The organism is Methylomusa anaerophila, from assembly GCF_003966895.1.
Lineage (GTDB): Bacteria > Bacillota > Negativicutes > Sporomusales > Sporomusaceae > Methylomusa > Methylomusa anaerophila.
The window spans coordinates 1,360,001-1,417,671 of the sequence record NZ_AP018449.1; the positions used below are offsets into that span (position 1 = coordinate 1,360,001).

At 46.0% G+C, this 57,671-nt stretch carries 51 protein-coding genes, 1 rRNA gene and 1 other annotated feature (2 of these 53 running past the window's edge); of the genes, 29 read left to right on the top strand and 23 right to left on the bottom strand.

The window, feature by feature from the left end:
• Both MAMMFC1_RS05915 and ilvD read right to left on the bottom strand, forming a co-directional pair.
• Positions 1-1,529, bottom strand: a 16S ribosomal RNA gene (locus tag MAMMFC1_RS05915) (it extends 22 nt beyond the left edge of the window).
• Positions 1,530-2,287: 758 nt separating this feature from the next.
• Positions 2,288-3,946, bottom strand: coding sequence for a dihydroxy-acid dehydratase (gene ilvD / locus MAMMFC1_RS05920; protein WP_126307321.1), 1,659 nt, complete (start codon positions 3,944-3,946; stop codon positions 2,288-2,290).
• Between the two features lie 267 nt (positions 3,947-4,213).
• Positions 4,214-4,430 (top strand) — a binding site (T-box leader).
• Positions 4,431-4,484: 54 nt separating this feature from the next.
• Here ilvD and MAMMFC1_RS05925 point away from each other — a divergent pair.
• Together MAMMFC1_RS05925 and MAMMFC1_RS05930 are read left to right on the top strand one after the other, a co-directional pair.
• Positions 4,485-4,985 carry an Lrp/AsnC family transcriptional regulator gene (locus tag MAMMFC1_RS05925; protein WP_232035694.1) on the top strand — a complete coding sequence of 167 codons (501 nt, stop codon included), beginning with the start codon at positions 4,485-4,487 and terminating at the stop codon, positions 4,983-4,985.
• Complete coding sequence (locus MAMMFC1_RS05930) at positions 4,982-6,160, top strand: aminotransferase class I/II-fold pyridoxal phosphate-dependent enzyme (RefSeq protein ID WP_126307323.1); 1,179 nt, start codon at positions 4,982-4,984, stop codon at positions 6,158-6,160. The genes MAMMFC1_RS05925 and MAMMFC1_RS05930 overlap by 4 nt, the downstream gene beginning before the upstream one ends.
• Positions 6,161-6,274: 114 nt before the next feature.
• Here the strand turns inward: MAMMFC1_RS05930 and gyrA are convergent, their stop codons facing one another.
• Positions 6,275-8,716, bottom strand: coding sequence for a DNA gyrase subunit A (gyrA, locus tag MAMMFC1_RS05935; protein ID WP_126307325.1), 2,442 nt, complete (start codon positions 8,714-8,716; stop codon positions 6,275-6,277).
• Positions 8,717-8,959: 243 nt separating this feature from the next.
• On the opposite strand from gyrA, the gene MAMMFC1_RS05940 reads away from it, so the two are divergent.
• On the top strand, positions 8,960-9,589 hold the full coding sequence (locus tag MAMMFC1_RS05940) for a manganese efflux pump (protein ID WP_232035695.1): 630 nt from the start codon (positions 8,960-8,962) through the stop codon (positions 9,587-9,589).
• A 108-nt stretch (positions 9,590-9,697) separates the two neighbouring features.
• Positions 9,698-10,798: a butyrate kinase gene (buk, locus tag MAMMFC1_RS05945; protein WP_126307327.1), complete on the top strand. Its 1,101-nt coding sequence runs from the start codon at positions 9,698-9,700 to the stop codon at positions 10,796-10,798.
• Here the strand turns inward: buk and MAMMFC1_RS05950 are convergent.
• Positions 10,776-11,231, bottom strand: coding sequence for a deoxycytidylate deaminase (locus MAMMFC1_RS05950; RefSeq protein ID WP_126307329.1), 456 nt, complete (start codon positions 11,229-11,231; stop codon positions 10,776-10,778). The two genes, buk and MAMMFC1_RS05950, sit on opposite strands and share 23 nt — an antisense overlap.
• Positions 11,232-11,485: 254 nt before the next feature.
• Here MAMMFC1_RS05950 and MAMMFC1_RS05955 point away from each other — a divergent pair, with 254 nt between their 5' ends.
• Positions 11,486-11,806 (top strand): hypothetical protein, encoded by a 321-nt coding sequence (locus MAMMFC1_RS05955; RefSeq protein WP_126307331.1) that lies wholly within the window; start codon positions 11,486-11,488, stop codon positions 11,804-11,806.
• Positions 11,807-11,874: 68 nt separating this feature from the next.
• On the opposite strand, the gene MAMMFC1_RS05960 is transcribed toward MAMMFC1_RS05955, so the two are convergent.
• Genes MAMMFC1_RS05960 through MAMMFC1_RS05970 form a run of 3 tightly spaced genes read right to left on the bottom strand, consistent with a single transcriptional unit; the run spans position 11,875 to position 16,362 of the window.
• On the bottom strand, positions 11,875-13,182 hold the full coding sequence (locus tag MAMMFC1_RS05960; protein ID WP_126307333.1) for a SpoVR family protein: 1,308 nt from the start codon (positions 13,180-13,182) through the stop codon (positions 11,875-11,877).
• Positions 13,179-14,414, bottom strand: a complete 1,236-nt coding sequence (locus MAMMFC1_RS05965; protein WP_126307335.1) for a YeaH/YhbH family protein — start codon at positions 14,412-14,414, stop codon at positions 13,179-13,181. Before MAMMFC1_RS05965 ends, MAMMFC1_RS05960 begins: the two co-directional genes overlap by 4 nt.
• Positions 14,415-14,433: 19 nt before the next feature.
• A complete protein-coding gene (locus tag MAMMFC1_RS05970) occupies positions 14,434-16,362 on the bottom strand; it encodes a PrkA family serine protein kinase (RefSeq protein ID WP_126307337.1) in 1,929 nt (642 codons plus the stop codon).
• A 403-nt stretch (positions 16,363-16,765) separates the two neighbouring features.
• On the opposite strand from MAMMFC1_RS05970, the gene MAMMFC1_RS05975 reads away from it, so the two are divergent.
• Positions 16,766-17,101 carry a L,D-transpeptidase gene (locus tag MAMMFC1_RS05975; protein ID WP_126307339.1) on the top strand — a complete coding sequence of 112 codons (336 nt, stop codon included), beginning with the start codon at positions 16,766-16,768 and terminating at the stop codon, positions 17,099-17,101.
• Between the two features lie 184 nt (positions 17,102-17,285).
• Here the strand turns inward: MAMMFC1_RS05975 and MAMMFC1_RS05980 are convergent, their stop codons facing one another.
• Positions 17,286-18,200 (bottom strand): LysR family transcriptional regulator, encoded by a 915-nt coding sequence (locus MAMMFC1_RS05980; protein ID WP_158618663.1) that lies wholly within the window; start codon positions 18,198-18,200, stop codon positions 17,286-17,288.
• A 140-nt stretch (positions 18,201-18,340) separates the two neighbouring features.
• Here MAMMFC1_RS05980 and MAMMFC1_RS05985 point away from each other — a divergent pair, with 140 nt between their 5' ends.
• Positions 18,341-19,603: an amino acid permease gene (locus MAMMFC1_RS05985; RefSeq protein WP_126307341.1), complete on the top strand. Its 1,263-nt coding sequence runs from the start codon at positions 18,341-18,343 to the stop codon at positions 19,601-19,603.
• Between the two features lie 60 nt (positions 19,604-19,663).
• On the opposite strand, the gene MAMMFC1_RS05990 is transcribed toward MAMMFC1_RS05985, so the two are convergent.
• From MAMMFC1_RS05990 to dnaA, 10 genes are all read right to left on the bottom strand, one after another.
• Positions 19,664-19,831 carry a tryptophan RNA-binding attenuation protein gene (locus MAMMFC1_RS05990; protein ID WP_126307343.1) on the bottom strand — a complete coding sequence of 56 codons (168 nt, stop codon included), beginning with the start codon at positions 19,829-19,831 and terminating at the stop codon, positions 19,664-19,666.
• Between the two features lie 119 nt (positions 19,832-19,950).
• On the bottom strand, positions 19,951-20,532 hold the full coding sequence (locus MAMMFC1_RS05995; RefSeq protein WP_126307345.1) for a helix-turn-helix domain-containing protein: 582 nt from the start codon (positions 20,530-20,532) through the stop codon (positions 19,951-19,953).
• Between the two features lie 262 nt (positions 20,533-20,794).
• On the bottom strand, positions 20,795-22,033 hold the full coding sequence (locus tag MAMMFC1_RS06000) for a two-component system sensor histidine kinase NtrB (RefSeq protein ID WP_158618664.1): 1,239 nt from the start codon (positions 22,031-22,033) through the stop codon (positions 20,795-20,797).
• Positions 22,034-22,486: 453 nt separating this feature from the next.
• Positions 22,487-24,403 (bottom strand): DNA topoisomerase (ATP-hydrolyzing) subunit B, encoded by a 1,917-nt coding sequence (gene gyrB, locus MAMMFC1_RS06005; RefSeq protein WP_126307349.1) that lies wholly within the window; start codon positions 24,401-24,403, stop codon positions 22,487-22,489.
• 33 nt (positions 24,404-24,436) lie between these two features.
• Positions 24,437-24,688, bottom strand: a complete 252-nt coding sequence (remB, locus tag MAMMFC1_RS06010; protein ID WP_126307351.1) for an extracellular matrix regulator RemB — start codon at positions 24,686-24,688, stop codon at positions 24,437-24,439.
• Positions 24,666-25,532: a DUF721 domain-containing protein gene (locus MAMMFC1_RS06015; RefSeq protein ID WP_158618665.1), complete on the bottom strand. Its 867-nt coding sequence runs from the start codon at positions 25,530-25,532 to the stop codon at positions 24,666-24,668. The genes remB and MAMMFC1_RS06015 overlap by 23 nt, the downstream gene beginning before the upstream one ends.
• 13 nt (positions 25,533-25,545) lie before the next feature.
• Positions 25,546-26,643, bottom strand: a complete 1,098-nt coding sequence (gene recF / locus MAMMFC1_RS06020) for a DNA replication/repair protein RecF (protein WP_126307355.1) — start codon at positions 26,641-26,643, stop codon at positions 25,546-25,548.
• A 34-nt stretch (positions 26,644-26,677) separates the two neighbouring features.
• Positions 26,678-26,953, bottom strand: a complete 276-nt coding sequence (locus MAMMFC1_RS06025) for an RNA-binding S4 domain-containing protein (protein WP_232035696.1) — start codon at positions 26,951-26,953, stop codon at positions 26,678-26,680.
• Positions 26,925-28,097, bottom strand: coding sequence for a DNA polymerase III subunit beta (dnaN, locus tag MAMMFC1_RS06030; RefSeq protein ID WP_126307357.1), 1,173 nt, complete (start codon positions 28,095-28,097; stop codon positions 26,925-26,927). Before dnaN ends, MAMMFC1_RS06025 begins: the two co-directional genes overlap by 29 nt.
• Before the next feature lie 346 nt (positions 28,098-28,443).
• Positions 28,444-30,084, bottom strand: a complete 1,641-nt coding sequence (gene dnaA, locus MAMMFC1_RS06035) for a chromosomal replication initiator protein DnaA (protein WP_126307359.1) — start codon at positions 30,082-30,084, stop codon at positions 28,444-28,446.
• Between the two features lie 630 nt (positions 30,085-30,714).
• Between dnaA and rpmH the strand changes: the two genes are divergently transcribed.
• From rpmH to jag, 5 genes are all read left to right on the top strand, one after another.
• The gene (gene rpmH, locus MAMMFC1_RS06040) at positions 30,715-30,849 is read left to right on the top strand and encodes a 50S ribosomal protein L34 (RefSeq protein ID WP_126307361.1); all 135 of its coding nucleotides are present in this window, start codon (positions 30,715-30,717) and stop codon (positions 30,847-30,849) included.
• Positions 30,850-30,948: 99 nt separating this feature from the next.
• Complete coding sequence (gene rnpA, locus MAMMFC1_RS06045) at positions 30,949-31,323, top strand: ribonuclease P protein component (protein WP_232035697.1); 375 nt, start codon at positions 30,949-30,951, stop codon at positions 31,321-31,323.
• A 108-nt stretch (positions 31,324-31,431) separates the two neighbouring features.
• Complete coding sequence (yidD, locus tag MAMMFC1_RS06050; RefSeq protein ID WP_408631229.1) at positions 31,432-31,647, top strand: membrane protein insertion efficiency factor YidD; 216 nt, start codon at positions 31,432-31,434, stop codon at positions 31,645-31,647.
• Positions 31,648-31,709: 62 nt separating this feature from the next.
• A complete protein-coding gene (locus MAMMFC1_RS06055) occupies positions 31,710-32,336 on the top strand; it encodes a YidC/Oxa1 family membrane protein insertase (RefSeq protein ID WP_126310473.1) in 627 nt (208 codons plus the stop codon).
• Positions 32,337-32,341: 5 nt separating this feature from the next.
• The gene (gene jag / locus MAMMFC1_RS06060) at positions 32,342-32,977 is read left to right on the top strand and encodes an RNA-binding cell elongation regulator Jag/EloR (protein ID WP_126307365.1); all 636 of its coding nucleotides are present in this window, start codon (positions 32,342-32,344) and stop codon (positions 32,975-32,977) included.
• A gap of 60 nt (positions 32,978-33,037) precedes the next feature.
• Here the strand turns inward: jag and MAMMFC1_RS21355 are convergent, their stop codons facing one another.
• A complete protein-coding gene (locus tag MAMMFC1_RS21355) occupies positions 33,038-33,190 on the bottom strand; it encodes a hypothetical protein (protein ID WP_158618666.1) in 153 nt (50 codons plus the stop codon).
• Positions 33,191-33,352: 162 nt separating this feature from the next.
• Here MAMMFC1_RS21355 and MAMMFC1_RS06065 point away from each other — a divergent pair, with 162 nt between their 5' ends.
• The gene (locus MAMMFC1_RS06065; RefSeq protein ID WP_126310474.1) at positions 33,353-34,117 is read left to right on the top strand and encodes a TSUP family transporter; all 765 of its coding nucleotides are present in this window, start codon (positions 33,353-33,355) and stop codon (positions 34,115-34,117) included.
• 37 nt (positions 34,118-34,154) lie between these two features.
• On the top strand, positions 34,155-35,486 hold the full coding sequence (rmuC, locus tag MAMMFC1_RS06070) for a DNA recombination protein RmuC (protein ID WP_126307367.1): 1,332 nt from the start codon (positions 34,155-34,157) through the stop codon (positions 35,484-35,486).
• A gap of 45 nt (positions 35,487-35,531) precedes the next feature.
• Here rmuC and MAMMFC1_RS06075 read toward each other — a convergent pair whose 3' ends face one another.
• The gene (locus tag MAMMFC1_RS06075; RefSeq protein WP_232035698.1) at positions 35,532-36,434 is read right to left on the bottom strand and encodes a chemotaxis protein CheV; all 903 of its coding nucleotides are present in this window, start codon (positions 36,432-36,434) and stop codon (positions 35,532-35,534) included.
• 205 nt (positions 36,435-36,639) lie between these two features.
• Here MAMMFC1_RS06075 and mnmE point away from each other — a divergent pair, with 205 nt between their 5' ends.
• The 4 genes from mnmE to noc all read left to right on the top strand — a co-directional run bounded on the left by mnmE (position 36,640) and on the right by noc (position 42,191).
• Positions 36,640-38,028 (top strand): tRNA uridine-5-carboxymethylaminomethyl(34) synthesis GTPase MnmE, encoded by a 1,389-nt coding sequence (gene mnmE / locus MAMMFC1_RS06080; RefSeq protein WP_126310475.1) that lies wholly within the window; start codon positions 36,640-36,642, stop codon positions 38,026-38,028.
• Between the two features lie 89 nt (positions 38,029-38,117).
• Entirely contained in the window at positions 38,118-39,989 is a 1,872-nt protein-coding gene (gene mnmG / locus MAMMFC1_RS06085) for a tRNA uridine-5-carboxymethylaminomethyl(34) synthesis enzyme MnmG (RefSeq protein WP_126307371.1), read from the top strand.
• 28 nt (positions 39,990-40,017) lie between these two features.
• On the top strand, positions 40,018-40,737 hold the full coding sequence (gene rsmG, locus MAMMFC1_RS06090; RefSeq protein WP_126307373.1) for a 16S rRNA (guanine(527)-N(7))-methyltransferase RsmG: 720 nt from the start codon (positions 40,018-40,020) through the stop codon (positions 40,735-40,737).
• 425 nt (positions 40,738-41,162) lie between these two features.
• Positions 41,163-42,191 (top strand): nucleoid occlusion protein, encoded by a 1,029-nt coding sequence (noc, locus tag MAMMFC1_RS06095; RefSeq protein ID WP_232035699.1) that lies wholly within the window; start codon positions 41,163-41,165, stop codon positions 42,189-42,191.
• Positions 42,192-42,368: 177 nt separating this feature from the next.
• Here the strand turns inward: noc and MAMMFC1_RS06100 are convergent, their stop codons facing one another.
• Both MAMMFC1_RS06100 and MAMMFC1_RS06105 read right to left on the bottom strand, forming a co-directional pair.
• Positions 42,369-44,747 (bottom strand): homocysteine S-methyltransferase family protein, encoded by a 2,379-nt coding sequence (locus tag MAMMFC1_RS06100; RefSeq protein ID WP_126307375.1) that lies wholly within the window; start codon positions 44,745-44,747, stop codon positions 42,369-42,371.
• Entirely contained in the window at positions 44,731-45,429 is a 699-nt protein-coding gene (locus MAMMFC1_RS06105) for a methionine synthase (protein ID WP_126307377.1), read from the bottom strand. The genes MAMMFC1_RS06100 and MAMMFC1_RS06105 overlap by 17 nt, the downstream gene beginning before the upstream one ends.
• A gap of 254 nt (positions 45,430-45,683) precedes the next feature.
• On the opposite strand from MAMMFC1_RS06105, the gene MAMMFC1_RS06110 reads away from it, so the two are divergent.
• The 9 genes from MAMMFC1_RS06110 (at position 45,684) to MAMMFC1_RS06150 (ending at position 54,721) form a co-directional block, all read left to right on the top strand.
• Positions 45,684-46,445, top strand: coding sequence for a ParA family protein (locus MAMMFC1_RS06110; protein WP_126307379.1), 762 nt, complete (start codon positions 45,684-45,686; stop codon positions 46,443-46,445).
• The gene (locus MAMMFC1_RS06115; protein ID WP_126307381.1) at positions 46,438-47,343 is read left to right on the top strand and encodes a ParB/RepB/Spo0J family partition protein; all 906 of its coding nucleotides are present in this window, start codon (positions 46,438-46,440) and stop codon (positions 47,341-47,343) included. The genes MAMMFC1_RS06110 and MAMMFC1_RS06115 overlap by 8 nt, the downstream gene beginning before the upstream one ends.
• A gap of 83 nt (positions 47,344-47,426) precedes the next feature.
• On the top strand, positions 47,427-48,827 hold the full coding sequence (locus MAMMFC1_RS06120) for an aspartate ammonia-lyase (RefSeq protein ID WP_126307383.1): 1,401 nt from the start codon (positions 47,427-47,429) through the stop codon (positions 48,825-48,827).
• Positions 48,828-49,163: 336 nt separating this feature from the next.
• A complete protein-coding gene (hydF, locus tag MAMMFC1_RS06125; protein WP_126307385.1) occupies positions 49,164-50,390 on the top strand; it encodes a [FeFe] hydrogenase H-cluster maturation GTPase HydF in 1,227 nt (408 codons plus the stop codon).
• A 16-nt stretch (positions 50,391-50,406) separates the two neighbouring features.
• Positions 50,407-51,564 (top strand): aminotransferase class V-fold PLP-dependent enzyme, encoded by a 1,158-nt coding sequence (locus MAMMFC1_RS06130; protein WP_126307387.1) that lies wholly within the window; start codon positions 50,407-50,409, stop codon positions 51,562-51,564.
• A gap of 6 nt (positions 51,565-51,570) precedes the next feature.
• The gene (locus tag MAMMFC1_RS06135; protein WP_126307389.1) at positions 51,571-52,272 is read left to right on the top strand and encodes a DUF554 domain-containing protein; all 702 of its coding nucleotides are present in this window, start codon (positions 51,571-51,573) and stop codon (positions 52,270-52,272) included.
• 30 nt (positions 52,273-52,302) lie between these two features.
• Positions 52,303-52,821, top strand: coding sequence for a DUF4446 family protein (locus MAMMFC1_RS06140; protein ID WP_126307391.1), 519 nt, complete (start codon positions 52,303-52,305; stop codon positions 52,819-52,821).
• A gap of 271 nt (positions 52,822-53,092) precedes the next feature.
• Positions 53,093-54,022 (top strand): M23 family metallopeptidase, encoded by a 930-nt coding sequence (locus MAMMFC1_RS06145; RefSeq protein ID WP_126307392.1) that lies wholly within the window; start codon positions 53,093-53,095, stop codon positions 54,020-54,022.
• 309 nt (positions 54,023-54,331) lie between these two features.
• Complete coding sequence (locus MAMMFC1_RS06150; protein WP_126307394.1) at positions 54,332-54,721, top strand: bactofilin family protein; 390 nt, start codon at positions 54,332-54,334, stop codon at positions 54,719-54,721.
• A 157-nt stretch (positions 54,722-54,878) separates the two neighbouring features.
• Here the strand turns inward: MAMMFC1_RS06150 and yyaC are convergent, their stop codons facing one another.
• Positions 54,879-55,511, bottom strand: coding sequence for a spore protease YyaC (gene yyaC / locus MAMMFC1_RS06155; protein WP_232035700.1), 633 nt, complete (start codon positions 55,509-55,511; stop codon positions 54,879-54,881).
• Positions 55,512-55,671: 160 nt separating this feature from the next.
• Here yyaC and selA point away from each other — a divergent pair, with 160 nt between their 5' ends.
• Together selA and selB are read left to right on the top strand one after the other, a co-directional pair.
• Complete coding sequence (gene selA, locus MAMMFC1_RS06160) at positions 55,672-57,078, top strand: L-seryl-tRNA(Sec) selenium transferase (RefSeq protein ID WP_126307396.1); 1,407 nt, start codon at positions 55,672-55,674, stop codon at positions 57,076-57,078.
• Between the two features lie 113 nt (positions 57,079-57,191).
• Positions 57,192-57,671: the 5' end (the start) of a selenocysteine-specific translation elongation factor gene (selB, locus tag MAMMFC1_RS06165; protein ID WP_126307398.1), read on the top strand. The gene runs 1,401 nt beyond the window's last position; only the first 480 of its 1,881 coding nucleotides appear in the window; it begins with the start codon at positions 57,192-57,194; the stop codon falls past the right edge of the window.

Genomic DNA, 57,671 nt, shown 5'->3' on the forward strand with positions numbered 1-57,671 from the left:
CTTCCGATACGGCTACCTTGTTACGACTTCACCCCAATCATCGGCCCCACCTTCGACGGCTGGCTCTTTTCAGTTACCTCACCGGCTTCGGGTGTTTCCAACTCTCGTGGTGTGACGGGCGGTGTGTACAAGGCCCGGGAACGTATTCACCGCAGTATGCTGACCTGCGATTACTAGCGATTCCGACTTCACGGAGGCGAGTTGCAGCCTCCGATCCGAACTGAGAGCTTGTTTGTGAGCTTGGCTCCACCTCGCGGCTTCGCTTCTCTCTGTTGAAGCCCATTGTAGTACGTGTGTAGCCCAGGACATAAGGGGCATGATGACTTGACGTCATCCCCGCCTTCCTCCGCATTCTCTGCGGCAGTCTCCTTTGAGTTCCCACCTTTACGCGCTGGCAACAAAGGATAAGGGTTGCGCTCGTTGCGGGACTTAACCCAACATCTCACGACACGAGCTGACGACAGCCATGCACCACCTGTCTTCTTGTCTCCGAAGAGAGGCATCCATCTCTGAATGTTCCAATCGATGTCAAGCCCTGGTAAGGTTCTTCGCGTTGCGTCGAATTAAACCACATACTCCACCGCTTGTGCGGGCCCCCGTCAATTCCTTTGAGTTTCAACCTTGCGGCCGTACTCCCCAGGCGGGGTACTTATTGCGTTAACTCCGGCACAGAAGGGGTCGATACCTTCTACACCTAGTACCCATCGTTTACGGCCAGGACTACCGGGGTATCTAATCCCGTTCGCTCCCCTGGCTTTCGCGCCTCAGCGTCAGACACAGTCCAGAAAGTCGCCTTCGCCACTGGTGTTCCTCCCAATCTCTACGCATTTCACCGCTACACTGGGAATTCCACTTTCCTCTCCTGCACTCAAGGTCTCCAGTTTCCAACGCCCATACGGGGTTGAGCCCCGCACTTAGACTTTCGACTTAAAGACCCGCCTGCGCGCCCTTTACGCCCAATAATTCCGGACAACGCTTGCCACCTACGTATTACCGCGGCTGCTGGCACGTAGTTAGCCGTGGCTTCCTCCTCAGGTACCGTCATTATCATAGATTCTTTACCTATAATACGTTCGTCCCTCAAGACAGAGTTTTACAGTCCGAAAACCTTCTTCACTCACGCGGCGTTGCTCCGTCAGACTTTCGTCCATTGCGGAAGATTCCCCACTGCTGCCTCCCGTAGGAGTCTGGGCCGTGTCTCAGTCCCAGTGTGGCCGTTCATCCTCTCAGACCGGCTACTGATCGTCGCCTTGGTGAGCCGTTACCTCACCAACTAGCTAATCAGACGCAGGCTCATCTTCTAGCGGTAGCATCTTCAGAGGCCACCTTTCTTATAAAAGATATGCATCTCTTATATCTCATTCGGTATTAGCACCACTTTCGCGGTGTTGTCCCCATCTAGAAGGCAGATTGCCTACGCGTTACTCACCCGTTCGCCACTGGGAGTTATTGCTAACTCCCCGTTCGACTTGCATGTGTTAAGCACGCCGCCAGCGTTCGTCCTGAGCCAGGATCAAACTCTCCAATAAAGTATGCCGTCTGTAACAGATGAATGTTCTTACCCTAGAACTCGTCCATAAGCGAATTGACTCGCTTTGTCAGAAGAGGTAGGCAACATTCAAAGTCACAGTGTGACTACATTATTCGGAGCCGTTTTATTGGCTCAATATCATCAGAAATTTTTGGTGTTGGATGCTTTCCATCCAACTTGTTGTTCGTGCTCGTTGAGCACCGCACATCTGGCGTATTTATCTTACATTGTTCAGTTTTCAAGGAGCACTCTTTCGCTGTCCGTATTCCGTTATCGTAATTGGCGACAGCTATTATATATTAACACATCAGTTATTCTGTGTCAACATCTTTATTTTGTTACTGTTGTAAGTTCTTGCCGCCATCAGTGGCGACTGTTATATAGTATCATGTATTATTCTATGTGTCAACCAATCTTTTTGAGGAAGATTATACCTCAAAAAGGGGGGGAGTGTCACCTATCGTACCATATTATGCCCGCTATGTCAATAATTATTCATACTATTTTGAAAAATCCTTGTATATCTTATATACATCTAAAAGGGAGACTTGTAAGTCTCCCCAAAAATCCCGTTAATACAATTTTACTTGTATCTTCCCAGTTAACAATTGCCACGAACTGCTTAGAAATCGTCAGGTGCGAGGCGTGACGAGAACCGGAGCGCAGGCGTACTGGGTTGTACGTCGGAGCGAGGATCGCAGGAGCAACGACGCAGATGGCGGTTTATAAGCAGTTCCCTACTTAATGCAGCTAAACTTATTTTAATACTGCCCCTTTGCTGGCCGACGTCACCAGCTTAGCATATCGGGCCAAATACCCCCCGCTCACTTTGGGCTTAGGCTGCGACCACGCGGTTCTGCGTTTGGCCAGTTCCTCGTCGCTTACATCAAGCTTCAGACTCCTTGCCGGTATATCGATGTCGATAATATCACCCTCCCGAATGAGCGCAATCGGCCCGCCGTCCATGGCTTCCGGCGCAACGTGACCGATACAGGCGCCGCGGGTTGCACCACTGAAGCGGCCGTCTGTCAGCAGGGCTACCTTTAGGCCCATACCGGCAATAACCGCGGTGGGATTCAGCATCTCCCGCATACCAGGACCGCCTTTGGGCCCTTCGTAACGGATTACGACGACGTCGCCGTCCTTGACCTGTTTGCCGATAATAGCGGCAATGGCGGCGTCTTCCGAATCGTACACCCGTGCCCGTCCACGGAACTGAAGCATATCTTCCGCAACCGCACTTTCTTTCACGACTGCACCTTCCGGAGCCAAATTTCCCTTCAAAATGGCAATACCGCCCGTGTTGCGATAGGGCGCTTCCACAGTTTTGATTACATCCGGACGTTTGATCGCGGCGTCTTGTATCCGTTCCTTCAACGTACCGGAGACAGTCATGGCATCTATATGGATAATTCCGTGTTTGGACAGTTCCTTCAGCACCGCTGAAATACCCCCGGCCTCGTTTAAATCCTGAAGGTGCAGGCTGCCACCAGGGCTCATTTTAGTTATATAAGGTGTTTTGGCGCTAATTTGGTCAAACAGGGGTAGCGGCAGTTCTATCCCCGCTTCATTGGCTATAGCCGTTAAATGAAGAACGGTGTTGGATGAGCCGCCAATTCCCATATCAACAGCAATTGCGTTTTTAAAAGCTTCCATCGTCATAATGTTTCTGGGCTTAATTTCCCTTAAAACCAAGTCGACAACCAAGGAGCCGGTTCGTTTAGCCAGCATGCGCCGCGCTCCGGACTGGGCGGCAGGAATGGTGCCGTTGCCGGGCAAGGCCATACCCAGGGCTTCCGTTAAACAGTTCATGGTATTGGCGGTAAATAAACCGGCACAGGACCCGCAGCCCGGACAAGCGGACTGCTCCATAGCGGCAAGTTCAGCGGCAGTAATTTTGCCGGCCTCAAATAGTCCGGCCGCCTCGAACATCAGGCTTACACTGATGTCCCGCCCTTGATAGCGTCCGGCCATCATCGGACCGCCGCTTATGACAATACAGGGAATATTCAAACGGGCTGCCGCCATCAACATACCGGGAACGATCTTATCGCAATTGGGAATAAGCACCAAACCGTCAAACGCATGCCCGGCCGCGACCGCCTCAATAGAGTCCGCAATTAGCTCCCGGCTAGGCAGCGGGTATTTCATCCCTTCATGCCCCATAGCAATTCCATCGCAAATGCCGATGGCCGGAAATTCGACAGCCATGCCGCCGGCGGCGGCAATTCCTGTTTTAGCGGCCTCAGCTATATCCCGCAAATGCATATGTCCGGGAATAATTTCATTAAAAGCATTCACAACGCCGATCATGGGTTTATCCAATTCTTCCGGAGTATAACCCATGGCGTAAAATAATGACCGGTGGGCGGCTCTTGTGGAACCTTTTTTTACAATACTGCTCTTTAATGTCATGTCTGTCTCTCCCGTCCAAAATAGTTTCGCAGCTAGTAGTCTGCTGTCAACCTGAATGGAGTATATAGCTCAACTGCGGTTATCGCCTGCACATTGTCCAAATATTGAGTACATTATTACTTGCAGCGCAGTCTGCCCATTAACATTTAATTGTATATTCAACCTTTATTCTGTTATTCCTCTGTCAGGGATACACAATCATTGAAAATGCCTATTGAAAATAATGCAGTTTTTATGATAAAATATCAATTAATCATTAATTTCATAATTATGGCAATGATCGGAACAGTACCCGTGCGTAAAACTCCTCCAGAGAGCCGGATTAGGTGAAAACCGGCGGAATAGCCGCGGCGAACGCCTTCCGTGAGCTGCAAGCGCAACTCCTTTCGGATATTAAGCTTGCCGTTACCTGGCGTTAACAGTTTAAAGCGAGCCAAGCGGCTAAAATTGGTGGTACCACGGGAAAACTATTCTCGTCCTTTACTGGACGGGAATTTTTTATTTTAACTTTTTTATTTTAAAAGGAGGCTATTTAAGCATGTATGAAAAGAAAAGCATGGAAAGCGCGCTGCTGGAACTATTGGAAAAAGACAATACCCTGTCAATAGAACATCTGGCGCTAACATTAAACGCGCCCCGGTCCGACGTGGCGGAAGCCATAAAACAGTTGGAAGCTGCAAATATTATTGTTAAACACCAGACCATCGTCAATTGGGAAAAAGCCGGCATTGAAAAGGTGACGGCTGTCATCGACGTTAAAATTACGCCGCAGCGGGAAGTTGGGTTTGACGCCATTGCCGAACGAATTTACCGTTTTCCGGAAGTACGCAGTCTCTATTTGATGTCAGGCGCTTACGATCTTTTGGTAATGGTGGAAGGCGCCAACCTTAAACAAGTATCGAAATTTGTCGCCCATAGACTAGCGACCATTGATGGCGTTGTCAGTACCACAACTCACTTCATGCTGAAACCCTATAAAGAAGACGGCGTTATTTTGGACGACCGGGAGGAAGATCATAGATTGGCGGTATCGCCATGAACTGGGCCGAACGCGTGTCTCCCACCGTCCGGTCGCTGCCCCCTTCCGGCATACGGCGTTTTTTTGACATTGTCGCCGAAATGAAAGGGGTTGTTTCCCTGGGGGTAGGTGAGCCCGACTTCATCACTCCCTGGCACATACGGGAAAGCAGCATACATGGCCTGCATAAGGGCTATACCGCTTATACATCGAACTTCGGATTATTGGAATTACGGGAAGAAATCGCTCGCCTGGTTTATAACGAAGCCGATATAACTTACGATCCCCGCCGGGAAATATTGATAACTGTTGGTGTCAGCGAAGGATTGGATCTTGCGATGCGGGCCCTGCTTTGCCCCGGCGACGAAGTTCTGGTACCCGAGCCCTGCTATGTTTCTTACAAGGCCTGTGTAACCCTTGCGGGCGGCGTACCAATTCCTGTTCCCACTTCAGCGGCAAACGAATTCCGCGTCACAGTTGAACAACTCGCCAAATTGGTCACCCCTTGCACCAAAGCTTTGCTTATCGGCTACCCGAACAACCCGACCGGCGCCGTCATGCCCAAAGCGGAACTGGAAAAGATCGCCCGCTTTGCAGAACAGAACGATCTGGTTGTTATTGCCGATGAAATATATGCCAAGTTAACCTACGAGGGCGAACACACTTGCTTTGCCTCCCTGCCGGGAATGCGCGACCGTACCATCCTGTTAAACGGTTTTTCCAAGGCCTATGCCATGACCGGCTGGCGAATCGGCTACGCCTTGTCTAACCCTGACCTCATCGCCGCCATGACTAAAATTCATCAATATACCATTCTGTGCGCCCCGGTTATGGCCCAAATCGCAGCTATAGAGGCACTGAAAAAAGGTGAAGCCGATGTTGTGAAAATGGTTTCCGAATACAATGCCCGCCGCCGGTTTATGCTTGAAGGGTTCCGGCAAATCGGCCTCCCCTGTTTTGAGCCGAAAGGAGCCTTTTACCTGTTTCCGTCAATAGCTCATACCGGTATCGATTCCCTCAGGTTTGCCGAAGAGTTATTAAAGGCTGAAAAAGTTGCCTTAGTGCCCGGCAACGCTTTTGGCGAAAGCGGCGAAGGCTTTGTCCGCTGCTCCTATGCCACTTCCATCGCTCAACTCTCAGAGGCGCTGGAACGTATCGGCCGGTTCGTCAGAAAACTGGACTGCAAGCGGTTTTAGTGTATCCGGGTGCCAATCTTGCTAACTTCACCGGTGCCCTGTTGCCTGTTCATCCTTGGATAAAGCCCCTTGTCACCTGTGAATTCAGATGAGACAAGGGGCTTTTAATATTTTTTAATCGTTGTCTGCTTTTTTCTCTACTACCGCCAAAGCGACAACTTTATCGTTTTCACCGGTTTTCATCAGCTTAACGCCTTGGGTGCTTCTGCTGGTAACCGATATAGTATCCATCTCCATGCGGATAATAATACCTTCACTCGTAATCAGCATAAGTTCCTGTCCGGGAATGACAACCTTAATACCGACAACGTGGCCAATTTTTTCGGCAGCTTTCGGCTTTATGTTGATAACTCCCTTACCGCCCCGGGCGGTAACCCGGTACTCGTCAATGCGGGTGCGCTTGCCATAGCCTTCGGACGTCACCGTCAGAACTTCCCCATCTTTCTTGGCGGTGTCCATCCCGATAACTTCGTCGCCGGCCTCAAGGTTTATGCCCCGGACACCGTGAGCGGTCCGTCCCATAACCCGTACCTCGGTTTCCGGGAAGACGATTGCCTTGCCGTCCCGCGTTCCCATAATAATATGTTGCTCGCCGCTTGTCAGCTTAACCCCGATCAGATCATCGTCATCATCCAGATTGATGGCGTTCAGGCCGCCTTTACGGGCAGTATCGAACTCAACCAGTTCTGATTTTTTTACGATGCCTTTTTGGGTCGCCATAAATAAATAACGATTGGCGACAAATTCCTTTACCGGAATAACGGCAGTGATTTTTTCGTCTTTTTCAACCTGCAGTAAATTGACAATGGCGGTGCCTTTCGCGGTACGGCCGGCTTCAGGAACTTCATAGGCTTTGAGCCGGTAAACCCGGCCGCGGGTAGTAAAGAATAACAGATTATGGTGGGTTGTTGCAACAAATAATTGCTCGACAAAGTCTTCTTCCTTGGTTCCCATGCCGGTCACTCCCCTGCCGCCGCGTCTCTGGCTGCGGTAAGTGTCAACAGGCAGGCGCTTGATATAGCCATAATGGGTAAGAGTAATGACCACATCCTCTTCGGCTATCAGATCTTCCATTTCCAGTTTGGAAATATCGCTGGTAATCACCGTCCGGCGGGCATCGGCGAAACGTTTTTTTACATCCAGGAGTTCTTCTTTGATGATGTTCATGACTTTGTGCTCGTCGGCCAGCACACCTTCCAGCCATTCGATGGTCTCCAGGATGTCCTTGTATTCCATCTCAATTTTCTCCCGCTCAAGACCGGTGAGACGCTGCAGCCGCATATCCAAAATCGCCTGCGCCTGTTTTTCACTCAGGTTAAACTTAGCCATCAACGCTTCCCGGGCTATTTCAGGCGTTTGCGACTGGCGAATGGTCGAGATCACCGCATCCAGGTGATCAAGGGCGATTTTGAGACCTTCTAAAATGTGAGCCCGGGCGCGGGCTTTATCTAGTTCGAACTTGGTGCGGCGAATAATAACTTCTTTTTGGTGAGCCAAATAATGCTGCAAAACCTCGTGCAGATTCAGCACCTTGGGCCGCCCGTTAACCAAAGCGAGCATATTGACGCCGAAGGTCTCCTGCATCTGGGTGTGTTTATAAAGCTGGTTCAAGATTATGTCCGGGTTAACATCCCGTCGAAGTTCAATAACAATGCGCATGCCGGTACGATCGCTCTCGTCCCTGAGATCGGTTATGCCGTCAACTGTCTTATCCCGCACCAGGGCAGCGATGGTTTCGATCAATCTCGCCTTATTGACCTGGTAAGGGATTTCGGTAACCAATATGCGCTGCTTGCCGTTCTGCATCCGTTCGATGCGGGCCTGAGCCCGCATTTTGACGCCGCCCCGGCCGGTCATATATGCCTGCTTTATGCCTTCACGGCCTAAAATCAGACCGCCTGTGGGAAAATCCGGTCCCTTTACAGCCATCATTAGCTCTTGAATGGTGACGGCAGGGTTGTCGATCATCATAACCAGGCCATCCACCACTTCCCCCAAATTGTGGGGAGGTATGTTGGTGGCCATACCCACGGCAATACCGGCTGAACCATTGACCAATAGGTTGGGTATCTTAGCCGGCAATACTAACGGCTCTTTCAAAGACTCGTCGTAGTTGGGTCCGAAGTCGACAGTATCTTTCTCAATATCAGCTAACATCTCTTCCGCGATTCGCGACATGCGAACCTCAGTATAACGCATGGCTGCCGCTGAGTCGCCGTCAATGGAGCCAAAGTTGCCATGGCCGTCCACCAGCATATAACGGCTGGAAAAATTCTGCGCCATTCTAACGATGGCGTCATATACTGAACTGTCGCCATGGGGATGGTATTTACCCAAAACTTCCCCCACGATACGGGCCGACTTTTTATACGGCTTGTTGGCAGCCATCCCGGCTTCATGCATAGCATATAAAATACGCCGGTGCACCGGCTTAAGACCATCCCTGACATCAGGCAGCGCCCGCATAACAATAACGCTCATAGCGTAATCGATATAGGAATGCTTCATTTCCTCTTCCAAACGGATAGGCATTACCTTACCTAGACCAAAATCCACGTTACCACCTCAAATATAACATCTTGTTATATTTTCCCCACAAAGAGAAAAATATCCTGCATACTAAGGATATTTTACATAAAATATATGAATTAGCGGTAAGTAACCGTTTTTCGCTTGTGCCATATACTAAAATGAGAGAGTTATAACTGGGTTAACTTGCTGGCAAAATTTATCACACATAGAGCAATATTCATATGAGCCAAACTATTATTTAGTTATACTTTGGGAGGGGAAAAGTCAATGATGGATACTTTTTATGTATTGTTATTGGGATTAGCAGTCAGCATGGACTCTTTTGCCGCCGGTGTAGCCTATGGAATAAAATCCATTAGGATTCCCTGGACCTCTTTAGCAATTGTTGGTTTAATTACCGGCGCCTGTACCTTAGCTGCAACCATACTTGCCAATTATCTCGGGTCATCTATAAACACGCACCTGGCTATTTCCTTTGGCTCGTTATTGTTGATTGCCATCGGCGCCTGGAACATCCTGAATGAATATATTACAAAAAGCAATCTGTCGCCAAATAGTTCAGATAATAAGCTAACCTTTCGTATTGGCCGGATTGTGATTAACATTATGGCTGATCCGGAAACCGCCGATATCGACCACTCCAAATCCATTTCATCTTCAGAAGCGACGTTTCTCGGTTTAGCGCTGGGAATTGATAATATGATCGCGGCCTTTGCCGCATCGCTGATTAAACCACTGCCCCTCCACACACCGGTAATTATGGGCCTGATACAAATCGGTCTGATAACCTTCGGCAGCTACGGCGCCGCTCGCTTTGTACCCGAAGAAATAAAAAAAAGGTTTCCGTATGTTCCCGGCACAATCTTAATCTTGTTAGGACTGTTCCGTCTGGTATAATACCGGTCAGACTGGGTGAATAAGACCTGGCTGGTAAATACCGGCTTTTTTTGTACGCTATTACAATAATAAAATAATATCAGAAAAAAGACAGCGGGAGGCCGTAGCATGCCGTACAAAATTCTTGCAATTAATCCGGGATCTACTTCAACAAAAATTGGCCTTTACCATGGCACCACCGAAATATTTGCCCGGAATATCAACCACAGCGCTGAAGATATTGCCAAAATTCCGGACATCACCGACCAACTCGAATACCGCCTGGAAAAAATTAATGCTTTTATGGCCGCCCAAGACGTAAAAGCCACGGATCTGGCCGCAGTTGTAGGCCGAGGCGGATTATTAAAGCCAATGGCCAGCGGCACATATCGCGTCAACACGGCGATGCTTAACGACCTAAAAAACCGCCGCTACGGCGTTCATGCCAGCAATCTCGGCGCTATTCTCGCTGACCTGATTGCCAGACAAGGCAGTTGTCTTTCCTACATTGTGGACCCGGTAGTTGTTGACGAACTAGCCCCGGTAGCAAGATGGACAGGCCGCCCGGAGCTGGAAAGAAAAAGCATTTTTCACGCTCTTAACCAGAAAGCAGTTGCCAAGAAATATGCCAAAAGCCTCAACCGCTCCTACGGCGAGCTAAACCTGATTGTCGCTCATCTGGGCGGCGGCATCTCTGTCGGCTGCCATAGCCACGGTCGAGTAATTGATGTGAATAACGCCCTTGATGGTGAAGGACCCTTTTCCCCTGAGCGGGCCGGTACCTTACCCGCCGGGCAATTCGCTGCGATGGTGCTGGACAACAAGCTTGATCACAATGATATCGCTAAACTGCTAGCCGGTAAAGGCGGTCTTGTAGCTCATCTCGGCACCAACGATACCAGGGAAGTAGAACGCCGCATCCGAGAGGGCGACAAGATGGCGGCCGACGTCTACGACGCAATGATCTATGGCATTGCCAAGTCTATTGCCGCCGCCGCTGTGCCGGTATGGGGCAAAGTCGATGGCATCATTCTCACCGGCGGCATTGCTCACGCCCGGATCCTTACGGAAAAACTGAAAGAATATGTTGGCTTCCTGGCGCCGGTCATTGTCCTGGCCGGCGAAAATGAATTGCAAGCTCTGGCCGAAGGAGCCTATCGCGTTTTGACCGGCCAAGAGACAGCAAAAGAGTATTACGGAGAAGCAGTTAAAGCTCTTTCGCTGGTATGATTTTCTTGCTTCCGTCGGCATCCACATAAATTACCGTCTCAATCTGGGCATTTTTTATCATCCGGCGGCACAAAAGGCAGGGAGCGCCGCAAGCCGGTGAGCCGTCAGCGTTGAAGCCGGCGATATAAATAGTGGCGCCCTTCATTTTTATCGGATCGCCATTGATGATGGCGTTTTGCTCGGCGTGGACACCACTGCACAGTTCGTATCGTTCTCCCGCCGGAATGCCAAGTTCGTCCCGCTGGCAGGTACCCCGGTCAATGCAGTTCTCCTCGCTCCGGGGCGAACCGTTATAGCCTGTGGAGACAATAATATGATCCTTGACAATTACCGCCCCGTATCGCCGCCGGAGACAGGTTGACCGTGTTAATATTACAGCCGCAATATCGAGAAAATAATCTGTCCACTCAGGTCTTTTAAGTCCCGGTTTCAATCGAAGCCTCCCTTTCAGCGACTTAAACTATTTCGCAGTTAAAGTCGGCAAATTTAGTTCATATCATATATTGTATATTATAGCTTATAGCCTGATAATTCACAGCATTAAATACGAAAATAACATATCTTCCTTGTCTTTAAAACGTCCCTATAGGACGATTCTAGAACCTTTACATAATATGTTGAATATTATATATCAGGCAGCTATTCAATAAAGATGTAAAGATGTTTAGATGTTTAGGAGGAAAAAATATGAATCGTTGGGAAGACAACGGATTTCTTAGTAACTTCGCCGGAGCCGTAAATGTGCTGACGGAACACCGCATTGTATTTCAAGGGCGAATTAGGAGGACCCGCGATGATGAACGAAAAAATTGTTCTCAGCCGGAATTTATTGTACTGGAACTCAGATGCGACGCTATGTTCTTAACGGATAGCGGCACTTTAGTAGCCATAACTCCTTCGCTTTATCAAGCTACCGACGTCGTCAGAATTAATGTGAATGAAATTGTATCCATCGGTCCTAACGGTATCTGCGCTGATGAAACCAATACCGCTACAACTGGCAATTAAGTACTTTACCGTATGTTATCACCATGTAAAGGAGAAGGTTAGGCCTGCAGCCTAACCCTCTCCTTCCCTTACATATCCCAGACACAAACCAGTTTATCCATTCCACAGCGTATGACCTTATTCCGGTTGTTTAGCTTCGTTTGTATTTCGGCGCAATCACCCCACAGGTCAACAACATATTTTATTGTTTCTTTGGCGTACGTCATCTCCAGTTCCCGTCCGTCATAGACGTGTTCCAAAACAAGTTTCCCGTTTTCCACTGTAAGGGGATTAACCAGCGGCACCGTACCCAGTCCCACCGAATTGGCCAACTCGTCGCGGATATACTTCCATCCGGCTTCATCGGCGACTTCGGAAACTACAATATCCACGCCGCGGATCCGGTAGCTGAAGAGGCGAAGCTCTTCACATAACTCCTGATTTAGGTATCTTCGCAAAAAAGCCTGGTCCCTGTCTTCCTCCCGGATTGCCAAAATTTTTTCTAAGCCATATGTTTTATCCAGATATTCAAACATTTTGAAACCGATAAAATAGGGATTAATCCGTCCTTCATGGGGACGAACCACCATATTGTGCCGCTGCAGGAATTCAAAATGCAGTCCCTGGGGCAAACCAAGCTGATTTAAAAGCTTATAGTGCCAGTAACTGGCCCAACCTTCATTCATGATTTTTGTTTCTACCTGGGGCAGAAAATAATAAGTCTCTTCCCGGACAATATTGACCAGGTCCTTTTCCCAGTCACTCAGCTTACCCCGCTCGATGATAAACCCTAAAAGGTCATTCTGCAGACGTTCGGGGACTGGGCCGCCCTCGCTTTTTTCCTTTGCCAGCTGTTTCCGGTCAGGAGGTTTTCCTTTTCCCAGTCGTCGGACCTGAAACCTGAGAGCGTGGGCGGCGTCTAAAATTCTCTCAACCTCTTTCGGTCCAATACCTGGATTGGCAACATATCCCCGCACCCGGTCGGCATGAGTCTTAAACATCTCTACCGTCAGTTCGGGACGGGTATTGTTTTTAAACAGCCGGTTGTTCTTAAAAAAATCGTTATGTCCGTAAACGTGAGCCATTGTTAAAATTTGCAGCAGCAAGCTGTTGTCTTTCATCAGATAAGCGATACAAGGATCGGAATTAATGACAAGTTCATAAGGAAGACCGGTTAAGTTATAAGAGTAAAACGTCTTCTGACGTTCATACGCTTTGCCGTAACTCCAGTGAGGGTAGTGGGAAGGCATGCCGACATAAGCTTCATAACACAGCATATCTTCATAATCGCAAATTTCAAACTGTTGCTCATAACAATCAAGTCCCGCCTGCCGTACCAGATCCTCAATCTTCTCATTCCACCAAGTAAGTTCCTTGAGAGCATAAGATGCTGTCATGAATCCCCACCGTCCTCAAAAGCCAGGTCCGACTCTTTTTCCAAAACATGGCGGAAGGCTGGCCAAACATCCTCCTTTTTACCCATGTTAACCATGATAAATTTGTCGCTTTTGATTTGCTGTTCAAATTCACGGCGAATGGTGACACCATAACCATAATTAGCCAAAATCTCCACATAGCCTACCAGGTTGCACATATTGACCAGATCCTTGGCCAGCTCAATTGCTTTCGGGTTATCTTCCGTCCAATTATCGCCGTCTGTGCAATGAAAGACATAAATATTCCAAACCGACGGGTTATAGCGCTGCTCAATAATGTCTATCGCTTTGGCATAGCCGCTGGAGATCATGGTCCCGCCTGACTCGCCATGATGAAAAAATTCCCGTTCATTCACTTCTCTGGCAACTATAGTGTGAGCAATAAACGCGACTTCCACTTTCTCATACTTCCAGCGCAAAAACTGATAGAGCAGAAAGTAAAAAGTACGGGCGAGATATTTTTTGCTTTGGTCCATAGAACCGGATATATCCATAATACAAATAACAGCGGCATTAGAATAAGGACGGACTTCCGGTTTAACCCGGTGGTATCGCAGATCGTCTTCACGAAAAGGCACCCGTTCCCTTACTTTGCGGCTTGCACTGTTTTGTTCGCTGTACATATGGTTATCCGGGCTTTCCTCTTCCGTACAAACTCCTTCTCTAATCAGGCCCTGCTGTCGCTTAAGTTTTTCAATGATAGTACGCTTTTTGGCCAGACGGGGCGGAATTCCTTTGCGCTGGTAACCTGATTTTTTCAGCTTGCGCTCGGTTTCCAGTAAAGAAAATCTTTTTTGTTCTAGATCCGGCAGCTTCAAATCTTCAAAGATATACTGAATAATTTCATCCATTGTGATTTCAGTCTCATAAATTTCTTCCCCTTCTTCATTACCTGCCTGACCAAGTCCTTTTTCCTGCTGGCCAACCGTTCTGCCTACCACTTGTCCCCGCTGCTCCTGCCCGGCACCGGTGGCAGCACCGCCATTATTTTTGCCGTAAATAAACTGATATTCCTTTATTCCCCGAATCGGGATTTTAATTTTCTTGCTTCCGCTCTGCCCAATGATACTCTCGTCGGCAATGATATCCCCCAGGTTTTTGCGGATGGCTTCTTCCACCAATACCCTGTGCCGTTTGCGGTCGTACTGAGACCGGTCTGACTGGCCGGTGCGTCCTTCCTTAAAGATGGCCATATATTACCTCCTGCGCCGCTCAGTCCTTCCATAGGTTATTGGCAGCATATTTTAACACCACATTGCAGCAATTGTCACAGTAGCCATTATCTTTCATTGCTTCCACCATGGCGTTGTATTTGGTGTCTTGCTCCTGGTCCCGCACCTTGGCTTTGGTGATAATACGGGATAATTCCTTTACCGAAGCGGTCAGCTTCTTCTCTATGGCTTCCTTTAAAGGCTCATAGCTGGAATATTCAATTTTGCCGCCGTTGCGCATGACGGAAAACATATAAGACGTCACATCCTGGCGGAAGCCATGGGCAGCAGTGCCGGTAATACCGATTTGTTCCTCAATTGACTGAAGAAAGCGGACATCCGGCTCCAATTCTTCGCCGGTATTGGGGTCTTTTATTTTGGTAAAATTAACGAAAGCCTCCGCATGATCCAGATAATTGTTAAACAAGCTTTCCGCCTGCTCCCGATAGCCGTGGATGAAGGCTTTGGTGACCTCTTTTTCCAGAATCTTGTTATATTCTTTTTTTATAGTATCCTGTAAAAACCCAAGGTAACGCTTCTTATCATCTTCACTGACGGTAAGTTCCTTAGTTGACTTAACCATGGTATCAATTACCGCGACGGGGTTAATGCAATTGTTTTCTGATTCAGATAGCGCGGTATCCAACGCTTTCATGATAAAACGCGTGGAAATACCAGTCATCCCTTCCCGGGGCGCCTCATCCCTGAGTTCGAAAATATCGATTTTCTTGGTGGATCCCTTTTCCACAATTTCTTCGCCATTATAGATCTTTAGTTTGGTTAGAGGGTCAACTTTAGAGGAAGGAGCCAACCGGGTCAGGATGGCAAACATGGAAGCCACCTCAATGGTATGCGGGGCAATATGAGCGTTAAAGCTGGAGCCCTTTAATATTTTCCGGTATATTTTTACCTCTTCCTCCAACTCAAGGCAATACGGCACCTCCACCTTCACAATCCGGTCCAGAATGGCCTCGTTGGTGTGATCGGATTTAAACTTGTTCCACTCCGCCTCGTTAGAGTGAGCCAGAATAATGCCGTCAAAATAGATCATGGCCCCTTTACCGGGTGATGGAACGGATTTTTCCTGGGTTGCGGTTATCATGGTATGAAGGTATTCCACATCATTTTTAAATACTTCGATAAACTCTACAAGTCCCCGGTTGCCTACGTTAAACGCACCGTTTAACGACAAAACACGCGGATCATCTTCCGGATAAAGATCCAATTTTGATATATCGACCGAACCACATAGTACCGACGTATCCTGATTATTGGGATCAACCGGCGGTACAACCCCAATACCTTTACGGGAGCGAATGGAAAATTCGGAAGTGGTAACAGGGAAACTTTCAAATTCACCGTTATAATCATTTTTCAAACGATAGCGGCAAATGGGGCATAATTCTCCTTCAATTTTTACACCCAGCATTTCTTCAAATTGGGGCCTTAAATGTTTGGGTAAGAGGTGAAGAGGTTCCTCCCGCATCGGGCAATCTTGAAGCACATAAATAGGCGGACTCATCTCCAGAGATCTTTTCAACGCCTCCATTATGGAAGATTTTCCTGCCCCCACAGGTCCTACCAAATACAATACCTGGCGTGATTCTTCTCCTCGCATTGCGGCGGAGTGAAAGTAGCGCATAATTTTCATAATGCTTTTGTCAATGCCAAAAAATTGCTTCTTAAAAAATTCATAACGCTTAATGGTATCATTGCCGTAAATGCGTTTAAGCCGGCTGTTTTCTTCCGTCTTAATTGTTTCAATGCCAGGGTCGGTTAACAATTGATGCATTCGCTGATGTGACAGCACAGCTAATCTTGGGTTCTCTCTGACGATAGCCAGATAATCCAGGAATGTTCCCTCAAACTTGTAATGCTTGCGCTCTTCGCGATCACTCTTGATCATTGCTTCAAAATCAAATTTTAACAAAATTACACCCTCCTTTTACGTGGGATTGGTGGCCGCTCTATCGCGGTAGCAATATAATGCTGATAAGGCATACTCATTTACCTTGTTATCTGAATGAAAATATTAATCCTTTTTTATTAATTTATTAGCCAATCTTTAAAAATGGGCGTGTACCACAAAAAAAAATACAGCAAGGCTTATAAATCCTCGCCGCATGACAATTCACAATATTTATTTTAAGTGCTTAGCTTCTTTAACCTGACTGGCGCCCGCAACAGAACTGGCACTGGCTTCATGGACAAATGATCTGTTTGAATAGCCAGTTTATTCCCTGATTCTTAGCCTCTAAACTTGCATTTTCCCGGATAACTACCGGATAACTATCTGAATACAACGATCATAACATGATACCGGGGGGATAATTGTGGCCTATTCGATTAAGATTGTTTTATCGCAGCGACAGCTTTTTTTATATAGCAATGGCAAAATTGTCCGCTCTTATCCGGTGGGGGTGGGTAAGGCGGGGTCCGGCACTCCTGCCGGAAGATTTGCAATTGCGACCAAAAAACCTCATCCGGGCGGACCTTTCGGAGTTATGTGGCTGGGTCTTAGCGTGCCTCATTACGGTATTCACGGCACCAACAACCCATCATCCATTGGCGGTATGGTATCTAAGGGCTGTGTGCGCATGTACAACCCGCATGTGCTGGAATTGGCCCGGCTGGTGCCTATTGGGACACCGGTGGTCATTGTACCGTAAAGGCGTCCTGATATAAGAAAAATGTTAACGCATCTTTTTGACGACCGGCAAGGCAAGGGACAGCCTTATTATACTAGCGGAGGTTAAGCGAAGCGTTAATAAGGCTGTCCTGCGCCGTCCTAAACAGATACTTTCTTAATATAATCCCGCGTCAATGGTAGGCGGCTTATTTCCCGGCAATATTTCAAAAGCCAGATCGCAGCAGCCTTGGCTTGTTACCTAAAGTACAGCAAGCTAAGTCAATAAATGCTTTTAAAGCCGGGGACAGCCATTTATCCTTATGATAGACAAGCTGAACCTTCACGTCAAAAGAAGGTCCTGCCCAAGGCAAAGCAGTAAGCAAGCCCTGAGCTAATTCGTTGTCCACTGCAGTTTTCGATAAAACAGCCAGCCCTTGATTATCCATGGTAAACCGTTTTTGCACTTCGACACTGCTGATTTCCAATGTTGTACACGGCTGGACTTTAGCATTGCTCATTGCCTTCTCAAACCGGGCCCGGTAGCGACACCCTGATTCAGTAAGGATCAAAGACTGCCCGTTTAAGTCTTGAAATGTAATCCTCTTTTTTTGCACCAGGGGATGCTGCGGCGAGGCCAAAATTAAAACCGGCTCATCATATAGGACATGCACTACTAAATCACTGTCTTCAAGTATTTCATCGTAAAAGAAAGCCAAATCTACATTATTATTTCGCACAGATTTAAGAAAATCGCAGCATATTCCAAAACTTAACTTAATTTCGACTTCCGGGTAACGCCAACGGTAATCCTTAATCAACTCCGGCAGCCGGTTCAAACAAAAAGACTCCGGTGTTCCAATTCTTAAAGTACCCTGGGGGTGGGAGGAAGTAGTCAGGACGTCTTTGGCCGCATCGGCCAATTTTACGATTTGTTCGGCATATAGAAGCAAGCTTTCACCGTCTTTTGTCAACTGCACCTGCCGGCCTATCCGTTCAAACAACAGGGTTCCAAGTTCTTCCTCCAAAGATTGTATCTGACTGGTAACGGTAGATTGGGCGTAATTTAAAACATCGGACGCCTTGGTAAAACTGCGTAGGCGGACAATCATAACAAATGTTTTTAATTGACGAAGCTCCATCCATGTTATTCTCCTATCATAAATCCTATTTAAATCCATTCAAATCAAAAAGATCGAATTACTGCATCAAAGCCCTCGATTTTACTATTTCCTGGCTGTATGATAAGGTGAGTTTGTAATCAGTTTTCAGGAGGGATTTGATGGATCAAGGCACAAGTATTATTCTAAAAAAAAATATTACCTGGATGCATGGTGTGGCATTGACGATTGGCGCTGTCCTGGGTTCCGGAGTGTTGGTTTTACCCGTCCTGGCAGCAAAAATCGCCGGACCGGCTTCCATTGTCAGCTGGGTCATAATGGGCCTATTAACTATACCGCTGGTTCTTGCCTTTAGCGAACTTGGCAGCCATTGGCCGGAAGCCGGCGGTATAGCCGCTTATGCTAACCACGCTTTCGGCAGAACAGCCAGTGTAGTTACCGGCTGGCTGTATTTAGGAACAGTTCCTATCGGTGCGCCGATAGCTGCCCTTATCGGGGCAAGCTATATCGGGTCCTACTTTTCGTCCACACCGTTAGAAATTACTTTAATCGCCGGTATGATGCTGGCCATGGCTTTAATGTTTAATTACCGGGGCATTCACTTGTCCAGCAGAGTGCAGATGGTCATTGTCGCTCTCATTGGCATAATATTGATAATTGTCATTCTATCTGCTCTGCCGGATGTTGATAAACAATTCTTCACACCCTTTACGCCCAATGGCTGGGGTCCGGTAGGGGTTGCCATGACCGTACTGTTTTGGGCTTTTGTCGGCTGGGAAATGATTGGCCATCTGGCTGAGGAATTTGAAAACCCAGCCAGAGACTTTGCTTTATGTATGGGAATTTCCCTGTTTGTCATTAATATACTCTATGTTATGCTGTCCTTTGTCGTTGTCGGCACAGGAGCGTATTTAGGCCAGGACAATGTAGCGGCGTTAGCGGCAATTGCCTATAAAAGCGCCGGGCCATCAACCGGGGCAATTATCGCTGTCCTCGGCTTTATTGCCTGCTACGGTAGTATTCATACCTATGTGGCAGGATTTTCCCGACTGGTTTACGCCCAAGCCCGGCAAGGCTACTTCCCCTCTTATTTCTCTACGCTTCATTCTGCTTACCAGACACCTCATAGGGTATTATTAGCTTTGATCCCTATTTTTTCTTTCGGTCTGCTGAGTATTTTTTATTTTCAGCTGGATCTTGAAGTTATCATACAATTTCCTAGCGCTATATTTATTGCGTTATATATTATCGGTATGGGATCGGCAGCCAAGCTATTGCCCCCAGGAATTGGCCGCGGATCGGCAATTTTGTCGCTCATTGTTTGCATCATGATTTTCGGATTTACCGGCTGGTCAGGCTTGTATCCATTTCTATTAGCTGCATTTGGATGGTACGCCGCTAAAAGGAAAAAAGCAGGGTCCTAATTCTGCTTTCTATCTTTAATAAACAGCCGTTGCTATTGTGCATAGCAGCGGCTGTAAAAGTTAATGTTCACTTAATCGGATACTGTTTCGCAGATATTCCAGAATCTTTTTACCCTCTTCGGTGAGGACCGTACCTTTGCCTTCACAGGCAGCGCAGGTTTTACCGTCTATTTTACCTGCACCCTGACATCTCATACATTCTTTTTCCAGATTAATCCTTTTATCCATAAGTTATCCGCCAACTTTCCACCATCTGATCCGCATATGTCCATATGAATAAACAGCCTGCATATATATAATCGTATATTTTTATGAAAAACTTAAAAAAAGGAGATATGGGGTGTTCCCTATTTTTCATTATAGGTAATGACTGGAGCAAACTTTGCCCCGTAGCGGTCTATAATCAAATAATACTCCGCATCCTCATCCCCGTTACTAGACACTTCATAAGGTACACTGGCATCAAACAACATACAGTCTCCTTCCTCCAAATCATAACGATCTGAATCTATTAGCATATTCAACTTTCCTTTTAGAACCACAATATATTTTCTAACACCTTCTCCTTGTGGGAGTATTGTTCCGGTACCGTTCCCCACAGGCATTATAGAAAAAAGTATTTCTATCGCATCAGAGTCACCGGCAGGTGAAACTACAAGGCTTTCAACATTGGATAAAGGATCAAAAAGCACTTTCCGCTGGTCTTTTTTAACAATGGACACACAGCTATGGAAACCATCATCTATGAGATAAGCCAGCGGCAACCGCAAACCTTTGGCAATCTGAGCAGCTACTCTGATAGTAGGTGTTTTCTCTTCCCGTTCAATTTTGGAAAGCATGGATACACTCACACCGGAAAGACTTGCCAATTCCTGCAATGATATATTTTTTTTCATTCTAGCAATTTTTACATTTTTTCCGAATGCCATACCGCAACCCCCTGATAATGGTCGGCCCTGACAATATTTGACTGCCGCTATTGTGATATACACTATAGTATAAAAACTATTATTATAGTATAATTTAGTATTAAATGCAATATCCCTATTCGGAAAAATAATATACTATATTAAGGAATGAGTCAATATTTATCAGAAATAATCATCTTACTGCAATAAATCATATAAACATATAAATACGCAAAAAATTTTGAAATTTTACATAAGAAAGAAATTTTTATTTATTTATACTTCATAAATCATCACAAATTTCTATTTTTTTTAGATTAAAACAGACTGTCACGGTTGTTCCTTGGTTTATAACCGAATTAATCAATATTTGACCATTATGCCGCTCGGCAATGTTCCGGCAAACGGATAAACCCATACCGGTGCCGCTCCTTTTCGTGGTATAAAACGGCCTCATTACTTTTTCTAAACAAGATACCGCAATCCCACAGCCGGTGTCTTCAACATCCAGACAAATATACTCTCCGTCCTTTCGTGTCCTGATTACTATGCTGCCTTTGCCATCAATAGCATCTTCCGCGTTCCGGTAGAGATTTAATATTAGTTGTCTGATTTCTTTTTCATTTAGTAACAGTGCCGGTAAATCTGGTTCTAATTCCAATTTTAAGAGAATTCCCTGCTTTAGAGTGTCGGCATTGAGTAACAGATAGATAGAATGAACGATGTCGTTAATATTGCTGAGCTTTTTCTCTACCGGTTTGTTACGGGCAAGGGATAAATATTCTTCTATTAATTCATTGGCCCTATCAAGCTCACTGATTAACATTTCATAAGACTCGACACTTTCGTTTTTCCTAGCCATAAACTGAAGATAACCTCTTACCGTTGTCATTGGGTTGCGAATCTCATGGGCAACACTGGCGGCCATTTCACCGACAATATTAAGCCGGTCCAGTCTGCGTATCTCTTCCCGGAGATATTCATATTCCGTTATCTCATAAAAAACCGCTATACCTCCGTTAACCTCGCCTGATTCTTTGTCCCAAAGAGGATTTGCACTTGCCAGCCATTTCCTGCCTAATATATTTATTTGCTTGTCCTTAACACTTGTTCCTTTAAAAACATTTGCGAACAGCCTTTCTTTCAACGTAATCCCGGTCTCATCCCGCACTTCGGCAATTGAAATCCCAATTAACTTACTTTTTTCCTGCCTTAAGTCCTTAATCAGGCTCATATATGCCTCATTATATGCTCTAATGATACAATCCCTATCAACTGCTACCATAGCTACCGGACAAGCATCGATAACATCGGCAAACGGGCTTACGGCCAACAGCTGTTCCACTCGGTTCACCTCGTCTGTGTATTTTTTCCGCAGTTGAATTACTGTCTCCAAGATGGGTAATAACTGAGGAAATTCCTGGACAATAGCATGGTCATCATTTTCGTCGGCTATTTGTTTCGCCAGCCGCCTGATGTACGAATCGAACCAGATAAAAAGTACAGCGATTATCCCGGACATGGATAACCATATGGATAGCGAGAATATTATCCAATGAGCTAAATTCTGAGTTCCTCTGTTGATCGCATACCAACCGAAAGCAAGCACTGGCATTAAAATGACAATGTTTATTATCGTGTGGACTTTCAACAACCAACTCCTACACAAAGCACAATACCCTCCTTTATATAACAATCCTTTTGTACTATAGTAAATTTATTACTCTATAGTATATTATTATAAATAAATTTAAAAAATCCTCCATAATTTACAAGATTTTGAAATTTAATTGTTATATTTTTGCTTACTGATTTTTTTTATGTTTTTGTTGGTCATTACCCGAAAAACGATAAGAAATAACAGGCCTCGTTGAAATAGAAAAATAATCATCTATTTCAACGAGGCCTTATTATACCTGGAAAACAAACTTATTTTATTTGCAAACAAAAAACTTGGCAGTAAATAATAATATTTTTAAATATCCAAATTTCTTACTTCGCTGGCATGATCTTCAATAAACTTGCGGCGAGGCTCAACTTTATCACCCATAAGCACGGCAAATATTTCATCCGCTGCCATGGCGTCATCAAGTTCGACTTGGAGAATGGTTCTGGTTTCCGGATTCATGGTTGTTTCCCACAGTTGTTCAGGATTCATTTCGCCAAGGCCTTTATAACGCTGGACGGCGATACCGTCACGACCGATGCGGGCAAGTAGATTTTCCATCTCCCCATCGCTATAAAGATACCAGCTTTCCTTACCTTTTTTAATCAAATATAAAGGCGGCTGGGCTATATACACCTTGCCGTTTTGGATTAGCGGCTGCATGTGACGATAGAAGAACGTCAGGAGCAATGTGCGAATATGCGCACCGTCCACGTCGGCATCGGTCATAATAATAATCCGGCCATAGCGGCTTTTTTCGATATCAAACTCTTCCCCGATTCCCGTACCGAAGGCGGTAATCATGGCCCGTATTTCTTCGTTGTTCAGGATTTTATCCATCCTGGCCTTTTCCACATTGAGAATTTTTCCCCTTAAAGGCAGAATGGCCTGGAATCGCCGGTCTCTTCCCTGTTTGGCCGAACCACCCGCCGAATCTCCTTCCACCAGGTATACTTCCGTTTGCTCCGGGTCGCGCATGGAACAATCCGCCAGCTTGCCTGGCAGCGAACTGGATTCAAGGGCGCTTTTCCGCCGCGTCAGCTCACGGGCTTTTCTGGCCGCGTCCCGGGCGCGGGAAGCCATTATGGTTTTTTCAACGATTTTTTTGGTAATCGACGGGTTTTCTTCGAAAAATTCATTTAATCCTTCCGAAACGATATTATCAACTATACCCCGTACTTCGCTATTCCCTAATTTTGTTTTAGTTTGCCCTTCAAACTGGGGTTCTTGAATTTTAATACTGATAACTGCGGTTAAGCCTTCCCGCACATCTTCACCGCTAAGATTCTCGTCGGCCTCCTTAAGCATGTTAAATTTCCGGGCAAAATCGTTGATCGCCCGGGTCAGGGCAATCTTAAAACCACTTAGATGAGTACCGCCTTCTTGAGTATTAATATTATTAACAAATGAGAAAATATTCTCTACATAGCTGTCATTATACTGAATCGCAATCTCAGCAACAGTGGTGTCTTTGTTGCCGCAGAGATAAATAGGTTTTTCGTGAATTGTGTCTTTGCTTTTATTCAGGTGCTCAACGAAGGATGTGATACCGCCTTCATAACAAAAATTTTGCCGCTCATCCGTACGCTCATCCATGATAGTAATGGTAACCGTTCGATTAAGAAATGCCAATTCCCTTAGACGCTGCTTTAATGTATCAAAACTGAAAACTGTCTCTTCGAAGATTTGCGGATCAGGTTTAAAAGTTACTTTGGTCCCTGTCTCGTCTGTTTCACCACTAATCTTCAGGCACTCGACAGTATTGCCGCGAGAAAAGCGAATGGTATGAATCTTCCCGTCTTTCTTGACTTCCACATCCATATACTCGGATAAAGCATTGACAACAGAAACGCCGACTCCGTGCAGACCGCCGGAGACCTTATAACCTTCGCCGCCGAATTTGCCGCCGGCATGAAGTACGGTAAGCACAACTTCCACTGCCGGTTTGCCTTGTTCATGCATCATATCCACAGGGATACCCCGGCCATTATCAATTACCGTGATGCTGTTATCCTTATGAATAATGACTTCCACCCGGCTGCAATATCCAGCCAGAGCTTCGTCTATACTGTTGTCAACCACTTCATATACCAGGTGATGCAGACCTTTGGCCGAAGTACTGCCAATGTACATGCCAGGGCGCTTACGAACAGCCTCCAATCCTTCCAGGACTTGAATCTGATCGGCGCCATAACAACCGTTTACTGTCGTATCGTTTATATCCATCGGTTACCCCCTCTAAACATATACGGCTAATTTTCAATTTTCATCGATAGGAATATGTCCTGCCCGCTTTTTCAGCGTCTGAGAAGAAATTGCGGACAGATATACTGTCTTGTCTGTGAGAATAAAGCTTTTGGCATTATTCTCGGAAATATCAATTACTTTATTGCTGTTGCTCATATTTTTTAAATACTGGCTGCTTGCCCCCGACCCGGATATTTTTAGATCTAGTATTGCGATGACTGTAGACAGCCGGATTACCGTATCAGCTCCTAGGTGCAGAAACATAGTTTTTCCTCCTGACCTTTTTTTCAAAAAGTTTTATTTTTATTTTGCTTATCATAGTATCGATAAATTCTTGACTCATTTTATCGGGTTTAATTCCGGTCATAAGCATTACCAAACTAGCTTCCGTCACCTTGTCGACGTTAGGTTGAAACAAACGTCTGACTAAGTTATGCACTAAGGCTTTCTTAGTTAAATGATATTCTTTTAGCGAACAAACAATGTAAGAATTCGTTTCCTGATAGGTAAGCCAAGGAGCATCTATAAGCAGCTGGTGCATGGCATTTTTCTTTGCTTCTTTTTGCGCAAGGTTGCAAATAGTACAATAACTGGTGCCAGGAGGAACCAAAACCGTACAACTTAGGCAATTTTTCCATCCCTGTAGACGTTTAGCCCTATCAGTGGCAATTTCTTTTATTAAAACGTACTTTATCTTGTTGCGCAATTTTTCATCGTTAATATACGCTACCATATTTCCGATTAACTCCAGTTCGTTAGCATTCAAGCGAACGGGAGAAACAGACTGGCCATTTTCGCCATTTTCTTTATACTCTTGATTCTGGTTTTTTCGGAAATATCCTGCCTGAAAGCGAATATCAGTTACAAGTTTTTCATGAAGAAAACTATTAATCTTGTCAATTAGCTCATTTTTTAACATCATCAAGTGATGACTCCAAACAGAATTATTGACAGCCAGAATCATTGTGCCGCGTTGAATTGTTACCGGCCAGGCATGAGCAGCAATCTCTCCTCCGGCTATTTCTTCCCAGTGAATAATAACAGAGTAAGAGTTGTATTTTTTGGCAATCCCCATACTTTTAAGAGTATTAGGCAGAATATCTTTCATACTGAACATAAAATCACCCTATTACAGTACCATCCATGATTTTATAGAATTTTCCAATTTTATGATCGGGAAAATACTTTTCTTCGGTGGTTGTAATAAATGTTTGAATCCTTTCTTTGATAAATAATAAAAGTTCCAGCCGGCGTCCGGCATCCAGTTCACTCATAACGTCATCTAACAATAATATTGGATATTCACCTGTTTCCGACTTGATAAATTCCAACTCAGCCAATTTTAGCGACAAGACACCGGTGCGCTGCTGGCCTTGCGATCCGTAAATTCTTAGGTTTTTTCCATTTATTGAGAGAATAAGATCATCCCGGTGCGGTCCGATCCCGGTATTCCCTTTCCAAATGTCTTCCTGCCGCAGTTTGGCAAGCTGGCTTCTGTACCAGCCGGTAAGATCGCTGACAGTACCTGATTCTAACCCATGCAGATAATAGGCGGCAGCTAAGTTCTCCTTATTGTCGGTCAGTTTTCGGTGGTGCAGGTTGGCAAGCATAGCCAGCTGTTTTATTACTTGCTGCCGTTTTGCGGTGAGGTAACCTGCTGTTTTAGCCAATTGCTCATCCCAGGCTTCCAGCATATCGGCATTTGCTTTCTTTTCCTTAATTTTCTTGAGAAGATTATTTCTATGACCCAAAATTCTGTTATAGTTGATAAGCTGCCGGTAATAGGCGGGGTTTGCCTGAGATATTTCATTATCCAAAAAACGCCGGCGCAAAGCCGGCGCTCCTTTAATCAGCAGTAAATCTTCCGGTGAAAACAATACGGCGGTTAATGAACCGACAATCTCCCTGGCTGGCAACGGGTGGTCATTATATAGTATTTCCTTATTTTGGTTGTTTATTAATTTAATTTTTAATCGGTTTTCCACGTCACGACGGGAAAATAAAATTTCTATATTAGCTGTTTGCTGTTCCCAATTGATAAGTTCCCGGTCTATGGAAGCCCGGTGTGAACGGCCCATTGCTCCAAAGTACAAGGCTTCCAGCAGATTAGTTTTTCCTTGCGCGTTGGGGCCAATAAAAATATTAATATTCCTGGTAAATTCCATAGTTAAATTTACATAATTTCGAAAGCCTTGCAAACTAATTTTATGTACCCGCATCGGTTCCACCTTATTAGGCAAAGGTTTAGATTTTTTACTCCTGTACTATTTTATACCGGCCGATTCCTTTGATTGCCAATATATCACCGGGACGGACCCTTTTACGGCGTTCGGTAATCAAAGCACCGTTAATTGTTATTAATCCGTCTGCAACCAAAGATTTTGCCTGTCCACCTGTTTCAACAATTCCTGCCCATTTCAAAAGCTGATCCAGGTTAATTTCTTGCGTATGAATAGTAATTTCTTCCATATTGTTCATATTTCCTTCCGGTTCGTTGGCGCTAACTAGTACGCACAGGTGTAATGACATACGTATAGTTTTCATCCTGAACCGGTTTTATGCTTGCCGGGCTAAGAGGAGTGTTCAAGGAAAATTCCAGCTCCGTACTGCCGATATTTTTCAGTATATCGATAACGTATTTAGCGTTAAAAGCGATGGTAAGCTCATTGCCGTTAATGCTTACAGGAATAGATTCATAAGCTTTGCCGATATCGGGGTTATTGGAAGTAATCACGATTTCATCGGGTTGAAATTGGAATTTAATTACATTGTATTCGCCGTCTTTAGCCATTAATGAGACCCGTTCCACTGCGTCGAGAAACTGGGAGGTATTAATTGTGGATGTTGTTGTAAATTCATGGGGAATGACACGGTTATAATCCGGATATTGCCCTTCAATAAGTCTTGCTTCAAAGTATACGTTTTCAAAAGAGAAGGAAACCTTGCTTTTTTCCCAGCAAATATTCACATCTACCGGCAATTCGGATGTTAACAGACGAGCCAGTTCATTCAGTACTTTGGAAGGTATGATAATTTGACAGGCAGGCGACAGCTGGTTCTGATCGCTTGCTTCAGCAATTTCCTGATTTTCCTGACAAAAATATTTTTTCATAGCCAAACGGTGAGTATTTGTTGCTATCATGCGAATATCCTGGGTAGTAGTTTCTAATAAAGCGCCTGTAAAAATGGGCCTGCTTTCTTCGGCGGCGCAAGCAAAGGTAGTTTTTCGGATTAATTCTTTAAGGACATTATCTTTTACTGTAATCCAATTTATGCTACGGCTGGCAGCAGATGCTTGCGTCATAGGCTGCAATACAGGGAACTCTTCTGCCGGTAGGCTTAATAGATTAAATTGGGAAAGGCCGGCCACTATTTTAATGGTGTGGTCTTCCTGGCTGGATGATATCTCCACCATTTCGCCCGGTAAACGCTTTACCAGTTCCTGAAAGTAGCGGCCGGAAAGAACAATTTGTCCGGGAATTTCAACATCGGCGTCTATGGTACAACTTATACCCATCTCATAGTCGGTTGCCTGAAGTTCAAGTTTGTTTTCATCACTATTAGCAGATAAGTAGATTCCTGATAATATGGGCATGGTATTTTTGGACGAAATAGCTTTCTGGACAGTTTGGGCCGCATGGTTTAAAAGGTCTTTCATACATACAAGTTTCATTATGGACTAAAACCTCCTTAAAGGTGAGAAATTTAATATCCTAAATATAGGATCAGGAGAATGGAGAATTAGAGTGGTGAAAGTAAAAATTTTTTAAATATATTAGTAATATTATTAATATGGAATACATATAATAATAAAATAGCCGTCATAGTAATAGGGCCTGTCGATATGTGGATAAATAGAATTTTTGATTGTCGAAGCAGAGCTATGATATGTGTATAATATGTCGATAACTCTATTATCATTATCGACATATCAACAAAAAAACTATAATAAAATTTATTAACACCTTATCTACAGTTTCTTGCAGGTGTTGTACACAAGGTTGTACACAATTGTATTTCTATGATTCAATTCGCTTGATAAGGTCCTTGATCGTGTTGTTTAATTTGGCGTCTGTAGACCGTTCCCGGCTGATTTTATCATGGGCATGAATAACGGTAGTATGGTCTCTGCCGCCGAATATTTCGCCAATTTTCGGCAAAGAGATCTCAGTAAGTTCCCGGCAAAGATACATGGCAATTTGCCGGGGATAAGTAACATTGCGGCTGCGTTTTTTTGCCGATAGGTCTTCCAGTTTTATTTTAAAGTAAGCGGCCACTATATCTTGAATGAGATCAGTTGTTATTTGTTTTGGCCTTCCATGGGGAAAAATATCTTTTAATGCCTCTGTAGCCAAATCAATGTCAATTTGGTGATTATTCAGGGATGCAAAAGCTATAACCCGGATGAATGCGCCTTCCAATTCCCGGATATTATTTTCAATACGGCTGGCAATATAAACAATCACTTCATTGGGTACGTTGAGGTTTTCCAGCATGGCTTTTTTCCGGAGTACGGCAATACGCGTTTCCAAATCCGGTGGATGAATATCGGTAATAAGGCCCCACTCAAAGCGGGATCGGAGCCTGTCCTCCAATGTCTGAATGTCTCGCGGCGGCCGGTCGCTGGAAATAATGATTTGTTTATTTGCTTCATGAAGAGTATTGAATGTATGAAAAAACTCTTCCTGGGTATGCTCTTTTTTAGAGAGAAACTGGATATCGTCGACCAAGAGAACGTCGATATTGCGATAGCGCTGGCGGAAGCTTTCCGGATTGCCGTCGCGAATGGAGTTAATAAGTTCATTGGTAAATTTCTCGCTGGAAATGTAGACAACTTTCATATTCGGATTGTTTTCTCTTATGCGATGGCCAATGGCATGCATTAAATGAGTTTTTCCAAGACCAACACCGCCATAAATAAAAAACGGATTGTACACTTGCGCCGGCGCCTCAGATACGGCTAATGATGCCGCATGCGCCAGCCGGTTGGAATTACCGATGACAAATGTGGAAAAAACGTACTTGGGGTTTAGCGAATAGAATTCATCGGCCGGAGTATAGGCGGGTCCCGATAACTTCCCTGAACTTGCCGGTATATATTCTGCCGTGGATGCTGTTAAAGAAGCGGCCGGTTCCATGCTATGATGCTGGAAATTCTTTTCCGGCAAAAGAGATGTTTTGTTGGCAAAGTTTTCCTCCGGGCGGAAGGAAGCAGCTTCGGAAATATCGCCAATATCATCCAGGTATCTCAAGTACTGAGCCTGATTTTCCGCATCCAGGGGAGCTATTTCTGAAATTTGTTGTGTTTGATGATTGGGCTGCTTATAAGCAGCAAGGTTACCTGGCTCATTGCTGCCTGAAATGTCGGTAGAGTCAGAGGCGTCAGCAATGTCAGTGATATCAAGATTGGTGAAAATAATGTCAAAGTCTTTGTTGGCGGCAGCTTTTAAGGCCTTTTTAATGACAGGTACATAACGAGTCTCCAGCCATTCCTTCATAAACTGTTTAGGAGTACCGATTTCGATTACATTATCGTTAATTGCAAGGGGAATAGTTGACTTGATCCAGGTGTCATATAGTGGTTTAATAAAAGATTTTTCCATATGTACTAAAGCCTTTTGCCAAATTGTGGCCATATATGCCGTATCCGTATTGCTCATTTTTTTGATTACCGCCTTTATGTATTTTACTTAGGATAAATGATAAGTATGGAATATGAACAAGGTTAATAATTTAAAAAGGCTAATAATTCGAAATAATGAAATAAAATTAACATAAGTTATCCACACATTTATCAACAAGTGTGAATAAAGTCCTAAAAAAACAGGATTTAGGATGAAAAAAAATATAAAAGCGGTACAAAAAAGTCCCGCCTGCTTGAATAATTAAGTTATTAGCAACCATTGACAACTATTGGCAATCTGTGAATAAATATGCTTTTTCTGTGGATAAAGAGATGAATTTATATGTAAAATAGGAATTAAATGTTAATATTGATGACTCTGTGTTATTATATATTAACAAATCATCTGTCGGTTATCAACAGATATTTTGCCACAGATATTTCGCCAGATGAAAAGAATGTTGTATTTTATCCATAGATGTTTTAGATGTTTTGATTTGCCGCCGGTAAATTTCCTTGACACCAGCTATTTGGCTGGTCTATAATTTAAACTAATGACATTTTGTGAACTTAAACCAACTCAACGGCTATACCGTATATTTGCGGTTCGATCCTTGCGTTTGAGGTTAAGTGTCGCAGGGTTTTCTGGCAGGGAGGTGTTATAGAAATGAAACGTACTTATCAACCGAATACTCTTTGGCGTAAAAGAACTCATGGTTTCCGTGAGCGTATGAGTACAAAAGGCGGACGTCTCGTTTTGAAAAGAAGACGTGCCAGGGGTAGAAAAAAATTATCTGCATAGTAGGCCGCTAATAGTGGCCTATTTTTTCCATTTGCTTAATATGGGTAATATGGTTTACATGCTTATTACCCTGATAGCTGATAGTATGTAATATTATAAATGAGTTTTTTTATGGGTGTTGTCGTGAAGCAATATAGACTACCTAAGCAAACCAAACTTTGCAAGAACCGAAGTTTTCAAGCGGTATACCGGAGTGGTAAAAGCTACGCAAATAAGATGGCGGTGCTTTATGTTGTTCCCAAAACAGACGGACACAGGCAAATTGGTTTTGCAGCCGGCAAACGGCTGGGATCTGCGGTTGTCCGGAATCGTGTCAAAAGACTGTTACGGGAGGCCTATCGTCTAAACCAGCATAAAATTTCCCAGGGAGTGGATTTGGTACTGGTTGGCCGTCAAGCCATGGTCGAAGCTGATTTGAGGGCAGCAGCCAGGGCTTTTTTGGATTTATGCAGGCGGGCGGGAATTTTGCTTTAAATGCTTTAAATTAGATTTACATAAAATTTAAAGGGAAGTAAAGGGAAATAAGGAAGTAAAGAAGAAAGAGAAGTAAAAAGTAAAAAATTTAGGAAGTATTAAACAGTTATGAAGTTGTTGGAGTTCTTGCTTGTGTCTGTAATTAAGTTTTACCGGCTGTTTCTTTCTCCATTAAAGCCTCCTACATGCCGGTTTGTGCCAACCTGTTCCGAGTATGCGTTATTGGCGATTGAAAAATATGGGGTTGTCCGCGGTACTTATTTGGCGGTGCGGCGGGTTTTGCGTTGCCACCCTTTTCATCCGGGTGGTTATGACCCTGTTTGATATAGAAATATTTTTTATTTTCAGGAGGGAATGTTTTGTTTTTTACGTTATTTGTGCATCCGATGCAGACTGCACTGACATTTTTCTACAATTTGACGGCTAGTTTGGGATTTGCCAGTTACGGGATAGCCATTATTCTCTTAACCATTGCAATTAAAATGGCGTTATATCCTCTTACTGTGAAGCAAATCAAGTCGATGAAGGCCATGCAGGACATTCAGCCTAAAATGAAAGCAATACAGGAAAAATATAAAGGCAATCCGGAGAAACAGCAAAAAGAGCTGGCGGCACTGTATAAAGAAGCAGGTATAAATCCGCTGGCCGGCTGTCTCCCTCTTCTGGTACAGATGCCCTTTTTAATGTCTATCTTTTTTGCGATTCGTGACTACCAGTATGCGCAGCAGCCGCCTAGCTTTTTATGGCTTACGGATTTGTCTCATGCTGATCCATACTACATATTGCCTGTCCTGTCGGCATTAACAACATTTCTTATGCAAAAGCAAACAGTTACCGACGCGACGCAGCAGAACAAAATGATGTTGGTTTTTATGCCGTTATTTATCGGTTATATTAGTATGACTTTTCCTGCAGGTCTGGTGGTATACTGGGTAGTAGGCAATATAATTCAGATCCTTCAGCAGTGGTTTATGTATCGCAATCCTGTTGAAGTGCGTGAGGGGGCACGTTGAATACTATGATTACAAAGCAGCAGGTCAGCGAAAAAACCGGCAGAACTATAGATGAAGCGATAGATAATGCTATAAATGAACTGGGTGTAAGTCGGGATAAGATCGATTATGAGGTTTTGGAACAACCTACTAAACGTTTGTTTGGATTAATTGGCTCAAAATTGGCCAAAGTAAGGGTAACTGTCCGTGCCGTCGACCCCATTGAAGTTGCCGAGGATTTTTTAAACAGTATGTTTGATACAATGGGAATCGATGTTTCCATGGAAAAAGTGGCGCACGACGATTATACGGTTATTAATATCCATGGCGATGATCTAGGGGTATTGATCGGTAAACATGGTCAGACTTTGGATGCATTGCAGTATCTTACCAATTTGGTGGCCAATCGGGATTCCGAGGAGCGGTGCAAAATCGTTCTTGATGTTGAAGAATACCGTAAACGCAGGGCGGATACTTTATCCCGGCTTGCTTTTAGGCTGGCTGACAGGGTAAAACGGCGCGGCGACCGGGTAGTTCTTGAGCCTATGAGCCCGCAGGAACGTAAAGTCATTCATATGGCGCTGCAAAATGATAATCGCATTGTAACCTACAGTGAAGGGGAGGAACCTTTCCGTAAAGTGGTTATTGCCTTAAAAAAATAGTGATGTTGGGGAAATAAAGAAATATATAAAAAAATAGAAATATATAAAAATGCCAGAGGATTAAACTCTGGCATTAGATTTTATTAGGGCGCTCAAATGGTTGACCGCATTTGTCGCAGAATTTCCTGACCGGCTGCGTTTTGCAGCTTGAATCAATTTTCCTTCCCAAAAAGGATAAAACTTGTAGCTGCGTTTGATGTTGTCAGCACTCATGGGCGGGTACCTCATTTCTTCCAGTATCCTTACTTTATATTTTACATCCTTGTGTTGAACTTTAGCAAGATTTTGATTACCATGTGATTTGGCGGATTGAAAAGAAAATTGAAAAAGAATATGATATAACTGAATATCAGTATGGGAGATGTTGTCTTGGATATTACCGGTTTGAGTCCTGAGGTTGTACTTTTTTTACTGGCTACCGGCTTTGTGGCGGCTTTTGTTGATTCGGTAGCCGGCGGCGGCGGTCTTATTTCTCTGCCTGCATTACTGCTTACCGGCCTTCCGCCCAGTTTGGCATTGGGGACTAATAAGGTCGCCGGCACCATGTGTTCCATGACCAGCACCATATCTTTTCTCCGGTCGGGCAAAGTAGACCGTATACTTGTAGCTTGGCTGTTCCCGCTGACATTTTTCGGCGCGGCGCTGGGAGCATATACTGTTCGGCATATACCGCCGGAGTTTTTAAAACCTTTGGTTGTGGTGCTGCTTATAATCGTGGCAATATATACTTTGCTTAAAAAGAACTGGGGCAGCCGGTCCACATATGCCGGGATGGATTATAAGACCGGGTTATTTAGCGCAATCGCAGCGGTGGTCCTCGGTTATTATGACGGATTTTTTGGTCCTGGTACCGGGTCCTTTCTTATTTTTGCCTTTTTAATGCTGGGTTTCGATTTTGTGGTGGCGGCAGGAAATGCCAAAGTCCTGAATTTTGCCAGCAATATTGCCGCTGTCTTTACTTTTATCTGGTTGAATTCAGTAAACTACGTTTATGGATTGACAATGGGCCTGGCGATGATTCTGGGGGCAATTGCCGGCTCCCGGCTGGCAATTCGCAGCGGTACAACCTATGTTCGGCCGCTGTTCATCTGTGTTACCGGGCTTCTTGTCGGCAAACAACTGTGGGATCTTATTAAATAGCAACTGTTCAAACTTCATTATAAGCGGGGTGGGCCGGATGCCGGATTTGCTTTTTGTTGGGGTTATCGCCCTGGGACTATGCATGACGGTTTTGATTATCCTGATGGGTCAGCAGAATAGAAGCAGGGACATTGCCCACCGTCTGGCCTCCCTGGAAAAATATCAGGAACGGTCGGAAGCGGCCGTAAAAGACGAGATCGCACGGAATAGGGCGGAAACAGCCGCCGCCGGCAGAGCCCTGCGGCAGGAGATAGCCGCTGCTTTAACTTCTTTTAATGAATCGGTTTTGGCCAGGTTAAATGAGAACGCAACAACGCAGCTGGCTCAGCTTGAAGCGTATGCAAGGCAACTCAACCGGCTCACCCAGTCCAATGAGGATCGCCTGGAAAAGATGCGGGCGACCTTAGAAAGCCGCTTGCATCTCATTCAGGAGGATAATGCCAAAAGACTGGAAGAGATGCGGGCGACCGTGGATGAAAAACTTCACGCCACATTGGAAAAGCGGTTGGGTGAGTCATTTAAAATAGTTAGCGAACGGTTGGAACTGGTGCACAAGGGTCTGGGCGAAATGCAAGCCTTAGCTGCCGGTGTGGGAGATCTTAAACGGGTTTTGACGAATGTGAAGGCCAGGGGAATATGGGGCGAAATCCATCTTGGCAGCCTATTGGAACAAATACTGACGCCGGAGCAATATGCCGTAAATGTGGCTACTAAGCCGGGTAGCAGTGAGCGGGTGGAATTTGCCGTCAAACTTCCGGGGCGTGACATTAACGGCAGCAATATCTGGCTGCCGATTGACGCTAAATTTCCCCAGGAAGATTACCAGCGGCTGCTGGATGCCCATGACCGGGCTGATCCGGTGCTGGCCGAAGAGGCTGGCAAGTGTCTGGAAAATAGAATTAAGCTGGAAGCCAAGGCTATTGCCGCTAAATATATCGGCCCGCCTGCCACCACTGATTTTGCCGTTCTGTTTTTGCCGGTGGAAGGGTTATATGCCGAGGTGCTGCGGCGTCCCGGTCTTTATGACATCCTGCTGCGGGATTATCGGGTGGTAGTGTCCGGACCGACTACATTAGCCGCTTTTCTTAATAGCTTACAAATGGGGTTTAGAACGTTAGCCGTTGAAAAACGCAGTTCCGAGGTATGGGAATTATTAGGGGCGGTAAAAACAGAATTCGGCAAATTTGGTACACTGCTGGAACAGACACATAAAAAGCTTCAGGCGGCCAGTAGTTCCATTGAAACTGCTGCCCGTAAATCCCGCACTATTGAAAGAAAGCTAAAGGGGGTTGAGGTTTTATCGCCGGGGGAAGCAGTAGAACTTCTGGGAGAATGGCCGGGTGAAAGTGAGACAGACGAGGGGGAATAGAATTGCCCTGCAAGATTTTTTCCTGCAGGGATTAGCTTTGGATCGTTATATAATTTTTTTGTCTATCAGGTCAATAAGTTGACCGATTTCCGGTTTGGATACCTGCCCATTGGCCCCGATAGATTTGCCTTTTAGTCTCATTTCGTCGTTTATCAGGGAAGAAAAGATAATAACAGGCAAGTGCCTTAATTTTTCATGTTCTTTTATCCGTTTGGTCAGATGATGGCCGTCCATCTGCGGCATTTCAATATCGGTAATAATCAAATTGACTTTATGATCAACAGGTTTCGGGTCCGAGAGCATACCGGTAAGTTTATCCCACGCTTCCTGACCATTCTCGGTAATGAGTAAATTGGTGTAACCGGCATTGTGCAAGGTGTTGCATAAGAGATCCCGCAGCATTTTGGAGTCTTCCGCCAGCAGAATAGTCTTGGTTTTACGCATTTCCAGCAGTTCAGGCACAACTGTCGATAAATCGAAAAATTTCTTGTTCATCTCCGGATTAATTTCGGCAACAATTTTTTCAAAATCCAGAAGGACTACCATCTTGTCAAGCATCTTAATGATCCCTACTATCATATCCGAGTTGGCGATCGGGGGGGCGGGTTCCATGGCTGTCCAGGAAATACGATGGATACGGGAGACTTCATCTACCAGGAACCCGACGAAGTAGCTATTAAGTTCGCTGACAATAACTTTCGGTGCTGCGGTTGTGGATGTGGCGCCAAGGCAGCGGGGCAGGTTAACCAGAGGCATAACCCGGCCGCGCAGGGTAAAAACCCCATCAACCCAGGGATGGCAGTTAGGCATTTCTGTAATGGGCACCGGGTTAATAACTTCTCGTACCTTGGCCACGTTAATGCCATAACTGACCGGGCCGATGGAAAACTCTACAATTTCAAATTCGTTGCTGCCGGTTTCCAATAGTATTCCTTTTTTATTTGTCATCATGAACCCCTTTCATTTCCGCCGATAGGGTATTTTATCTTTTTTATCGCCGTTGTTCGACATGATTTGGCAAAAAAGTTATAATCTGATATTCTATATTTTTATAAAATAACCTGCTTGCAGATTAGCGCTATATATTAAATTTATGTTATTGGGTATAATATATTAGTTATTCCTTACGAGGTGGAACAAATTGAATGGAGTTATGACTTTTGATGATACCATTAGCGCCGTTGCCACCGCCATCGGCGAGGGTGGGATAGGTATTGTGCGTTTAAGCGGTAACCGGGCGATAGATATCGCTGACCAAATATTTCGGGGGAGTACAGGGAAGAAGAAGATTGCCGATATTCCTTCTTTTCAGGCTGCTTACGGCAGCATTGCTGATCCGGACAGCGGGGAGGCAATTGATGAAGCTATTGTTATTGTCATGCGGGCGCCCCGGTCCTATACCCGGGAGGACGTAGTGGAGGTTCAGTGTCATGGTGGTCCGGTTCCCTTACAGCGGATTTTGGATATAACTTTACGCCTTGGCGCCAGGCTGGCCGAACCCGGTGAATATACCAAACGGGCATTTTTAAACGGCCGGCTGGATTTGGCGCAAGCCGAAGCCGTCATCGATGTAATCCGTTCCAAAACGGATGCTTCGTTAAAAGCCGCTGTTAGCAACCTCTCCGGCCGTTTATCCGACAAAATTAGGTCCTTGCGGCAGGAGATTCTGACGATGATTGCTCATTTAGAGGCCGCTATCGATTTTCCGGAAGATGATATTGAAGAAATTACTGCCGGCAACGTGTCCGGTTCCATTACAATAGTTCGGGTGGAATTGGACCGTCTGCTTGCTTCCGCGCAAACGGGGCGAATTTTGCGGGAAGGTCTGGCGACGGTTATTATCGGGCGTCCCAATGTGGGCAAATCCAGCCTGCTTAATGCCCTTCTCCGGGAGAAACGGGCTATTGTCACTGATATTCCCGGTACTACCCGGGATATTATTGAGGAATATGTGAATATCAGAGGCATTCCTTTAAAAATAGTGGATACCGCCGGCATTCGGGAAACAGCGGACATTGTTGAAAAAATCGGGGTCGATAAGGCCCGCGAATTTGTCGCTAAGGCTGATTTGGTGTTGCTTATTTTAGACTCCTCAGCGCCGTTGACGCCAGAGGACCGGACGGTTCTCTCCCTGCTGCCCGGCCGGGAAGCCATTATTTTAGTTAACAAGAGCGATCTGCCGCCCGTGCTTGATATGGATGAAGTCAAGTCGTTTGTCGGTGACCGGCCTGTTTTGAAGATATCGGTACTGACGGGCGCCGGGGTTGATGAACTGGAGCAAACCATTGCGGACCGGGTATATAGTGGACAAGTAACCTCGGGGGAGGCGGCTTTTGTTAATAATGTCCGTCATATGAATCAGATTAGACAGGCCGGCCGTCATCTCGGCGACGCCCTGGCGACAATTGATGCGGGTATGCCTCTTGACTGCATTGCGGTTGATCTGAAGGCTGCCTGGGAGAAACTGGGGGAAATCACCGGCGATACAGTGGGGGAGGATATTATTGATCAGATTTTCTCCCAGTTTTGCCTTGGTAAATAATAAATATATTGGTGATAAAAAAGTAAAAAAGAGGAAAAAAAGGAAAAAAGAAGAATAGGAACATTGCAGGGGAAGAATGGTGATGGTTATTGTTTAATGCGGGTTCTTACGATGTTATTGTGATTGGGGCCGGACATGCCGGCTGCGAAGCTGCCCTGGCGGCAGCCAGATTAGGGTGCCGTACCCTGGTTACTACTCTAAATATGGACAATATTGCGATGATGCCATGCAATCCGGCAGTCGGCGGTCCGGCTAAAGGGCATTTGGTCCGGGAAATTGACGCCCTGGGCGGAGAAATGGGAATTAATACTGATAAAACCTGCATTCAGATGCGTATGCTTAATACCGGCAAGGGCCCGGCAGTTCATGCCCTCAGGGCGCAGGCCGATAAAAAATTGTACCAGGCGATGATGAAGGAAACCTTGGAAAATCAGCGAAACCTTACTGTAAAACAGGCCTTGATCGAGAAAATTCTGGTGACAGATGATAAGGTAACCGGGGTTGTTACCGAATTGGGCGAGAAGTATCAATGTCAGGCAGTTATAATGGCTACTGGCACCTATCTGCGGGGCCGGATCATCGTTGGCGAGCTAAATTTTTCCGGCGGTCCCAACGGCCAGCGGGCGGCGGAGAAACTAACCCGGTCTTTGCAAGAAATGGGTATTGGTTTAATGCGATTTAAAACCGGTACTCCGGCCAGGGTCGATGCCCGTACTGTCGACTTTTCGCAAATGACCATTCAACCGGGAGACAGTGAAATTCATAATTTTTCCTTTATGAGTGATGTTGCCACGCGGGAGCAAATCCCCTGCTGGCTTACTTATACCAATGAACGCACTCACGCTATTATTCGCGACAATCTGCACCGGGCTCCATTGTACATGGGAATTATTGAGGGAACAGGCCCCAGATATTGCCCCTCCATCGAGGATAAAGTGGTGCGGTTTGCCGACAAGCTGGCCCATCAGTTGTTTCTTGAGCCGGAAGGATGTCATACAACGGAAATGTACGTTCAAGGTATGTCTACCAGCCTGCCGGCCGATGTGCAGCTTGCTTTTTTGCGGACAATCGCCGGACTGGAAAATGTTGAGATTATGCGTCCCGGTTATGCTATAGAATATGATTGCGTTGATCCTACCGAGCTTAAGCCTACGCTGGAGATGAAAAGGGTTAAGGGGTTATTCAGCGCGGGGCAGTCGAATGGGACTTCTGGTTACGAGGAAGCGGCCGCCCAGGGTTTAATGGCGGGAATCAACGCGGCCCTTATGGTGCAGCAGCGTCCGCCGGTTATTTTGTCCCGCTCTGAAGCCTATATCGGCGTCCTGATTGATGATCTTGTCACCAAAGGTACCAGTGAGCCTTACCGGATCATGACTTCCCGCGCTGAATACCGGTTAATTTTACGGCAGGATAATGCTGATTTACGACTTACCCCGAAAGGGCGGGAACTTGGTCTGGTTGGTGATGCGCGTTATGCCAGGTTTATTGCTAAACAGAATGCCATTAATGATACGATAAATTTGCTGCAAGGCGTTATTATTACGCCGATACCGGCAGTTCAGGAAAAATTGGCTGCTTTAGGTACGGCGGAGTTAAGAACGGGGAGTACATTATACGACTTGCTTAAGCGTACCGAGGTGGACTATGATGGTATGAAAGCCCGGTTTGACCTGCCGGATATCCCTTCGCTGGTAAAAGAGCAAGTTGAAATCGCCGCCAAATATGAAGGATATATTAAAAAGCAGGTGGAACAGGTGGAACGGGCGTCTAAGCTGGAAGCTAAACTGCTGCCTGACAATCTTGATTATTCTCAAATTAGCGGGTTATCCCTGGAGGCCCGGCAGAAACTTAATAAAATTCGTCCCTTGTCAGTGGGGCAGGCAGCCCGGATATCAGGTGTGTCTCCTGCCGATATTTCCATCTTGATGGTTTACCTGGAACAGCGCCGTTATATCGTCTGATGCCGGCTGGAGGTTGGAGGTGGGTTTAATGAGTCTTTTCACGGAGTATTTGTCCCGGACCGCAAAAGAGTATGGGCTCATTCTGGATGAAGCTAAATTTGCAGCATTTGATCGCTATTATCACTTATTAATCGAATGGAACGAAAAAATCAATCTGACCGCTATTACCGAACCGGAAGAAGTGGCGGTTAAGCACATCATAGATTCGTTATCCTGTTACGATGCTGCAATCTTCGCAACCGGTGCCAGGGTAGCAGATGTGGGTACGGGCGCAGGCTTTCCCGGAATTCCTTTGAAGATTTTCCAGCCAGACCTTAAACTGACTTTGCTTGATTCCCTCAATAAGCGATTAGTTTTTTTGCAGCAGGTTATTGATGAATTAAAGCTTTGCGATGTTACTGTTCTGCATAGCAGGGCCGAGGATGCGGGTAAAAACAAAAGTCAGCGGGAAAGTTACCGGATTGTGTTATCCAGGGCTGTGGCCAGATTGAATGTTTTGAGCGAGTATTGTTTGCCGCTGGTGGAGAAAGGCGGCTGGTTTATTGCTCATAAAGGCGCCCAATATCAGGCAGAGCTTGCGGAGGCGGATAAAGCTATTGTTACTCTCGGGGGGAAAGTGGAGCGGGTGATTCCTGTTCAATTGCCTGGTCTTTCCGACCGGCGCGCAGTTATTTATATTCGTAAGCTGAATACTACGCCGCTTATCTATCCCCGGAAGAGTGGCATGCCGGAAAAAAAACCGCTGTAAATAAATGTAAATTAGAGGAAATTCTCAACGTCTGCAGAATATTTTAGTAGCGAGTTCATGATCCTAGTAGTCTGTAAACCCTAATTCTATAGTGTTCTTGCGAGATCTTTTCCGTCCTGCTTTGTTGTCGTCGGCTTACATATTCCCGATCTGCGCGCCTCCTCCGCCTCGCAGGACGAAAAACCTCTCGCAATTCATCCTAAAAGTTTTAGAGTTTACAGACCACTAGTGTCTTGGCCATGTTATATTTTAGTTTTAGGGTGAGACAAAATGGCAAAGGGCAAGGAAGACCCGACGACGCATACTGGAAGGGGTCTGCTAGGAGGGGCTGACGCCGCCATTTGCCATTTTGTCCGTCATCAAACTAAAAAGATAATGTGGTCAAGACACTAGTATGTGCCCATTATGATGCGGGTGGTGGTAGTGTGAGAAATCTGGCCAAGTTGTTGGGTTTAAACGCCGATAAGAATAATGAAAATAAAGTTGTAAAAGTTGTAGAAGACAGCATCCCGGCAGACAAGCCAGTGCTGCGCCCAGTTGGGCCCCAAGATATAGCAGATGCAAGGGGGATAGTTACTTATCCTGTTAATGGCGACCCGCCTTCGGATGATTTACCGGCTGGCAGTCAGGATGCTACACCGGCGTTAGCGGAAGAGTCCAATGGGTCTCCCGTTAAATTAGCTATTGAAAGTATCGTTCCCAACCCGTTTCAGCCTCGTAAAACATTTAATGGCGATTCCCTGCAGGAACTGGCTGCTTCCATATCAGAATTTGGCGTGATTCAGCCTTTGCTGGCCCGGCGCCGGGGGGAAGTTTTTGAACTGATTGCCGGTGAGCGGCGGCTTAGGGCCGCCAAGCTGGCAGGACTGACTGAAGTTCCTGCTATCATTCGCGAGCTTGAAGATAAGGAAATGGCTGAATTGGCCATGATTGAAAATCTTCAGCGGGAGGATCTTCACTTTTTGGAGGAAGCGGAAGGTTTTCAGCAACTTATTGCCAATTTTAATTTTACGCAGGAAGAGCTGGCTCGCCGGGTGGGTAAGAATCAGTCCACCATAGCTAACAAACTTCGTTTATTAAAGCTTGATCCTCATATTCGGCAGGCACTTGTCGGGCAAAATCTTACTGAGCGTCATGCCCGGGCCCTCTTAAAACTGGACGATATGCAAATGCAAAAGGAAATACTGGACTCAGTCCGGGAAAAAGGCCTGAATGTTAGGGAAACAGAGGACTTAATTGAGGCGTATATTGAAGATATGTCTCAAGCCATGAAAGCTGATGCGGCGCCTAAGCAAACGGTAGTTAAGATTATTAAAGATGTTCGTATTTTTATCAATACAATAAATAGTATAGTTTCGCAAATGAAGAAAAATGGCATGGAAATTAAATACAAGCAAGATTTTGACGGCGAGTATGTTAATATTACCATGCAGATAAAAAATGGTAAAAAATAGTTTATATTCAATAAATAGATAAGAGGAAAATCCCGCTTATAAAAGAGGGAGAGCCTTAAAAATTGGACAAGATGGACCGAACTCATAACTATAATCACTATAATCAAAAAATGCCTCTGACTAATTTAGTAGTTAGGGGCATTTTTTTTTTAACAGTATAAGATTTTTGTGTTTTTCTTAACAGTTAGCTGTTACTAATTGTTTGGCGATATTCAGCGCGGCTATTCCGTCGGCGGCGTAGGCGTCGGCGCCTGCCTGCCGGGCGTAATCAGCAGTGAGAACTGCTCCGCCAACAATTGTTTTGGCATTCACACCGGCAGTTTTTAAAGCGGCGATGGTAATGTCTATTTGCGGCATGGTAGTAGTCATCAAGGCACATAGTCCAACGATGTCCGCTTGATGCTGCCGGGCGGAGGTCACAACCGCTTCCGGCGAAACATCCTTGCCCAGGTCGATTACGGTAAAACCATTATTTTCCAGTAAAGCGGCCACAATGTTTTTGCCTAGATCATGGATGTCACCTTTAACTGTCGCCAGGAGGACTTTGCCAATACTGGCCGATTGGTGAGCGGGAAGCAGTTTTTTGATGGTACTGAAGGCAATTCGCATGGTTTCGGCGGCAAGAATAACTTGCGGCAAAAAGCATTGTCCCTGGCCGAAAGCTTGGCCGAGTTCATTCATAGCGGCAGTTAATGCTTGTTCGGTAATGGTCAGCGGTGAATAGTTTTCGTTAACAGCCTGGCTTACCAGCGGGACAATGCCGTCGGTTTCGCCGTTCATTACTGAGCGGCGAATTTTAGACAGTAAATCTGTTTCTGCGGCTTGCTGTTCTCCCTGGGTGTTGACTGGTAGCGCACCTGAATATTTCCGGCTGTAATTGAGTCCTTGGGCGTCGTGCCCGCCTAAGGCGCCAACCGCCGCCCATATATCCTGCATTAAGGGATCGAAAGGGTTTAATATGGGTGCGTCCAGTCCGGCAGTTACCGCCATAGCGCAAAAGGCGGCATTGAGTAAATCCCGGCGCGGCAGGCCGTAAGACACATTGCTCAGGCCCATGACGGCAGGGTAGCCGAAATGTTTTCTATATAATTGGAGTGTCTTGAGCGTCTCAGCGGCGGCTTCGGCGCCGGTCGCTATTGTCATTACCAGGGCATCCAGCAGTAAATCATGGGGGCGAAGCCCGGCTTGGAGCGCCGCGTCAATGATAATACGGGCAACTTCTATGCGTTCGGTCGCCGTTGCGGGCACTCCTTTGTCGCTTAACGGCAGGCAAAGTATCGCCGCACCGTATTTTTTAGCCAGTGGCAGAAAGGCATCCAGCCGTTCCTGTTCCGCTGAAACTGAATTAATCATGGCCCGGCCGGGATAAGCTTTGAGGCCTGCTTCCAACGCCGCCGGGTCAGTAGTATCAATTACCAGTGGAACGGGAACCAGCAGGGACAGTTCTTCAACCGCCTGACGCATAGCTTGTGGCTGGTCGATTCCCGGAACTCCCATATTGACGTCCAATATTCCCGCTCCTGCTTCAATTTGCGCCAGGGCCTCTTTTTTTACCGGGACGAAGTTTCTTGCTTTGATTTCTTGGGCCAGATTCTTTCTACCTGTGGGGTTGATTCTTTCGCCAATAATAACCGGTTGGAAGCCCGGTCCTAAACACACGGTTCTGGTCCGGCTGGTGAGAGCGGTAGGAGTTATTGTATTTTTCCGCGATATACCAGTCAAGCCGTCAATTTCCTGTCGCAGTGCCTTGATGTGGTCGGGTGTAGTCCCGCAGCAGCCGCCTATATAACTTGCGCCGGCAGTAGCCAGTTTCGTGACCCATTCGGCCATTTCCGCCGGTTTTAAGGGAAATATAGTTTTACCGTTAATAAGTTGCGGCATGCCGGCGTTTGGCTGAACACTTACGGGGATGTTGACTGCTCCGGCCATGGCTGCCACTAGCGGCAGTAATTGGGCTGGGCCCAGCGAGCAGTTGGCGCCGATTATTGCAGCTCCCAGAGCTTCAAGGGTAATGGCGGCTGTTGTCGCATCTGTTCCTGTTACAGTCCTGCCGTCTTGCTCAAATGTTAGCTGGCATATTACGGGTTTGTTTGTCACTGCCTTGGCAGCTAAGAGCGCCGTTCGCATTTCCTGGATATCGATAATGGTTTCAATGATGATATAGTCTGCTCCTGCTTCGTCCAAGGCTTTGATCTGTTCTTTGAATACATCGCAAGCTAAGTCAAATGACAGATCACCCAAGGGGGCGGCAAGTTTTCCCGTAGGGCCGACTGAGCCCGCTATTTTAGTCTGAGGCCCGCAGGCTGCCCTGGCAGCTTTTACAGCTCCTATGTTTAGCAGCGCTACTTTGTCGGCTAATCCGTAATGGGATAATTTAATTCGGTTTGCTCCCAAAGTGTTGGTTTCAATAATGTCCGCACCGACCGCAACATATTCGCGGTGTATCGCAGTTACTTTCTCCGGCTGTTCAATATTCCATAATTCCGGGCAATAACCCGGTTTTAAGCCGGATTGCTGGAGCATAGTACCCATTGCGCCGTCAAATAGCTGTATCATTTTTTTTGGACTCCTTTCGCGCATAGCATTCAGTTTGATGACTCTTGTCACACCCTAGATGATCGGTGGGGATTTCCAGGCTAAGGTTGTTAGGGTACAGTCCGATTATGGCTATTGTCGATTTGTGTGGGATAAGCATCATATTATCGGCCAACTGTATGCCGATGGAACTTCCTTCTGCAATAGACAGGAGATCAGGTTGAATGCGAGTGTCCCAGTCGTTGTGTCCCGGGCTGAAACGCCGCCCGGCTACATAACCGTAACTTGCCGCTGTTTCCGAGATAATATAGGCTGTTTTATTACAAACTTCTTCGATCCCGACTGTCCCGGCAGCATCCAATAATAATCCCAATGTATTTAAGCCTTTTAATAATAGAACAGATACCTGGTTCTCTAACAGTTCGCCAATGGTTGCCGCCAGGACAGCAACTTCCGCCGCGCCGTTAAGGTGTCTGGTGATACTTTCGTCCGGTAACCGGACCGGTGTCGGCGCGAGAATGGTATTGGATTCTTGATCATAAGGATAAATATTCCATGAGGCTCGGGGCAGTATTAGCAGTAATGCTTGGGCACAGGCGTCGCCTAACAGCTGTTCGGGGATGGTCTCTTTCGCCGCTATACCGGCAGAACGTTTTATTTGTTCTAAATCAAGATGGCTTAGCTTAGGATTAAAAACAGGCATTGAGCGTCGACCTCCCGCATTTCCCGGTTTCCGGGGTTTTTACAATCGTCTCGCATCTTATTATTAATTGTTATATGTTTATAGTTTATAGTTGAATTATATTATATTTTACCAAGATACTCAATTAGATTGTACTTCGTATCTTTATGACAATCCTTATGATAATCCTCCCGTCATTCTGTATTTTCTGGCAGGAAATCATTTTTTTGCGTTGAATGAATGATTTAGTATACTACTTTTTTTGAGGTGAATTGATGGTTAAAGTGATTGCAATCGCTAACCAAAAAGGTGGGGTCGGCAAGACGACTACGGCAGTGAATTTGTGCGCCTGCCTTGCTGAATTAGGAAAAAAGGTTCTTTTGGTGGATATCGACCCTCAGGGTAATTCCACCAGCGGCCTCGGATTTGATAAAGGAAGCATTAAGCGCTGCGTTTACGATTCTTTGGTTAATGATGTTCCTGTGGAGTCAATTATTGTTGATACTCAGATACCTAACTTAAAATTGTTGCCTGCCACCATTCAATTGGCTGGCGCCGAGATTGAACTTGTTTCCATGATGTCCCGGGAAACGCGCTTCAAAAGGGTATTAGACAGAGCCAAACATAATTTTGAATTTGTATTAATCGATTGCCCGCCTTCCTTGGGTTTACTTACTCTTAACTCTTTAACTGCCGCTAATTCTGTCCTTGTGCCAATTCAATGCGAGTTCTATGCTCTGGAAGGCCTGACGCAGTTAATGAATACTATCTCTCTGGTACAAAAAAATCTGAATCCTGTGCTTACTTTGGAAGGGGTGGTACTTACCATGTTTGATGCCCGGACCAATTTGTCGATACAAGTGGTTGACGAAGTAAAAAATCATTTCCGGCACAAAGTATATCAAACCATTATTCCCCGTAATGTCCGGCTTAGTGAGGCCCCAAGCCATGGTCAACCTGTCATAATCTATGATCCCAAATCCAAAGGTGCGGAAGTTTATTTTGATTTAGCCCGTGAGGTGATTGGCGATGAGTAAACGTGGTTTAGGCAGAGGTTTAGATGCTTTATTTAGCGCTCCTGACGATATTGATGACAAGCCTACGGAAGTATCGATTCAGGAGATTTGTCCTAATCAGTTTCAACCCCGGCGAATATTTGATGAGGAAGCGCTGGCTGAATTGGCTGAATCGATTCGGCAACATGGAGTATTGCAACCGGTGGTTGTGCGCAAAACTTTGACCGGCTATGAATTGGTTGCCGGTGAGCGGCGGTGGCGGGCTTCGCAGAAGGCCGGCCTAAAATCGATTCCTGTGGTTGTTCGTGAATACACCGACGCGGAGATGATGGAGATTGCGCTTATTGAAAATCTTCAACGGCAAGATTTGAATCCTATTGAGGAAGCCCTTGCTTTCCGGCGTCTTATAGAGGATTTTGGCTTAACCCAGGAAGAAGTTGCTCAAAAAATCGGCCGCAGCCGGTCGATGATTGCTAATATTGTGAGATTATTGAATCTGCATCCCGATGTTCAGGAATTTGTTTCACGTGGAACATTGTCCATGGGGCAGGCCCGTCCGTTATTGGCGATTAATGACCCCGCTATGCAAATGGAGTTGGCAAACTGTATTATTGAAGAGGATCATTCGGCCAGGGACGCCGAGGAATTAGTCAGAACATTGTTAGCCCGCAAGCCTGGCAAGAGGGAGCGGGTGTTGGATCAAAAGCAAACCAATCGTGATCAATTTTTCATGAATGAGTATGAGGACCGTTTAAAATTGATTCTTGGGACGCAGGTAAAAATTAAACCAGGAAAACTAAAGAGTAAAATTGAAATTGAGTTTTATTCCAATGAGGACTTGGAACGGATTATTGAAGCGCTGACGTATGAGCGTCAAGAGGGGGAGGCCGGTAAGTTTAAAGGCCAATTAGTAGTATAAACAGTGTTTCACGTGAAACACTAGTGAGATTAGTAATTTGGCAGTACCGGCAAATACATCAATTTATTTTATGGAGGAGCGCCATGCGGACTGAAAAAGACTTGCTGGGAGAAAAGCAGGTGCCGAAACAAGCTTATTATGGCGTACATACACTGCGGGCGGTGGAAAACTTCCCGCTTTCCGGCTGCAAAGTTCACACTAAGTTAATTCAGGCCATCGGGCTTGTCAAACAGGCCGCAGCTGAGGTAAATAGTGAGTTGGGCTATCTAACGAAAGAAAAAGGGCAAGCTATTGCTGGCGCCGCCGCCGAGGTGGCAGCGGGGAATTGGGGTGACCAATTCCTGGTAGACGCACTCCAGGGTGGTGCAGGCACATCCACCAATATGAATGTAAATGAGGTTGTCGCTAACCGGGCCATTGAACTGCTGGGGGGACAAAAGGGAGACTATAGGATAGTTCACCCGCTAAATGATGTAAATATGCATCAGTCCACCAACGATGTCTATCCAACGGCAATGCGCATAGCAGCCATCTGGCTGTTGAAGCCGTTAAGCGAAAAGTGCGCTAAACTTCAGGAAGCCCTTCAGGATAAGGAAGCCGAATTTGCCGGCATAATCAAAGTTGGACGGACAGAATTGCAGGACGCGGTTCCGATTATGCTCGGACAGGAATTTAGTGCTTATGCGGGAGCTATTGCGCGGGACAGGTGGCGCCTGTATAAAGTAGAAGAACGGTTACGCCAGATAAATCTGGGGGGAACTGCTGTGGGAACCGGCATAAATGCCAATCCTAAATATATTTATATGGTAAATGACCGGATTCGGCAGTATGCAGGGATTGGCCTTGCCCGGGCGGAAAATATGATAGATGTGACCCAGAATGCTGATGTATTTGTGGAAGTGTCCGGACTGTTAAAAGCATTGGCAGTCAATTTAGGTAAGATATCTCATGATTTGCGGCTAATGTCGTCAGGGCCTAAAAGCGGGTTTGGCGAAATTAGATTGCCGGAACGGCAGGCCGGTTCTTCCATAATGCCGGGAAAAGTAAATCCTATCATACCGGAAGCCGTCAATCAGGTTGCGTTCCAGGTAATGGCCTCTGATATGGCAATCGCTATGGCGGCCCAATCCGGGCAACTGGAGTTGAACCCGTTTATGCCGCTCATAGCTCACCATCTTTTGGCAAGTTTAAGTATATTGACAAATGGAGTTATAATATTAACAGATTATTGTATAAAAGGATTGACTGCGGAACGGGAGCGATGCCTGGAACTCTTACATAACAGTCAAGTCAGCGTAACCGCTTTAGCGCCGCATATTGGTTATGATATGGCTTCAGAGTTGGCAAAAAAAGCGAAGAACGAAGGTTTATCCGTGGCAGAGGCAGCGCTGGCAATGAATCTATTATCGCCGGACCGGCTTGATGCCATATTGGATCCCAAAGCCATGACCAAGCCCGGTATAGCCGGCGGAAAAACGAAATAACCGGTGGAAAAAGTGAGCCGTAAAAATCAAAGCGGGGAAATTCAATGCCAATACATTAGAATCATAAGGAATAAAGATTGACGAAGCGAACTAAGGGGAAACGCGTTTGACCACAGAGGGCGCAGAGGACACGGAGGGTTGCAGGGAATTATAACCATTCAACTTTCAGTGTTTCCATCTGTGTCCTCCGTGTCCTTTTCTAAAATTTAATAGTAAGGGAAAAAAGGAGATAAAACATTGAAATGAAGGTCCTGGCAGTTCGAACTTGAAAAATTAAACACAGAATATAGGAAAAAGAAACAATTTACTTTGAGGTAAGCGAAGGAGGGGCAATTTGTGCAAGACACTCCTAAAGGATCACGGTTGCATATTGCCATATTCGGCAGGAGAAATGCCGGTAAATCAAGCTTGATCAATGCATTAACCAATCAGGATATTGCCTTGGTGTCCGATGTTCCGGGAACGACAACCGATCCGGTATATAAGGCTATGGAAATACTGCCAATCGGCCCCGTAATGATAATTGATACTGCCGGTATTGATGATGTAGGTGATTTAGGTACTTTGCGGGTAGAACGGACGATGCAGGTGCTGCATAAGGCCGACCTGGCGATTATCGTTGTTGAGCCGGAAAGCGGCGTAACCGAATATGAGCATTCTCTTATAAGCGCCATGAGAAAACGAAACTTACCCGTAGTCTGTGTACTGAATAAGACGGATCTGTATCCAGTGGATGAGAAACAAGTTGAGACCTGGAAACAGGCGCTTGACATAGCCATATTACCCATCAGTGCAAGGACCGGGGCCGGTATTGAAGAGTTAAAAGGCCTTATTATAAGAAACGCGCCGGATGATTGGGAAGGACCGCCGATAATCGGCGACTTGATCAATCCCGGTGATATGGTCGTACTGGTGGTGCCGATTGATCTTGCCGCCCCCAAAGGCAGGCTAATATTGCCTCAGGTGCAGACTATCCGCGATTTACTGGATAATGACGCCTGCGCTGTGGTTGTTAAAGAAAGAGAGCTCAAAGAAGTATTGGAAAATATGGCCGGTCCGCCGCGCATGGTAGTAACCGACTCGCAGGAATTCATGAAAGTGAGTGCCGACACCCCGCCGGGAGTATTGCTGACTTCTTTCTCCATACTGTTTGCGCGGCATAAAGGCGACTTAGAAACGTTAGTGGCCGGAGCAAAGGCCGTCGACCATTTAAAGGCAGGGGACAAAGTCTTAATTTCAGAAGGATGCACCCATCATCGTCAGGCGGACGATATTGGCCGTGTAAAAATTCCTCGCTGGCTCAGGCAAACGGTGGGGGATGAATTAAGCTTCGAATGGACCGCCGGCAGCACATTTCCGGAAAACCTGCAGCAGTACAAACTGATAGTACACTGCGGCGCCTGCATGCTTAACAGGCGGGAAATGTTATACCGTCTGGCAGTTGCCAGGGAAGCGGGAGTGCCGATAGTAAACTATGGATTACTAATAGCCAAGGTTCATGGCATTCTCCAGCGGGCATTAAAGCCTTTTCCTTTAGCGCAACTTATATTGGAAGATAAGTAGAAAGGGGGAAGTTAAGATGAGCGCACTAATCTATCTGGATAATGCCGCAACCACCTGGCCGAAACCGGAGGAGGTTTACCGGGCCGTAGATTGTTGCTTGCGAAATATAGGCGCAAATCCGGGCCGCGGCGGGCATAGCATGGCCCGCGCGGCCGGCCTGCTGCTTTATGAGACAAGAGAGGAACTGGCTGAGTTATTTCATATAGAAGATGCCAATCAGATCGCATTCACCTTGAATGCCACCGACGCAATCAATACGGCAATCTTTGGCGTAGTACGCCCGGGTGATACCGTAGTGACCACCGCCATGGAGCATAACGCTGTAGCGCGAGCCCTTCGTTTTGTAGAGAAACGAGGGGCAAATTTAATCATTGTTCCTTGCAGCCCAACCGGGGATCTTGATATGAAAGCACTGACCGCGGCGCTCAATAATTCACCGAAAGCAGTAGTGATGACACATGCGTCCAATGTGACCGGACAGATACAGCCGGTGGAGGAAATAGGCCGGCTAACAAGGGAACATGGTATCACCCTGATTGTCGATGCTGCCCAAACAGCAGGAGTAGAAGCGATAGACGTCGCCGCAATGGGAATCGATGTCTTAGCCTTTAGTGGCCACAAAGGCTTGCTGGGACCGCAGGGGACAGGCGGATTGTATGTGCGGGAGGGAATTGCGGTAGCGCCGTTGCGGCTGGGGGGAACAGGGAGCTTGTCTGAATCGGATGAGCAACCGGACTTTATGCCGGACAGGCTGGAAAGCGGTACGCCCAACACGCCGGGGATAGCAGGGTTGCAGGCGGGAGTGAGATTCATCCGTAACGAAGGAAGCGGTGCTATTAGGAAAAAAGAGTTGGAACTAACCCAAGAATTAGAAAATGGCCTTAAGGAAATACCAGGGTTGACAATATATAGTCCGCTGAGTAAAGGGCGGCGGACGGCAGTAATGGCATTTACTATTGACGGGCAAGACTGCGGCGACATAGCTTATCGCCTGGATCGGGATTATGGGATAGCCTGCAGGTCAGGATTGCATTGCGCGCCATGGGCGCATCGGACTATCGGCACTCTGAAAACGGGAGCCGTACGATTCAGCCCGGGATATTTCAACACCCCAAAGCAAATAAGCGAAGCGGTGCGAGCGGTAGGTCAATTGGCAGCCAAAAGAAAGGGATGAGTATCCATGAAAGGAACTTTGGTAAATACGGCGGCAATCGTTCTGGGATCAGGAATAGGACTCCTTTTGCAGCGGGGCATTCCGGCAAGATATCAGGAGACAATGATGCAGGCAATGGCTTTGGCAGTAGGAATCATCGGCACGCAAATGGCGCTCAAAAGCAATAATATGCTGATCGTAATTTTAGCGATGGCCATCGGCGCAGTCATAGGAGAAGCAGCGGATATCGACGGCAAGTTAAACTGGCTGGGAAAATGGCTGGGAGCGTATTTGGATGAAAAAACAAGGGAAAAAGGCCAGAACAATATCGGCAACGGTTTCGTGACGGCCAGTCTGGTATACTGTATTGGGGCCATGGCGGTTATAGGCTCAATTCAAGACGGTTTAACGGGAGACGCAAGCACTTTATACGCCAAATCGCTGATCGATGGCATCATGGCGGTTGTTTTTACCTCCAGCATGGGGGCGGGAGTAGCATTCGCGAGTGTGTCTGTGCTCCTGTATCAGGGGTCTTTGACATTGTTGGCGGCAGCGATTGCACCTATATTGTCCGACCAGGTGATCAGCGAGCTGACAGCAACCGGCGGCATTTTAATTATCGGTGTAAGCATATTAATGCTGGAAGTAAAAAAGATCAAACTGGCCAATCTGTTGCCGTCCATACCTATCGTAACGGTAATTGCGTACTTTTGGACAGTTAGGCAGTAGGCTATAATTGAGTGAGGAAAGGTGACCGCAATGAATACGGAAATAACAGAGGAAATAAGAATATTGATTATAAACAATTTGCCTTATGTAATTTTAGGGATAACGGCCCTTATTATCGTAGCACTTATAATTTTCATCAGCCTGAATATCAAAATAGAAAAACTCAATAAACGCTATCGAAAAATGATGCGTGGTATGGAAGGATCAAACCTGGAACAATTACTTATGACCAATGTTGAAGAAGTTCGACAAGCTCTTAATACAGTTGCCAGACTAAGCGAAGATGTAAAACGGCTGGAAGAAGTTTGCCGCCAATCAATCCAACATGTAGGTATTGTTCGTTTCAACGCCTTTGCGGACACCGGCAGTGATCTTAGCTTTGCCATAGCGTTGCTTGATAGGAAGAAGAACGGGATAATCATATCAAGTATTTATGGACGAAATGAATCCCGCATTTATGCCAAGCCGGTGCAAGCAGGAGAATCAACCTACTATTTATCCGGTGAAGAAAAAGAAGCCCTCCATAAGGCACTGGGAAAAAGTTCATAATTAGGCAGGAATTTTGACAAAGATGGCGAATTATAGACAAAGTTAGGCGTATGTCCGGAAAATATTAATTGCCGAAGGCAGCAACCGCAAGCGTCTGCTGCCGGGGAAAAACTTATACAACAAGCTGCAATTATGCAGCGACTACATATTGAGGGCCTGCTATTTACCTTTGTACCTTCCCTAAAAGTTATGAATTCTGATATCGTAAAAAAGCGTGAAAAGCCATACTTTCTGGTTCTGTAACATCGATATTTGAGAAAGGTGATGACTATTGATTCTAAAAAGTACAAAACCTGATAATCGTGAGTATACGTTTATGATTGTGCCGCACCACGGAAAAGAAGTAATCAGTGTGCGCATTCCTATCAGAACGATAAAATATTGTGTGATTGCCCTGTGCGTGTGTATGGTATTCTTTACTGGGATCCTGCTTAATTACCGCTATGCGGCCCATGCCGCCAATACGGAAAAAGCGGAACTGGAACAGCTAAGAGATGTAAATTCCAAACAACACGCCCAGTTGGAGCAATTAGCTAAAGCCACCGCCTCGCTGCAACAAGATATGACAAGACTCAATCAATTGGACGCTGATGTGAGAAAAATTATGGGCACGGAAGAAGCAGCAGGAACATCCCGTTCGGCGCCGGTAAGACCGTCTGGCATAACGGCGCACACCGGTCAGGGTGGTCCGGCAGTGAAGCCCGAGGCGAAAGATATTGCAGCGCTGATTCAAGATTTAACAGCCAGTGCAAAAGCCAGGGAACAAAGCCTAACCGAAGTGAAAGAAGCTCTAATGGCCAAGCAGCAGCGGTTAGCGGCAATGCCATCCATTTGGCCTGCCACCGGTGAAGTTACATCACGATTCGGCTGGCGAAACTCGCCTTGGGGCTGGGGTAGTGAATGGCATCCGGGCCTGGATATTGCCAATGATGCAGGAACTCCTATCCTGGCTGCTGCTGACGGCGTTGTCACAGGCAGTGACTGGAACGGCGGCTACGGTAATATGGTTCAAATTGAACATGCCAACGGTATCGTAACCGTGTATGCTCATAACAGTGAGAATCTGGCCGAAGTTGGACGAACTGTGAAAAAAGGCGACATTATTGCCTATATGGGAAATACGGGCGCAAGTACCGGACCACATCTCCATTATGAAGTGAGGGTCAACGGCACAGCTGTAAATCCGGCCAATTTCCTATAAGGCATAGGGATAAATTCTCCGGTATCACGCGGTACGCCCTTGGGAACAGCACCCGGCAAAGTATGGGAATTGCTTTTCAGGCGGGAATTTATAACATTTTGGGAAGGTAGAAATAATTGATCCCTGCTGGAAGACCCTTCGGGTCTTTCTTGGTCTAAAAAAAGTATAAGTACTTTCTGGCAACCAACGGCTATCGCTTTCGTTTAAGCTCGGCGTTAGCCGGCTTTTTCAACGATGTAATGATAGGGATTTAGCAGTGTCTTGCGTTTAAAGGCAGAAATTGACGATCTTAGGAGGGTAAGAAGACAGATGTTTGGCGGCAGCAAAAAGCAGATAATAGGTCTCAGCGATCAGGTTGGTACAGTATTTGGCAAAGACACCTTTATAAAAGGTACAGTTACCTCCCAGGGAACACTTAGGGTCGACGGCCAGCTGGAGGGAGATCTGAATACAACCGGTGACCTGGTAATAGGCGAAACCGGGAGGATTAATGCCCAAATAACAGCCAGAAACGCCACTGTCGCCGGTACGGTAAGCGGTAATATAAATATTACGGAAAAGCTGGAACTTCTGCCTTCGGCCAAGATATTCGGAGATATTAAAGTGGGAACGCTGACAGTCAACGAGGGGGCAGTGTTCCGGGGCGTTTGCGAAATGAAACAAGGTGACAGCATCGAATCGACCGAATCGCAAGAATAAAGGCAACACTAAAGACCAGGGCATGGATTGAGAGAACCCATGCCCTGGTCTTTAATACAATTTATCTAGCGGGAATACGTTAAGAATCTACTTATATCCGGGTGCCGCGATGCCATTCTTTAATGCGTCCCATATAGACTATAGATGATTGGGTTGATCAGTTAGAGTGGGAGCGGCCAAGACTGAAAGACAGACCGTAGGCTATGGTATCAGCCATTTTAATAACCAGATTAAGACGAGTACTTTGCAGCACCATATGTTCTAAAAATCCGCCAACATTAACAATACCTGTTATGTAGGCGTTGCCAACCGCCGGCAGTTCCTTATTTACAGCGGCGCCGGGCTTGACGGAGCCTAGGCCGATGGTAACGCAGCCTACATTTTCCAGTTTGCCGAGACAAGCGTCAACGGCAATAATATAGGGATTTGCAAACGTGGAATTGATAGATTGAATTACTTTCGTTAGATTAGTAGCGTGAACCGGCTCGTCGAGGGTCCCAAAAACATGGGGAAACAGATTTATGGATTTTAGCTTGGTACCTGTAAGGGGACCCAAAGAGTCGCCGGTAGAACGGTCGGTACCAATACATAAAACAATAACATCCTGATTGAGGGATTTCGCTTTGGCAACTATTTTTTTGGCGGTGGAAGCCAGGTCGAATACTGTATTGGGATGATGAATGCTGAATTTAGCCTCGGCGACGGCGGGGAGCTGACTGAGGCTTTCCGAGAGTGGTTTGACGGTTTTAGCCAGATTAAAATCAGGGAAGTTCAAAAGATTGTTGAGCACGGTGGGCAAACTCCTTATCCGGCGGATTATAAAAAGCAATATAATATAAGTATGCAGAATATAAACATATTTTATACACCGGAGCAAGAAGGTGGACGGGATAAGTCATTTTTGTACATACTACTAAATATTAAACTTATCTGGCGGAGGTAGGCTGTTTATGGATAGGGAACTAACAAAAGAAAGATTGCGGAGTCTGCCGGCTATAGACCGGCTGGTTGCTGCGGCAGGTTGCAAAAATGATCTGCAGCAGTTTCCTTACCCGCTATTAGTGGAAAAGATACGGCAAGTTGTAGACGAGGCCCGGCAAAAAATTCAACAGGGAGAGGTTGTGGACATATCTGTCCCGGCGCTACTCACTGACGTATTGCTGAAATTTGAAGCTGCCGCCAAACCAAGTCTAAGGACGGTGATAAATGCTACCGGTGTTGTGCTTCATACCAATCTCGGGCGAGCCCCGCTGAGTATACGGGCCAAAAGTATGGTGGAAAAGGTGCTGACCGGCTATTGCAATTTGGAATACAACATTGCCAGCGGTGAACGGGGTTCCCGTTACTCCCATATAGTAAAGCGCCTGTGTACAATTACGGGAGCGGAAGATGCTTTAGTCGTTAATAACAATGCCGCCGCCGTATTATTAGTGTTATCCGGCCTGGCCAAAGGCAAGGAAGTAATTGTAAGCCGAGGTGAGCTGGTGGAGATTGGCGGCGCATTTCGCGTGCCGGATGTCCTTAGGCAAAGCGGCGCCCAGCTGATTGAGGTTGGAACGACCAATAAAACTCATCTTTATGACTATGAACAAGCGATTAGCTTGAACACCGGCGCTATTTTGAAAGTACATACAAGCAATTACAAAATTGTCGGCTTTACTGCCCAGCCCGACAGTAAGGAATTATCGCTGCTGGCCCGGCGGCATAATCTGCCGCTGATAGAGGATTTGGGCAGCGGCACGCTGGTGCCGCTCAGCTTCGGCGGCGACAGGGAGCCATCCGTACAAGAGAGCTTGGCAGTAGGCTTTGACATCGTAACATTTAGCGGTGACAAGCTGATGGGCGGGAGCCAGGGAGGGATTATTGCCGGCAAAGCCGAATATATCGGGCGGCTAAAAAAACATCCGCTGCTGCGGGCAATTCGTATTGATAAACTGTCCCTTGCCGCGTTAGAAGGAACCTTGATGGATTATCAGCTTGGCAATCCGGTGTGCGATGTTCCGGTGCTGAACATGCTGCACCGGACCCAGGAGGAACTTTACGATCGGGCCAAAAGATTGGCGGACAAAATAAGACCCCTGGCAGACACTGGCTGGAACATATCCATAAACCAGCTGGTATCGCAGGCAGGGGGAGGAGCCTTGCCAACAGCGGCATTACCAAGCTACGGGGTAGCGGTAACGCCAGGCCGGTATAGTGCGGCGGCGCTTGAGACCCAGCTGCGTGTCCGGGAAAATCCAATAATAGTAAGAGTACAGGAGGAGAAAGTTATTTTTGATGTAAGATGCATGACTGACTCCGACCTTGATGAAACAGCGAAAATACTATTGGAAATAAGCAAATCTATGGATCAATAGGCTTAGCGGCAATTTAGAGGCAGTCTAAACGGCAATCTACAGTCTATCTAACAGTTTAGAGCAAATTTAGAGGTAGAGGTAGCGGTAGAGGTAGCGGTAGAGGTAGAGAAAAAATGAAATATATGATAATTGGCACTGCGGGGCATGTTGACCATGGTAAATCGGCGATCATAAAGGCATTGACGGGAACCGACACCGACCGGTTGAAAGAAGAGAAACTAAGGGGGATATCAATCGACTTGGGTTTTGCCTCCTTAAACCTGGGTGATGATATGATTGCGGGAATTGTCGATGTCCCGGGGCATGAACGATTTTTGAAAAACATGCTGGCCGGTTCCGGCGGCATAGACTTAGTGATGCTGGTTATAGCGGCTGACGAGGGTATCATGCCCCAGACCAGAGAGCATTTGGCGATGTTACAGCTCTTGGGTATCCGGCAGGGTGTAGTGGTAATTAATAAAATTGACAAAGTAGATGAAGAATGGCTCGAACTAATTGAGAGCGAGACACGGGGATTCTTAGCCGGCACCTTTTTGGAAGCGGCGAAATACATTCATGTATCGGCAATAACAGGAGCAGGGCTTGATACGTTA

Coding starts and splice junctions, on each gene's coding strand:
- ilvD (WP_126307321.1), bottom strand. CDS start 3,946: ATGACATTAAAGAGCAGTATTGTAAAAAAAGGTTCCACAAGAGCCGCC.
- MAMMFC1_RS05925 (WP_232035694.1), top strand. CDS start 4,485: ATGTATGAAAAGAAAAGCATGGAAAGCGCGCTGCTGGAACTATTGGAA.
- MAMMFC1_RS05930 (WP_126307323.1), top strand. CDS start 4,982: ATGAACTGGGCCGAACGCGTGTCTCCCACCGTCCGGTCGCTGCCCCCT.
- MAMMFC1_RS05940 (WP_232035695.1), top strand. CDS start 8,960: ATGATGGATACTTTTTATGTATTGTTATTGGGATTAGCAGTCAGCATG.
- buk (WP_126307327.1), top strand. CDS start 9,698: ATGCCGTACAAAATTCTTGCAATTAATCCGGGATCTACTTCAACAAAA.
- MAMMFC1_RS05955 (WP_126307331.1), top strand. CDS start 11,486: ATGAATCGTTGGGAAGACAACGGATTTCTTAGTAACTTCGCCGGAGCC.
- MAMMFC1_RS05960 (WP_126307333.1), bottom strand. CDS start 13,182: ATGACAGCATCTTATGCTCTCAAGGAACTTACTTGGTGGAATGAGAAG.
- MAMMFC1_RS05965 (WP_126307335.1), bottom strand. CDS start 14,414: ATGGCCATCTTTAAGGAAGGACGCACCGGCCAGTCAGACCGGTCTCAG.
- MAMMFC1_RS05980 (WP_158618663.1), bottom strand. CDS start 18,200: ATGGAGCTTCGTCAATTAAAAACATTTGTTATGATTGTCCGCCTACGC.
- MAMMFC1_RS05985 (WP_126307341.1), top strand. CDS start 18,341: ATGGATCAAGGCACAAGTATTATTCTAAAAAAAAATATTACCTGGATG.
- MAMMFC1_RS05990 (WP_126307343.1), bottom strand. CDS start 19,831: ATGGATAAAAGGATTAATCTGGAAAAAGAATGTATGAGATGTCAGGGT.
- MAMMFC1_RS05995 (WP_126307345.1), bottom strand. CDS start 20,532: ATGGCATTCGGAAAAAATGTAAAAATTGCTAGAATGAAAAAAAATATA.
- MAMMFC1_RS06000 (WP_158618664.1), bottom strand. CDS start 22,033: ATGTCCGGGATAATCGCTGTACTTTTTATCTGGTTCGATTCGTACATC.
- gyrB (WP_126307349.1), bottom strand. CDS start 24,403: ATGGATATAAACGATACGACAGTAAACGGTTGTTATGGCGCCGATCAG.
- remB (WP_126307351.1), bottom strand. CDS start 24,688: ATGTTTCTGCACCTAGGAGCTGATACGGTAATCCGGCTGTCTACAGTC.
- MAMMFC1_RS06015 (WP_158618665.1), bottom strand. CDS start 25,532: ATGAAAGATATTCTGCCTAATACTCTTAAAAGTATGGGGATTGCCAAA.
- recF (WP_126307355.1), bottom strand. CDS start 26,643: ATGCGGGTACATAAAATTAGTTTGCAAGGCTTTCGAAATTATGTAAAT.
- MAMMFC1_RS06025 (WP_232035696.1), bottom strand. CDS start 26,953: ATGTCATTACACCTGTGCGTACTAGTTAGCGCCAACGAACCGGAAGGA.
- dnaN (WP_126307357.1), bottom strand. CDS start 28,097: ATGAAACTTGTATGTATGAAAGACCTTTTAAACCATGCGGCCCAAACT.
- dnaA (WP_126307359.1), bottom strand. CDS start 30,084: ATGAGCAATACGGATACGGCATATATGGCCACAATTTGGCAAAAGGCT.
- rpmH (WP_126307361.1), top strand. CDS start 30,715: ATGAAACGTACTTATCAACCGAATACTCTTTGGCGTAAAAGAACTCAT.
- rnpA (WP_232035697.1), top strand. CDS start 30,949: ATGAGTTTTTTTATGGGTGTTGTCGTGAAGCAATATAGACTACCTAAG.
- yidD (WP_408631229.1), top strand. CDS start 31,432: ATGAAGTTGTTGGAGTTCTTGCTTGTGTCTGTAATTAAGTTTTACCGG.
- MAMMFC1_RS06055 (WP_126310473.1), top strand. CDS start 31,710: ATGCAGACTGCACTGACATTTTTCTACAATTTGACGGCTAGTTTGGGA.
- jag (WP_126307365.1), top strand. CDS start 32,342: ATGATTACAAAGCAGCAGGTCAGCGAAAAAACCGGCAGAACTATAGAT.
- MAMMFC1_RS21355 (WP_158618666.1), bottom strand. CDS start 33,190: ATGAGTGCTGACAACATCAAACGCAGCTACAAGTTTTATCCTTTTTGG.
- rmuC (WP_126307367.1), top strand. CDS start 34,155: ATGCCGGATTTGCTTTTTGTTGGGGTTATCGCCCTGGGACTATGCATG.
- MAMMFC1_RS06075 (WP_232035698.1), bottom strand. CDS start 36,434: ATGACAAATAAAAAAGGAATACTATTGGAAACCGGCAGCAACGAATTT.
- mnmE (WP_126310475.1), top strand. CDS start 36,640: ATGACTTTTGATGATACCATTAGCGCCGTTGCCACCGCCATCGGCGAG.
- rsmG (WP_126307373.1), top strand. CDS start 40,018: ATGAGTCTTTTCACGGAGTATTTGTCCCGGACCGCAAAAGAGTATGGG.
- MAMMFC1_RS06100 (WP_126307375.1), bottom strand. CDS start 44,747: ATGATACAGCTATTTGACGGCGCAATGGGTACTATGCTCCAGCAATCC.
- MAMMFC1_RS06105 (WP_126307377.1), bottom strand. CDS start 45,429: ATGCCTGTTTTTAATCCTAAGCTAAGCCATCTTGATTTAGAACAAATA.
- MAMMFC1_RS06110 (WP_126307379.1), top strand. CDS start 45,684: ATGGTTAAAGTGATTGCAATCGCTAACCAAAAAGGTGGGGTCGGCAAG.
- MAMMFC1_RS06115 (WP_126307381.1), top strand. CDS start 46,438: ATGAGTAAACGTGGTTTAGGCAGAGGTTTAGATGCTTTATTTAGCGCT.
- MAMMFC1_RS06120 (WP_126307383.1), top strand. CDS start 47,427: ATGCGGACTGAAAAAGACTTGCTGGGAGAAAAGCAGGTGCCGAAACAA.
- MAMMFC1_RS06130 (WP_126307387.1), top strand. CDS start 50,407: ATGAGCGCACTAATCTATCTGGATAATGCCGCAACCACCTGGCCGAAA.
- MAMMFC1_RS06135 (WP_126307389.1), top strand. CDS start 51,571: ATGAAAGGAACTTTGGTAAATACGGCGGCAATCGTTCTGGGATCAGGA.
- MAMMFC1_RS06140 (WP_126307391.1), top strand. CDS start 52,303: ATGAATACGGAAATAACAGAGGAAATAAGAATATTGATTATAAACAAT.
- MAMMFC1_RS06150 (WP_126307394.1), top strand. CDS start 54,332: ATGTTTGGCGGCAGCAAAAAGCAGATAATAGGTCTCAGCGATCAGGTT.
- selA (WP_126307396.1), top strand. CDS start 55,672: ATGGATAGGGAACTAACAAAAGAAAGATTGCGGAGTCTGCCGGCTATA.